The organism is Pseudonocardia sp., from assembly GCF_050250275.1.
Taxonomy (GTDB): Bacteria; Actinomycetota; Actinomycetes; order Mycobacteriales; family Pseudonocardiaceae; genus Pseudonocardia.
On the sequence record NZ_JBFWOY010000004.1, the window covers coordinates 1 to 57,488 of the forward strand.

Sequence of the window (57,488 nt, forward strand, 5' to 3'; positions counted from 1 at the left end):
AGGGTGTCGAGGGAGACGTTGAGCCGGTTGACCCCGGCGGCGGCGAGGGCCTGGGCGCGGTGGGCGAGGCCGACGCCGTTGGTGGTCAGGGAGATGTCGGGGCGTGGCTGCAGTGCGGCGGAGGCGGTGACGAGGTTTTCCAGGCCGCGGCGCAGGAGGGGTTCGCCGCCGGTGAAGCGGAGTTCCTCGACGCCGAGGTCGGTGACCGCGATGGTGATCAGGCGTAGCAGTTCGTCGTCGGTGAGTTGTTCTTCGCGGGGCATCCAGTCGAGACCTTCGGCCGGCATGCAGTAGTGGCATCGCAGGTTGCAGCGGTCGGTCAGGGAGATGCGCAGGTCGGTCGCCACCCGGCCGAAGCTGTCGACGAGGCGGGGGTCCGCAGGGCGGGCGGGGTCTCGGGTGGTGGCCGTCCGCAGGGCGGGCAGGCCGAGCTCCGTAGCCGTCACCACACGAGCCTATCCATCCGGGAGGCGTCGCACGCGTGTGCTGAGCAGCGGAAATCCTGGCATCCGCAGGTGCGACACGATGGGCTAGGACGATCCGCAGAAACGGATGTTCCACACTTTGTGACACGCATCACTCCGGCCGCCGCCCTGATCGACAGGAGAGGTCGATCACGGCGGCGGCCGGCACGTCACTCGTGAGCGGCCAGCTCCTGGCGCGCGACCGACCGCAGGTGCACCTCGTCGGGGCCGTCGGCGAAGCGGAGCGCACGGGCCCACGTGTAGAAGTAGGCGAGCGGGAAGTCGTCGCTCATCGCCGCGGCGCCGTGGATCTGCATGGCCCGGTCGATGACGGTGCACGCCATCCGCGGGACCGCCACCTTGATCGCCGCGATCTCCGTGGCCGCGCCCTTCGAGCCGTGCTCGTCGATCAGCCACGCCGTCTTGAGCACCAGCAGCCGCGCCTGCTCGATCTCGATGCGCGACAACGCGATCTGTTCCCGGACGACGCCCTGGTCGGCCAGCGGGCGACCGAACGCGACGCGGTCACGGGCCCGGCGGACCATCAGGTCGACGGCGCGCTCCGCCATCCCGATCAGCCGCATGCAGTGGTGGATGCGGCCGGGGCCGAGGCGGGCCTGCGCGATGGCGAAACCGCCGCCCTCCTCGCCCAGCAGGTTCGACGCGGGCACCCGCACGTCGTCGAACTGGATCTCGGAGTGGCCGTGCTGGTCCTGGTAGCCGAACGTCGGCAGATGGCGCAGCACCCGCATGCCGGGCGCGTCCCGCGGCACGAGGATCATCGACTGCTGGCGGTGCCGGGGCGCGTCCGGATCGGTCTTGCCCATGACGATGAAGAGCCGGCAGCGCTCGTCGGCGGCCCCCGAGATCCACCACTTGCGGCCGGAGACGACGTAGTCGTCGCCGTCGCGACGGATGCTCGTCTGCACGTTGGTGGCGTCCGACGACGCGACGTCCGGCTCGGTCATCGCGAACGCCGACCGGATCTCCCCCTCGAGCAGGGGGTCGAGCCACTGCTGCTGCTGCTCGGGGGTTCCGAACAGGTGCAACGTCTCCATGTTGCCCGTGTCGGGGGCCTGGCAGTTGATGGCCTCGGGTGCGATGACCGGCGACCAGCCGGACACCTCGGCGACGGCGGCGTACTCGAGGTTCGACAGCCCGGAGATGCTGGGCAGGAACAGGTTCCACAGCCCACGGGACCGGGCCTCGGCCTTGAGCTCCTCCAGGACCGGGGGCAGGTCCCACTCCTGCGGGGTGCCCCGGCGTTCGAGGCGCCAGGCGTCGTAGGTGCGCTCTGCGGGGAGCACCTTCTCGTCGAGGAACGCGCGCATCCGCCGCGTGTGGTCCGCGGCCGCGGCGCTGGGTTCGAAGTCCACACCCGCAGCCAATCACACGGCGACCACTGCTCTGGCGGTGTGCTCATTCGCGGAACTAAGATGCGACACGTGCCGCAGTTCCGGATTTCTGACGCCGCGAGTCTGCTCGGCGTCAGCGACGACACCGTCCGCCGCTGGGTGGACGCCGGTGCGCTGCCCGCCCGGGCCGACGCGTCCAACCGCAAGGTGGTCGACGGCGCGGCCCTCGCCGAGTTCGCCCGCAGCCACGCCAGCGCCACCCCCGACCCCACCGACGTACAGCGCTCGGCACGCAACCGCCTGGTCGGGCTCGTGACGTCGGTGGTCACCGACACCGTCATGGCGCAGGTGGAGATGCAGTGCGGTCCGCACCGGGTCGTGTCCCTGATGAGCGCGGAGGCGGTGACCGACCTCGGGCTCGAGCCCGGGGCGCTCGCGGTCGCGGTCATCAAGTCGACCAACGTGGTCGTGGAGATCCCAGGAGGACTCTCGTGAAGGTACGTGCACTGTCCGGCCTGCTCGCAGGGATCGCCCTGCTGCTCGCCGGATGCGGCGGCGCGTCGGGCTCGTCGGACGCCGGGGGGTCGTCCACGCCCGGCGCGCCACGCACCCTGACGGTGCTCGCGGCCGCGTCGCTCACCGAGAGCTTCAACGCCATGAAGGCCCGGTTCGAGACCGACAACCCCGGCGTCACCGTGCGCATCAGCTTCGGCGGCTCGTCCGACCTCGCGTCCCAGATCGTCAACGGCGCCCCCGTCGACGTCTTCGCCGCCGCCAGCGACGCCACCATGAAGACCGTCACCGACAAGAGCCTCACCGCCGCCGCGCCGACGATCTTCGCGACGAACGTCCTGCAGATCGCCACCCAGCCCGGGAACCCCGAGGGCATCGCCTCGTTCGCCGACCTGGCCCGGCCCGGGCTGAAGGTCGTCGTCTGCGCCCCGCAGGTCCCCTGCGGCGCCGCCGAGCAGAAGATCGAGACCGCGACCGGGGTGAAGCTCACCCCGGTCAGCCAGGAGACCGACGTCAAGTCCGTGCTCGGCAAGGTCGGCAGCGGCAACGCCGACGCCGGTCTCGTCTACGTCACCGACGTCACCGCCGCCAAGGGCTCGGTGCAGGGCGTCACGTTCCCCGAGGCGCAGCAGGCCGTCACCAACTACCCGATCGCCGTCGTCGAGAACGCGCCCCAGGCCGACCTCGCCCAGAAATGGGTCGACATGGTCACCGGCGAGTTCGGCCAGAAGACGCTGAACGCGGCGGGCTTCGGCGCCGAGAAGTGACGTCTGCAACGGTGGCCCCGTGAGCGTCACCGACGACGCACCGCAGGCACCCCCGGTCGAGCGGAAGCGGGACCGGCGCCACGAACGTGACGTCGCCCTGCCCCGCTGGATGTGGGTGCCTGCGGTCGTCGCGTTCCTGGTCATCGCGCTGCCGGTCCTCGGCCTGCTCCTCGAGGCCGACTGGGCGCGCATGCCCGAGCTGCTCACCAGCCCGGCCGCGCTCGCCGCGCTGCGGCTGTCGCTGGAGACGGCGGCGATCTCGACGGTGCTGTGCATCCTGCTCGGCGGTCCGCTCGCGGCCGTGCTGGCCCGGGGCCGGATGCCGGGGCTGCGCGCGCTGCGGTCGGTGGTGCTGCTGCCGTTGGTGCTGCCGCCGGTCGTCGGCGGTCTCGCCCTGCTCTATCTCGTCGGGGCGCGTGGGCTCGTCGGTGAGGCGCTCGAGCTCGGGTTCGGTGTCACGATCCCGTTCACCACGGCCGCGGTGGTGATCGCGCAGACGTTCGTCGCGATGCCGTTCCTCGTCGTCAGCCTCGAAGGGGCGTTGCGGACGGCGGGGGAGCGCTACGAGGCCGTCGCGGCGACCCTGGGTGCCTCACCTGCGCTGACGTTCCGGCGGGTGACGGTGCCGCTGGTGTTGCCCGGCCTGATGTCGGGCACCGTCCTGGCGTTCGCGCGCTGCCTGGGGGAGTTCGGGGCGACGATCACCTTCGCGGGCAATCTGCAGGGCACCACGCAGACCCTGCCGCTGCTCGTCTACCTCCAGCGCGAGACCGACGACGCGGGCGCCATCGCCCTGTCGTTGCTGCTCGTCGTCGTCGCGATCCTGGTCATCGCCTTCGCCCGCCCCCGCAACACCGAGGGCATCCGATGACCGGCGCGGCGCTGTCCGCGCGCATCCGGCTCGACCGGCCCGCCTTCTCCCTCGACGTGTCGATCGCCGCCGAGCCCGGTGAGGTCGTCGCCGTCCTCGGCCCCAACGGCTCCGGCAAGTCGACGCTGCTCGGCGTCCTGTCGGGGCTGCTCGTGCCCGACTCCGGACACGTCCGCGTCGGTGAGGAGACCGTCACCGACGTCGAGGCGCGCATCTCCGTCCCGCCCCACCGGCGCGGCGTCGGGCTGCTCGCCCAACAGGCGCTGCTGTTCCCCCACATGACCGCGCTCGCCAACGTCGCGTTCGGGCCGCGCGCCGCCGGTGTACCGAGACGCGAGGCCGAGGCCCGTGCCCTCGCCCTCATCGGCGAGGTGCTACCCGGTCTCGACGTCGACGAGATGGCCCGCCGCCGTCCCTCCCAGATGTCGGGCGGCCAGCAGCAGCGCGTCGCCCTGGCCCGCGCCCTCGCGCCCCGCCCCGGCCTCCTGCTGCTCGACGAGCCCCTCGCCGCCCTCGACGTCGACGCGACCCCTGCCATGCGCTCCCTGCTGCGTCGCGTCATCCGCGACGCCGAACAGACCGCCCTGCTCGTCACCCACTCCGCACTCGACGCCCTCGTCCTCGCCGACCGCGTCGTCGTGCTCGACGCCGGGCGGATCGTCGAGCAGGGGACGACGCGGGAGGTCCTCACCAAACCCCGGACCCCGTTCACCGCCCGCATCGCCGGGCTCGACCTGGTCCCCGGCACCGCCTGCCACGCCGGTCTGCGAACCGGGGACGGCACCCTGGTCAGCGGGCTGTTCGAGGAGACGCTCGCCGACGGCGAGCCCGCCGTCGCGGTCTTCCCGCCGTCCGCGGTGTCGGTGTTCCGCGACGAGCCCAAGGGCAGCCCCCGCAACGTCCTGCGCGTCACCCTCGCCGCCATCGAGCCGCGGGGCGACACCGTCCGCCTGCGCGCCGCCCCTCCCACCGACGGCCCCGCCTGGCTCGACGGCCTCGCCGCCGACGTCACCCTCGCCGCCGCCGCGGAGCTCGCCGTCGAGCCCGGAGCCGAGCTGTGGTTCGCGGTGAAGGCCACCGAGGTCGCCGTCCACCCGGCCGCGAGCTGACCCGCGTCGGGCGACCGTACGGTCGGCCCGCCGCCCGCGGTCCCGGCGGCATGACCGGGATCGTCGTCGCCCCGGCGGGTGATCTCCCGCCGGCCGGTGCAGGACCGGGTGCTACCCGCCGTGATGCCCGGCCGACACCGTGCGGAGTCGTCGTCGGGCGCGAGATGTCCCGTTCGGGGTGCTCCCCCCCGCGAGCATCACGCTCGGTTCCGGATTTCGGCTGGTGAGCCGTGCGCGGCGGTGGCGGCGGAGTTGTCACTCAACGCTCACCCGCACCGGGATCGGCTACTGACCGCCACTGCATCGTCCAAACTTTCATCACACGAACCTCACCCGTCCCGATCGTGTGGCTTCCGACCCGGTCTGTGGCTCCGTACGGTCACTCGACGTGACGCGCATTGCCCTGAAGGTGCTCCCCCTGGTGCTGCTGCTCGTCGTCTTCGGCTCGGTGACGGGCACCATCCCGACCGGGTTACCGGCGCCGACCGCCGACGACGGTCCGGCGGTCGCCGGGGTCGCCGTCGTGCCCGACGCCCCGGGCCCGGCCGTGGACGTCCCGGCGAGCGCGCCCGTCACGACGAGCCCTGCGGTCGCCCGCTCCGGCGACACCGGGAGCACGACCGGCACGACGACCGGCACGACGGCCGACACGACGGCCGGCGCGACGGCCGGCACGACGACCGCGGCAGCCGCCGCGGCCACGACGACCGCGGCAGCCGCCGCGGCCACGACGACGGCGCCGGCCGATCCGACCACGACCGGCGCCGTCGTCCCCGCCGCCACCGTGGCACCGGTCGCCGCCGACACCCCCGCCGCGACGACCGCCGGGGTCGCGGACTACGTCGTCCATGCCGCCACCACCGAGGACGCCACCCAGGCCACGCACGACCTCGGGGTGGTGCCGTCGGCGATGTTCGAGCACGCCGTCGCCGGCTTCGCGGCGCAGCTGACCGCCCAGCAGGTCGACCGGCTGCGCGCCCTGCCGGGCATCATCGGCGTCGAGCAGGACCGCCGGATCACCCCGCTCGAACCCCGGACCGTCCGCACCGCGAAGCCGCAACCGTCCACCGAGGCGACGCAGGACTCCCCCCGCAACTGGGGCCTCGACCGCATCGACCAGCCCTCGCTGCCGCTCGACGGCAGGTACACCGCGAACAGCACCGGTGCGGGCGTCACGATCTTCGTCGTCGACACCGGCGTCGACGTCACCCACCCGGACTTCGGGGGCCGTGCGAAGGTCGGCATCGACACCATCGACGACAACGTCTCCGACTGCGACGGCCACGGCACCGTGGTCGCGGGCATCGCGGCGTCGACGACCTACGGCGTCGCGAAGCAGGCGTCGGTGACATCGGTGAAGGTGCTCGACTGCAACGGGACCGGCACGCTGTCGTCGCTGCTGTCCGGTGTCGACTGGGTCGCGCGCAACCATCAGGGCCCGTCGGTCGCGGTGATGTCGTGGAGCTACGGCTCGTCGGACGTGCTCACCGCGGCGGTGCAGGGCCTGGTCGACTCGGGTGTGTTCGTCGCGTCCTCGGCCGGCAACACCGGTGGCGACGACTGCCGGGTGGCGCCGCGCAACGCGAGCGGGGTGCTGGTCGTCGCCAACTCGACGATCGACGACAGGCGGTCCCCGACGTCGAGCACCGGTGCGTGCGTGAGCCTGTACGCGCCCGGCACCGGCATCATCGCGCCGGTCCCGGGCGGGGGGACCGCGTCGTACTCGGGCACGTCGATGGCGGCGCCGTTCGCGGCGGGGGTCGCCGCGCTCTACAAGCAGCGCAACGGCGACGCCCCGAGCGCGACGGTCAAGCAGTGGATCATCGACCGTGCGACGCCCGGTGTGGTCGGCGGCGGGGACGCGGGCGGCACCCCCAACCGGCTCCTCAACACCGGCGGCCTGTGAGCCGGGACCCGGCGTGTCGTGAGCGTCGTCGGACCGCGCTGACGACACGCCCGGGTGCGGCGCGCTCGCTCCCGGACACCTCCGGTCCGGGGCGTCGCGGCGCCGTCACGGCTCCAGCGTCGAGAACCCCGTGTAGGGCACCAGGGCCTCTGGCAGCGTCACCGAACCGTCGGGCTGCTGGCCCTGCTCCAGGATCGCGACGAGCGTGCGCCCGATGGGCAGGCCCGACCCGTTGAGCGTCGCCGCGAAGCCCCGGGAGCCGTCCTTGGCCTTGGTGCGGATGCCCGCGCGGCGGGCCTGGAAGACCCCGAAGTCGGAGCACGACGAGATCTCGCGGTAGGTGCCCTGGCTGGGCAGCCACACCTCGATGTCGTAGGTCAGCGTCGAGGAGAAGCCGGTGTCGCCCGCCGCCAGCTTGACGACGCGGTAGGCCAGCCCGAGCCCCTGCAGCGCCGACTCGGCGTGCCCGACCAGGACCTCCAGCTCGTCGCGGGAGGTGGCCGGGTCGACGAAGCGGACCAGCTCGACCTTGGCGAACTCGTGCATCCGGATCAGGCCGCGGGTGTCGCGCCCGTAGGAGCCGGCCTCCGACCGGAAGCACGGCGTGTGCGCGGTGTAGGCCAGCGGCAACGACTCCAGGTCGAGCGTCTCGCGGGCGTGCAGGTTGGTGAGGGGGACCTCGGCGGTCGGGATCAGGAAGAGCTCCCGGTCGGCCACCTCGGTGCGGAACAGGTCCTGCTCGAACTTGGGCAGCTGGCCCGTGCCGGTCATCGTCTGGCGGGTGACCAGCGACGGCACCGAGAACTCGGTGTAGCCGTTCGCCAGCGCCGTGTCGATCAGGTAGGCGCCGATGGCGCGCTGCAGCGCCGCGCCGCGGCCCTTCAGCACGGCGAACCGCGGACCCGACAGCTTCGTGGCGCGGGGCAGGTCGAGGATGCCCAGCTTCTCGGCGATGTCGACGTGGTCGACCGGCGACTCGACGGCCGGCGGCTCGCCCCAGGTGCGGACGAGCTCGGCGTCGGCGTCGGAGGTGCCGTCGGGCGACTCGTCGGCGGGCAGGTTGGGGATGCCCAGCAGCAGGTCCTGCAGCTGCGCGTCGAACTCCTTCTGCTCGTCCTCGGCGGCCGAGACGACGCCCTTGAGGTCGCGGGCCCGCTCCACCAGGGCGGGCCGCTCCTCGGGCGAGGCGCCCTTCACCGACGTCGCGACCCGCTTGGACTCCGCGCGCGCCTCGTCGCCCCGCTGGATCGCGGAGTTGCGGCCCGACAGGAGCTTGTCCAGCTCGGCGAGGTCGAGGGAGTAGCCGCGGCGGGCGAGCTTGCGCACGGCGTCGGTGGCGGGGTCGAGCAGGACGCGCGGGTCATGCATCGGTCGAGGGTATCGCCCGTGCGCACCCCGGTTTTCCACGGTCCGGACCTGGCCTGCAGGGGAGTGGCGTGCGTCGCCGTCACGAGACAGGATGACGAGAGCCTCCACCGACCGCACCCGAGGAGTACGACGTCGTGACCTCCGCAGGCGCTCCCGCTGTCCCGTCCTACGCCTCCGGCATCTCGGAGGTGCCGCTGCTGGGCGACACCATCGGTGACAACCTCGACCGGACCGCCACCGCGCAGCCCGACGTCGAGGCGCTGGTCGAGGTCCCGACGGCGCGGCGCTGGACCTACGCGCAGCTGCGCGAGGACGTCGACGTCGTTGCCATGGGCCTGACCCTGGCGGGCATCGGCAAGGGCGACCGCGTCGGCATCTGGGCGCCGAACATGGCCGAGTGGACGCTGGTCCAGTACGCGACGGCGAAGATCGGCGCGATCCTCGTCAACATCAACCCGGCCTACCGCACGCACGAGCTGGAGTACGTGCTCAACCAGGCCGGTGTGAAGATGCTGGTGTCGGCGGAGAAGTTCAAGACGTCGGACTACGTCGCCATGATCGAGAAGGTCCGGGGCGACTGCGCCGCGCTGGAGCAGGTCGTGATCATCGGTGCCCCGGAGTGGGACGCGCTGGTCGAGTCCGGCAAGGGCGGTGACCGGGCGGCGCTCGCGGCCGCACAGGCGTCGCTGAGCCCCGACGACCCGATCAACATCCAGTACACGTCGGGCACCACGGGCTTCCCCAAGGGCGCGACGCTCTCCCACCACAACATCCTCAACAACGGCTACTTCGTCGGCCGCCTGTGCGGCTACACCGCCGAGGACCGCGTCTGCATCCCGGTGCCCTTCTACCACTGCTTCGGCATGGTCATGGGCAACCTCGGCTGCACCACGAACGGCTCGACGATGGTCATCCCCGCCCAGGGGTTCGACCCCGAGGCCACGCTCAAGGCCGTCGCGCAGGAGCGGTGCACCTCGCTCTACGGGGTGCCGACGATGTTCATCGCCGAGCTCAACCACCCCGACTTCGCCTCCTACGACCTGTCGAGCCTGCGCACCGGGATCATGGCCGGCTCGCCGTGCCCGGTCGAGGTGATGAAGCAGGTCGTCGACCGGATGGGCATGACCGAGGTGACCATCTGCTACGGCATGACCGAGACCAGCCCGGTGTCGACGCAGACCCGCGCCGACGACTCCCTGGACCGGCGGGTGTCGACGGTCGGGCGGGTGCACCCGCACGTCGAGGTCAAGGTCGTCGACCCGGAGACGGGCCTGACCATGCCGCGCGGCGAGCCCGGTGAGCTGTGCACCCGCGGCTACTCGGTGATGCTCGGCTACTGGGAGCAGCCCGACAAGACGGCCGAGTCGATCGACGCGTCCCGCTGGATGCACACCGGCGACCTCGCGATCATGGACTCCGACGGCTACCTCAACATCACCGGCCGGATCAAGGACATGGTCATCCGCGGCGGCGAGAACGTGTACCCGCGCGAGATCGAGGAGTTCCTCTACACCCACCCCGACATCCTCGACGCGCAGGTCATCGGCGTTCCCGACGTCAAGTACGGCGAGGAGCTGTGCGCGTGGGTGAAGCTGCGCGACGGTGCCGGGCAGCTGACGGCCGAGCAGGTCCGCGAGTTCGCCGCCGGCAAGCTCGCGCACTACAAGATCCCGCGCTACGTGATCGTCGTCGACGAGTTCCCGATGACCGTGACGGGCAAGGTCCGCAAGGTCGAGATGCGGGAGAAGTCCGTCGAGCTGCTCGACCTGCAGGACGCCGCGGCGGTCAAGAACGCCTGACGGCGCGACCGGTTGGGCTGTTCGGCCCCGACGGCCGGTGGTTTTGGGCGGTGCGCGGCCGGGGTGCGCAGGTCTAGGCTGGAACCTGCGCGTCCCGGTGTCGCTAGGCGAGCCGACCGATCAGGTGCGGTGGACCAGGCAGCAGCAGGGCGCGTTTGTCGTGCGGGGGTGTGACCACCCCGGCGCGACCGCGTGGCGACGATCGAGGAACGGGTGCGCAGGATGCCGACCGGCAGGGTCAAGTGGTACGACGCCGACAAGGGTTTCGGCTTCCTCTCGCAGGACGGCGGCGAGGACGTCTACGTCCGCAAGGCGGCGCTACCGGCGGGTGTGGAGTCGCTCAAGTCGGGACAGCGCGTCGAGTTCGGGATGGCCGAGGGCCGCCGCGGGCCGCAGGCGTTGCAGGTGAAGCTCGTCGACGCGCTGCCGTCGGTGGCGGAGGCCGCCCGCAGGCCCGCCGAGGAGCTGCACGGCCTCATCGAGGACATGATCAGGCTGCTGGAGAGCAAGGTGCAGCCCGACCTGCGCCGCGGCCGCTACCCCGACCGGAAGGCCTCGAAGCTCGCCGCCGAGGTCGTGCGCGCGGTGGCCCGCGACCTCGACGGCTGAGCCGCTCACGCGTCGGTGACCAGGACCCAGGAGCCGCGGATCAGGAACTCGCCCTGACCGGTCTGCGGGTCGGCCGACGGGATGCCGAAGGCCTGCACCTGCGCGGTGAGCAGCTGGTCGGTCGGGGCGGGCAGCTCGAGGGTGTAGTCCTTCTGCGCCCCGGCCGCGAACACGGGGCTGCGCCCGTCGACCTGCTGTCCGTCGGTGCCGCGGTAGCTGAACACCACGTGCCACGGCGTCGCCGACAGCTCTTCGGCCACCGCGACCTGGACGGGGGTGCCCGCAGGCACACCCAGGTGGACCTCGGCCGCCGGGTCGCCGGTGCAGTCGGTGACCTTCAGGTCGCACCACTGCGTCGGCCCCGTGGTGCGGTCCTGCCCGGCGACGGTGAACGTCACCTGCGGCGGGGCGTCCGAACCGCTGCACCCGGCGAGCAGGACCGCGCAGGCGACGAGCAGGAACGGCAGCAGACGACCTGGGCGGAGACGACGGAGCACGCCACCAGCCTATGAGTGCGCCGTCGGCGCCATGGGCGGGGTGTCGACGCGCGCCTCCCGCGCCCCCAGCCCGGGGATCAGCGTGCGTCCGCGGCTGATCAGGAACGTCTGGGTGCCCGACAGCGTGACCAGGCAGGACACGACGACGAACCCGATCCAGAACGTGCTGTGCGGCAGCAGCACCCCGAACGCGCCACCGAACACCCAGGCCAGCTGCAGAACCGTCTCCGACCGGCCGAACGCCGACGCCCGCGACTCCTCCGGCAGGTCGCGCTGGATGACGGCGTCGAGCGACACCTTCGCCAGCGCGCTGGCCGCCGAGCCCACGAGGCCGACGATCGCGGCCGTCCAGATGCCGGGGATGACGGCGGCGACGACCGTCGAGCAGACGACGGCGCCGATGCAGCCGAGCACCACCGCGTCGGCCCGCCCGAACGACGCCCGCGACCCCGCGAAGTTGCCGATGAACCCGCCCGCACCGGCCGCGGCCCCGACGATGCCGATCAGGAACAGCTGCCGCGACGGGTCGGCCTCGGTCTGGGCCTTGACGACGAACGCCACGAACAGCGCCAGGAAACCCGTGAGGATGCGGATGGAGCCGTTGCCCCACAGCGACGTCAGCACCCCGCGGCCCATCGGCCTGCGCCGGCCGCGGTGGGTGCTGCGCAGGGCCGCGGGGACCTCGCCCGCGGTGACCTCGACCCAGCGCGGGATGCGCACGCACAGCCACACGCCCACGACCGCCAGCCCCGCCGTGTAGAACAGCGCCCCCGGCGACCCGAACGCCCACGCCACACCGGCCGCGACGGCGCCGAACACGCCGCCCGCGACCAGCCCGAACGTCGTCAGCCGGGAGTTGGTGGTGGTGAGCCCGATCGTCTCGGGCAGCACTCTCGGGGTGACGGCCGCCTTGAGCACCATGTAGCTCTTCGACAGCACCAGCGTGCCCAGCGCGGCCGGGTAGAGCAGCCAGTTCTCGTAGTTGAGCGCCATGACGACGGCGAGGATCGCGCGGCCCGCGAACGACACCGCCAGCGCGGCGCGGCGGCCGCGCTGCAGCCGGTCGAGCAGCGGCCCGATGACGGGCGCCACCACCGCGAACGGTGCGACGGTGATCGCCAGGTAGAGCGCGACGTTCGTCTTCGACTCGGCGGTGGCGGCGGCGAAGAACAGCGTGTTGGCCAGCGCGACGGTGACCGCGGCGTCGACGGCGTAGGTCATCATCGTCGCGTAGGTGAGCGCCGTGAGGCCGGAGCGGTCGGCGCCGTCGGCGGTGGCCGCGCGGTGGAACGTGCGGATGCCGCCCTGCGCGAACTGCCGGGTGCGCATCGCCGCGACGCGGGTGACGGTCAGCTTGCGCGGGACCTTCGGACCGGGCTGCTGCCCGGTCGGCTCCGCACCCTCGGCGGTGTGGTCGGGCGCGGGGCGTGCGGTCGTGGCGTCGGGCTCGGGCCGGGTGCCGCGGGGCGGGGTCGGCAGGGGCGGCAGGCCCCGCGACGGGGTGGGGGGCGGCAGCGGCATCCCGCGCGCGGGGGTGCGCGGTGGTGCCGGGGCACGCGGGGGTGCCGGTGGGCGCGCACCCACCGGGGGACCCTGCGGCGGCGGGGCGGGGCGACGCGGCGGCGCCGGGACCGTCCCGCCCGCCCGGTCGCCGGCCGGGCCCGCCGGTGGGCGCGGCTCGGCCGGTGTCGTCGGGTACTCGTCGTCGCGCGGGCCACGACGGTAGGCGGCGGGGTCGTAACCGGGGTCGTCGTGCCACGGGTAGCGCCGGTGCACCGTCGGCTCGTAGGGCGCCGCCGCCGGGCGGGCGTCGGGACGGCGTTCGCCCCAGGCCGGCGGCTCCTCGGGAACCGGCGGCTGCACGGGTTCGGGCCCACCGCCGGACACCCACGGGCGACGCCTGCGGCGCCGCGGCTCGCGGGGGTCGGAGGAACCGGTCCGTGCCACGGGTTCATTGTGGCTCATGCCCTGCCCGACCCGCCGACCTCGCGGGGTACCCGGATCGGGCACCCGCGGCGTCAGCCGAACCGCACCCGGTACATCGCCGGCCACAGCTTGCCCGTCAGCAGGAACTCACCGCCGCCCAGCGACGCGATCCCGTTGAGGACGTCCGCGCCCGCCCGGCGGTCGGCCGGCAGCAGCCCCGCGGCGTCGACGACCGCGCTCACCCGGCCGTCGGCGGGGTCGATGCGGACGATGCGGTCGGTCTGCCACACGTTGGCCCACACCTGCCCGTCGACGCACTCCAGCTCGTTGAGCTGCGTCAGCGGCCTGCCGTCGAGCGTCACCCGCACGGAGCCGGTCTCGGCGAACGTCACCGGATCGTGGAACCGCAGCAGGTCGGTGCCGTCGGACCGGACGAGCCTCGCCCCCTCCGAGCACAGCCCCCAGCCCTCGCCGCTCATCGGCACCTGCCGCAGCAGGGTGAGCGAGGCCCGGTCCCACTCCAGCGCGACGCCGTCGCGCCACGTCAGCTGCCAGATCCGATCGCCGACGACCGTCAGCCCCTCGCCGAACAGGCTGCCCGGCAACGGGACCGCCCGGCGCAGTGCACCGGTCGCGGGGTCGAGTTCGCGCAGCTGGGAACGGCCCTGCAGCCCGGTGCCCTCGTAGAGGAGTCCGTCGTCGAGCTCGAGGCCCTGGGTGAAGGCCGTGGGGTCGTGCGGGAGCTCGCCGAGCACCTGCGGACGCAGCACCGGCGGGCCCGGCGGGGCGGCCCCGCACGCGGCCATCGCGAGCACCGCGACGAGCAGGAGCGCACGGCGGACGATCACGATCGGCAAGGGTGGCACAATCTCGCCCGTGAGCGACGAACCGACGCACGACGAGGGCGCCGCGGTCCGCGAGGCGCTGCGCCCGCCGACCGACGCGATCGACCTCGCGCGCGCGGCGGCCGTCGAGGAGGCGGCCACCGACGCGGGGCCCGACGAGGCGGCTGCGGCCGTCGGCGAGCACCTGGGCGGTGCCGCCGAGGACGACGCCTACACGCACTTCTTCGCCGCGACCCGTCCCGGCTACCGGGGCTGGCGCTGGGCGGTCACGCTCGGCTGGGCGGGCGAGGGCGAGCCGGTCACGGTCAGCGAGGTCGTGATGCTGCCCGGCCACGACGCGCTGGTCGCGCCGACGTGGGTGCCGTGGCAGGAGCGCGTCCGCCCCGGCGACCTCGGTGTGGGCGACCTGCTGCCCGCCCCCGCCGACGACGAACGGCTCGTACCCGGCTACGTCGCCTCCGACGACCCGGCGGTCGAGGAGGTGGCCGTCGAGATCGGGCTGGGCCGCACCCGTGTGCTGAGCCGGTTCGGCCGCACCGAGGCCGCGGAGCGGTGGCACGAGGGTCCGCACGGCCCGTCGGCGGCGATGGCCCGGTCCGCGCCCGGTGTGTGCGGCACGTGTGGCTTCTTCGTGCAGCTGGCGGGGTCGCTGCGGGGCTCGTTCGGCGTGTGCGCCAACGAGTTCGCCCCGGGCGACGGCGCGGTCGTCGCGGTCGGGTACGGCTGCGGCGCGCATTCCGACGTGGTGGTCGAGCAGGGGTCGCCGGTGCAGGTCGCGGCCGTCGTCTTCGACGACGGGGTCGACCTGGAGACGATCTCCCGCGCGGCCGAGGACACCGCCCCCGAGGACACCGTCTCCGAGGACACTCCTGCCGAGGACGCCGTCTCCGAGGACACGGCCGACGACGCGGCCGGCGGCGCCGTCGCGGGGGGCGCCGACGACAGCGCCGAGCCGGAGCCGGCCGACTCCTGAGCGGGCCGTCGACCGAAGGGCTCGCCGGCGCCGACCCGTTCGGCACGGCGTCCCTGCGCACCGCGGTCCTGGACGCCTGGGCGGCCTCCCCGACCCGGTTCCGGGAGGACGCCAACGCCGAGGAGGACCTCCTGCTCGGCGGCTACGCCGGCGCGTGGTTCGTGGAGCTGGCGCAGAACGCCGCCGACGCCGCCCGCGCCGCGGGCGTCCCGGGCCGGCTGCTCGTCCGGATCGTCTCCTGCGACGGCACCGACGAGCTGCGCGTCGCCAACACCGGCGCGCCGCTCGACGCGGCGGGGGTCGCGGCGCTGGCGTCGCTGCGGGCCTCGGCCAAGCGCGACGACGAGGGCTCGGTCGGCCGCTTCGGGGTCGGCTTCGCCGCCGTGCTCGCCGTGTCCCGGGAGCCGCGCGTCGTCACCCGCGACGGGCACGGGGTGCGGTTCTCGGAGTCCGCCACCGCGGAGGCGGTCGCCGGCCTGCCCGGACCCGCCGCCGAGCTGGCGCGCCGCGCCGGGCAGCTGCCCGTGCTGCGGCTGGTGTGGCCCGTCGTCGAGGAGCCGCCGCCCCCGGGGTTCGACACGGAGGTGCGGTTGCCGTTCCCGGCGGCGCCCGACCTGGCCGGGGTCCCCGCCGACGACCTGCTGCTCGCCCTGCCCGACCTGGTGGAGATCACCGTCGGCGCCACGACCCGCATCCGCACCGACGAGGGCGGCGGCCGCGTCCGCGTCGGCGACCGGACCTGGCTGTCGGCTCGCGCCACCGGCACCCTCGACGACGACGAGGCCGGTACCCAGGCCGCGGAGCAGCGGGGGCGTCGCGACTGGTCGCTGACCTGGGCACTCCCGCTCGCCGGCGACGGCTCGGCGGCTCCGATCCCGGCCGACGCCGACGAGGTCCTGCACGCGCCGACCGCGTCGGCCGAACGGCTCTCGCTGCCCGCCCGGTTGATCGCGACCGTGCCGCTGGAGCCCGACCGGCGCCGGGTCCGCGACACCGCCGCGACCCGTCGCGTGCTGGCCGCCGCCGGTCCCGCCTACCTCGCCCTCGTCCGCGCGGTGCCGCCCGCCGACCGGGTCCGGCTGGTGCCCGTGCCCGGTTTCCCGCGCTCACCCACCGACGCCCTGCTGCGCGACGCCGTGGTCGACACCCTGCGCGACGCCGAGTGGCTGCCCGGTGCGGACGGTGGCGAGCTCGTCGCCCGCCGCGCCGAATGGCTGGACCTGCCCGACGCGGGCCCGCTCGCGGCCGTCCTCGGCCCTGCGCTCCCGGGGCTCGCCGCGCCCGCGGCGCTGGGCCCGGTCGCGGTCGGCGTGCTCGACCAGCTGGGCCTGCGTCGCCTCGGGCCCGCCGCGCTCGCCGACCGGCTGCTGCCCGTCGAGCGGCCAGCCGCGTGGTGGCACGCGGTGTACGACGCGCTGACCCCCGCCGCCGACACCGTCCCCGGGCTCCTCGACGAGCTGCGTGCCCTCCCGGTCCCACTGGCCGACGGCCGCAGGTCCGCCGGGCCGGCGGGTGTCGTCATCGGCGTCGACGACACCGCCGCGCTGCTCGCCGGCCTCGACCTCCCCGGCCTGCATCTCGCCGACCCCGCCGCCGCGCACCCGCTGCTCGAACGCCTCGGCGCCACCGTGGCCGACCCGGCGGCGCTGCTCGGGCTGCCCGCGCTGCGCGACGCGGTCGAGCGCTCCGTCGACGACGCCGAGGCCGGGCTGGACACCGCCCCGCTCGCCCGGGTCGTCCTGACGCTGCTCGGCGCCGGCGCACAGGGGCGGGTCGGCGCGCTGGCGCTGCCGGACGAGCACGGCGACCCCGCCCGTGCCGACGAGCTCCTCCTGCCCGACGCCGCGATCCGGCCGCTGCTGGCCCCCGACGCACCCGTCGGCGTCCTGCACGCCGACGTCGCGGCCGGGTTCCCGCGGGCCGCGCTCGTCGCGGCCGGGGTCCTGGACGGGTTCGCCCTCGTCGTCGACGACGAACCGCTCGGCCCCGACCACGACCTGCACGACGAGGACCTGTGGTGGGACGGCCTCGACGCCCCACCGGCACGGGTCGCCGCCGTCCGCGACCTCGACCTCGTCGACGACGACGCGTGGGCGGCCGCGCTGGCCCTGCTGGGCGCCGACCGCGACACCCGCGCCGCGGTCCTCGGCGACGGCCACACCCGCTGGTGGCTGCGCCGCAACGTCGTCCTGGGCGGCCGGGCCCCCGGGTACTGGCGGCTGCCGTCGGCGCGGGACCTGGCCGCGTTGTACGAGCCCGCACCCGCCGACGGGGTGGACGCGGCCCTCCTCGCCGCGGTCGGCGTCCGCAGCGGGCTCGCCGTCGACGACACCGGCGCCGCCGCCGACCTGCTCGACCGCCTGGCCGACCCCACCCGCACCCTCGACCCGGCCACCGTCCTCGCTGCGCACGAGGCGCTCACCGCCGCGGTCGCCGACGGCCGCGTCGACCCTGCCGATCTGGGCCTGCCCGACCGCGTCCGCGCGCTCGACGGCTCCGCCGTGCCCGTCGACGACGTCGTCGTCCTCGACAAGCCGTGGCTCGCCGCCGTCCTGCCCGCCGACGAGCTCGTCGCGGGCGGCGATCCCGCGGCGCTCGCCGAGCTGCTCGACCTCCCGCTCGCCTCCGGCTACGTCGAGGCCCACCTCGAACCGGGACCCGGCGGCCGTGTCGTCGATTGGTCCGGGTTGCCCGATGTGGTCGTGGCATGCCACACAGTCGGCGTCCCCGTCCCGGCGGGGGATCTGGTCGTCCACGACGAGCTCGCCGTCGTCGTGACGCGCCCCACCCTCGGCCGCACAGCCGTCCCGGCCTGGCCCGACCCCGACGGACGCTGGCACGCAGGCGACCCGCTCCGGGCCCTGCTGGGTGTCCTCGCGGACGGTCCCGGGCCGGATTCCGACGATGGGTGAACCGTGCAGCTGCGTGCTATCAAGAACCCCGTGAACGATCGCCGTGGCGGTCCGCGTCCCGCGCGTCCGCGCCGGGTCTGTGTGCTGTCGGTCCACACGTCGCCGCTGGAACAGCCCGGAACGGGCGATGCCGGCGGGATGAACGTCTACATCGTGCAGACCGCCCGGCGGATGGCCCGCCGCGGTGTCGAGGTCGAGATCCTGACCCGGGCCACGTCCTCGGACCTGCCGCCCGTCGTCGAGATGGCACCCGGGGTGATCGTCCGCCATCTCGCGGCCGGGCCGTACGAGGGCCTCGGCAAGAACGACCTGCCCGCCCAGCTGTGCGCCTTCGCCGCCGGCGTGCTGCGCGCGGAGGCCCGCCACGAGCCCGGCTGGTACGACACGATCCACTCGCACTACTGGCTGTCCGGTCAGGTGGGCTGGCTCGCCCGCGACCGCTGGGGCGTCCCGCTCGTGCACAGCGCCCACACCCTCGCCAAGGTCAAGAACGCCGCGCTGGCCGAGGGCGACCCGCCCGAGCCGATGGTCCGCGTCATCGGCGAGGACCAGGTCGTCGCCGAGGCCGACCGGCTGATCACCAACACCGACATCGAGTCCCGCCAGCTCGTCGAGCTCTACGGCGCCGACCCCCTGCGCACCGTCACCATCCCGCCGGGTGTCGACCTCGACCGCTTCACCCCCGGATCCGCCGCCATCGCCCGCTCGCGCCTCGGCATCGCGGGCGACGCCGTCGTCCTCGCCTTCGTCGGGCGCATCCAGCCGCTCAAGGCCCCCGACGTGCTGCTGCGCGCCGCGGCCGAGCTGCTGCGCCGCGACCCGGGCCTGCGGGCGCGGCTCGTCGTCCTCGTCGCCGGTGGGCCCTCGGGCAGTGGGCTCGCCGAGCCTCGGGCGCTGCAGGAGCTCGGCGCCGCACTCGGTCTCGACGACGTGCTGCGTTTCCTGCCCCCGCAGGGCGGCAACGACCTCGTGCAGGTCTACCGCGCCGCCGACGTCGTGGCCGTGCCCAGCCACAACGAGTCGTTCGGGCTCGTCGCGATGGAGGCGCAGGCCTGCGCGACGCCGGTCGTCGCGGCTGCGGTCGGCGGGCTGCCGGTCGCGGTGTCCGACGGCGGGTCCGGGCTGCTCGTCGACGGCCACGATCCCGCCCGCTGGGCCGACGCCCTCGCTGCCGTCGCGCTCGACCGCATCCGCCGCGAACGGTTCTCCGCCGGCGCGGTCGCGCACGCCCGCCGGTTCTCGTGGGACCGCACCACCGACGCGCTGCTCGCCACCTACGCCGAGGCGGGCGAGGAGTTCACCCGCCGTGCCGGGGCCGCGCTCGCGGGGCTGGGCGGCATCTCCGGTGTGCGCGAGCGCTGAGCGGGGAACCCGATCACCATGACCGATCCCGCTCCCACCGGAGATGCCGTTGCCGTGATCGAGGGAGCTCTGCGCGATCTCGACGTCGAGCACACCCGGCGTGACCGTGGCGAGTTCCTGGTGACGCTGCCCGGCACCAGCCGGCTGCAGACCCAGTGCTGGCTGCTCATCCGCGAGCACACCCTGTTCGTGCAGGCCTTCGTCTGTCGTCAGCCCGACGAGAACCACGACGGGGTGTACCGGTTCCTGTTGCAGCGCAACGCCCGGCTCTACGGCGTGCACTATGCGCTCGACCGCATCGGCGACATCCACCTCATCGGCAGGGTGCCGCTGCACGCCGTCACCGCCGCCGAGCTGGACCGGATCCTCGGTCAGGTCCTCGAGGCGGCCGACGGCGACTTCAACACCCTGCTCGAGCTCGGCTTCGCGACGTCGATCCGCCGCGAGTACGCGTGGCGCTCCGAGCGGGGCGAGTCGGTGGCCAACCTCCGCGCCTTCGAGCACCTCTTCACCTGACGCGCCGCCGGTCAGCTGTCCCCGGCCGCGCCGGACGGCGGCGCCGGGCGCGCGCGGCGGGCCCTGACGATGCGGCGTACACCCCACACCACGAGCGCCACGACGGCGACGACGGGCAGCAGCGGCAGCAGGAAACCGGCGGCCGCGGCGAGCCCGGCCCCGAGGCCGCGCAGCCAGTCCCAGCCCACGCCGAGGCCGTCGCCGAAGCCGGTGCCCGGGTCGGCTGCGGGCGGGACCCCGGCGCCGACCAGCGCGACGTCGACCGTCGCCAGCTCCGTACCCGCCCGCAGCGTCGCGAGGCGGCGCTCGAGCGAGTCGAGGTCGGCCTGGCGCCGGGTGAGCTCCGACTCGACCGCGACGATCTCCGAGATCGAGTTCGCCTGCGCCAGCAGCGCCCGGACGCGGTCGACGCTCGCCCGCTGGGCGGCGACGCGGGCGTCGGTGTCGACGAGCTGGTCGGTGACGTCGCGTGCGGTCGAGGACCGGTCGGTGACGGTCCCGAGCCCGGCGACCCGGGTGACGAACGTGTCGAGCTGGGCCGCGGGGACCTTGACGGTCAGGCTCGACCGGCTGCTGGTGGAGCGCTCGTCGGCCACGTAGCCGCCGGTGGCGGTGACGGCGGCGCGTACGTCGTCGGCCGTGCCCGCGGGGTCGGCGACCTCGACGCGGACGGTCGCGGTCCGCACGACCGCGCGCTCCGGGTCGACCGACGGGGCCTGGGCGGGGTTGCCGACACCGGGGTTGCCGACACCGGGGTCGGCGGCCCGGGCGGCGTCGGAGGACTGCGGGACGGCGGGGGCGCCGGCCGTCGACTCCGACGTGCCCGGGTACCCGGGGCCACCCTCGACGGTGCTCGACAGGCCGGCCCCACTGCCGGACGGCGCGAAGGCGGCGAACACCGCGGCGACGACGAGCGTGGCCAGCACCACGATCGCGACGACCAGCGCCGCGACCGTCGACGTCCGCCGGCGGCGCGGCGGGCGCCACTGTGCCGGTGGTGCGGCGGGTGGCGACGGCGGCGCGGGCGGTGGGGCCGCCTCGTCCGCCCGGTCCGCCGCGTCGGCCCGCTCCGCCTCGTCACGGGTGGTGGTCGTCGTCATGGTGTCTCCCCTCTCCGGGGAGAGGACGTAGCGGACACCCGGAACGGTTGGCCTGTCCAGCGGGAAATCTGGGCGGCCGGGAGCCCGCGACCGGGCGGGGTGCCCGGCCGCGACCTCCGGCCGGGCGCGGCGTGGGCGTCAGCGCGCGGCCGGCACGGAGACGCCGATGCCGCCGAAGGTCTCGGCGCCGTAGTGGGCGATCTCGGCGTCGAGGTCGAGCGGCTGGGTCTTCATCTCGACGTCGGCCGGGATGAGGTCGGCCGGGACGAGCCAGCTGACCTCGAACTCGATGCCGTCGGGGTCGTGGGCGTAGAGCGCCTTGGTGGTGCCGTGGTCGGACGCGCCGACGAGCGCGCCGTTCTCCAGCAGCACGCCGCGGATGCGGGCGAGCTCGGCGAGGGTGTCGACCTCCCAGGCCAGGTGGTAGAGCCCGACGGTGGAGCGGCCCGCCTGCGAGGCGCCCGCGCCGTCACCGATGGCGAACAGGCCGAGGTCGTGGTCGTTCGTGGAGCCTTCGGCCTGCAGGAACGCGGCGCGGCCGGGCATCGAGACCTGGACGCGGAAGCCCAGCGCCTCGGTGTAGAAGGCGACGCTGCGGTCGACGTCGCGGACGTAGAGCACTGCGTGGTTGAGCCGCTGGACCGGCATCGGGGGACCTCCTGTGGGCGAAACTGTGGGTCGAAAGCTTCAACGTTCAACAACGGTAAGTCATGAAGCATGAGAGTTCAAGTTTTTTCGGATAGAGTGTCCCTGTGACACCCACCGCCGCAGACGACACCCGCTGGCTCGACGACGACGAGTACGAGGCCTGGCGGTCGCTGCTGGCCACCATGTCGCTGCTCGAGGCCGCGCTCGACCGCCAGCTCCAGCGCGACGCCGGGATGCCGCACGCCTACTACCAGATCCTGGCCATGCTCTCCGAGGTGCCGGGCCGGGCGCTGCGCATGAGCGACCTCGCCGCCATCACCCAGAGCTCGCAGAGTCGGGTGTCGCACGCCGTCGCCAAACTGGAGGCCGCCGGCTGGGTGCGTCGACGGCCCTCGCCCGCCGACCGCCGGTCCACCATCGCCGAGCTCACCGCCGAGGGCTACGCGGTGCTGGAGGCCGCCGCCCCCGGACACGTCGCGTGCGTGCGGGAGAACCTCTTCGACGGCCTCACCCGCGAGCAGGTCGACGCGCTGCGCGGGATCTGCGCCGCCGCGCTCGACCGGATGGCCGGCGAGCCCGGAGCCGGACCGCTCCGGGGCGCCGTCGAGGCCGCCGGCCGCGGCCGTGACCGGGGTGCCGAACATCTCGCGTGACGCCGCCCCCCGCCGGCGCGGCCGGGCTCACCCGGGCTGGCAAGCTGTCGGCCATGGGAACACTGGTCCTGCTGAGGCACGGGCAGAGCGTCTGGAACGCCGAGAACCTCTTCACCGGGTGGGTCGACGTCGCGCTCTCCGCCATCGGTGAGGACGAGGCCCGCCGCGGAGGTGAGCTGCTCGTCGAGAACGGCCTGCTGCCCGACGTCGTGCACACCTCGCTGCTGCGCCGCGCCATCGCCACCGCCAACCTCGCCCTCGACGCCGCCGACCGGCACTGGATCCCGGTGCACCGCGACTGGCGGCTCAACGAGCGCCACTACGGCGCCCTGCAGGGCAAGGACAAGAAGGCCACGCTGGCCGAGTACGGCGAGGAGCAGTTCATGCTCTGGCGCCGCTCCTTCGACGTCCCGCCGCCGCCGATCGCCGCCGACGACGAGTTCTCCCAGGACGGCGACCCCCGCTACGCCGACCTCGGCGACGCGATGCCGCGCTCGGAGTGCCTGGCCGACGTCGTCGCCCGCTTCCTGCCGTACTGGGAGGAGGCGATCGTCCCCGACCTGCGCGCCGGCCGGACCGTCCTCGTCACCGCCCACGGCAACTCGCTGCGCGCGTTGGTGAAGCACCTCGACGGGATGTCCGACGACGCCGTCGTCGGCCTCAACATCCCCACCGGCATCCCGCTGCGCTACGACCTCGACGACGACCTGCGCCCGACCAACCCCGGCGGGACCTACCTGGACCCGGCGGCGGCGGCCGCCGCGATCACCGCCGTGGCGAACCAGGGGCGCTGAGCGCCCTCGCGGGTGTCGCCCGTACGCCTGACCCCGACTGGGTGAACGGCTGGTGAACGAGACGGTAAATGTCACGTTCGGAAGGGTCAGGAGGGTCACGACGGGCCCTTCGGGCTGGTCCTGAGGGTGGTCGGCCTGCCTACGATGCCGCCGTGAACGTGCTGGCGTACGTCCTGCCGGCCGCCGCGGCGCTCCTGGTCGGGGTCGTCACCGGACTCTGGTGGGACAGGCGCGCCCGGCGGACGGCGGCCCGCCCCGACCCGGCCGCGGGGCCGACCCTCGCCGAACTGCTGCGCCGGACCTTCCGGTCCAGCGGCACCGGCCTGGCGGTGCTGTCGCGCCACGGCGACGTCGTGATGTTCAACGACCAGGCCGTCGTGCTCGGCGTCGTCGCCGACGGCCGTGTCGAGTCCCGCGCCTGGGTGGTCGGCGAGCGCGTCCTGCGCGACGGCACGGTGCAGGTCGTCGACCTCTCCCCGCTGGAGCGCGGCGGCCGCCGGCCCGAGGCCGTGCTGGCCACGGTCCGCCCGATCGGCGACGGGTTCCTGCTCGTCGAGGCGGCCGACACGTCCGACGCCGTGCGCCTGGAAGCGACCCGTCGCGACTTCGTCGCCAACGTCAGCCACGAGCTGAAGACACCCGTCGGCGCCGTCGCGCTGCTCGCCGAGGCCGTGCTCGACGCCGTCGACGACCCGGTCGAGGTCCACCGGTTCGCCACCAAGATCCTCAACGAGTCCACCCGGCTCGGGAACCTCGTCACCGAGCTGATCGCCCTGTCGCGGCTCACCGGTGCCGAACGGCTCCCGGAGCTGGCGGCCGTCGAGATCGACGACGTCGTGCGCGAGGCCATAACCCGGTCGCGGCTGTCGGCGGAGGCGTCGTCGATCGAGATCGCCGTCGACGCCGACTCCGGCATCGAGGTCGACGGCGACCGGACGTTGCTGGTCACGGCGCTGTCCAACCTCGTCGAGAACGCGATCGCCTACTCCCCGGCCGGCGCCTCGGTGTCCGTGTCGCGACGCCGCAACGGCGACGCCGTGGAGATCGCGGTGACCGACCGTGGGATCGGCATCGCCCCCGAACACCAGCAACGCGTGTTCGAACGGTTCTTCCGGGTCGACCCCGCCCGCTCACGCGCCACCGGCGGCACCGGACTGGGCCTCGCCATCGTCAAGCACGTGCTGGCCAACCACGGCGGCGAGGTCACGCTGTGGTCGAGCCCCGGAACCGGCTCCACCTTCACCATGCGGCTGCCCGCCGCGACGCGCGGCGCGAACCCCGACGCCGCACCCGCCGACCTGCCGGATCCGGAGTCACTCGCCGGGAGAGCTGGAGGATGACATGACCAGGGTGCTGATCGTGGAGGACGAGGAGTCCTTCGCCGACCCGCTGGCGTTCCTGCTGCGCAAGGAGGGCTTCACCGCCGCCGTGGCCACCACCGGCCAGTCCGCCCTCGAGGAGTTCGACCGCAACGGCGCCGACATCGTGCTGCTCGACCTCATGCTCCCCGGCATGAGCGGCACCGACGTGTGCCGCTCGCTGCGCTCCCGCTCCGCCGTCCCCGTGATCATGGTGACCGCCCGCGACAGCGAGATCGACAAGGTCGTCGGCCTGGAGCTGGGTGCCGACGACTACGTCACCAAGCCGTACTCGGCCCGCGAGCTGATCGCCCGCATCCGCGCGGTGCTGCGCCGCGGCGGCGAGGGCGGGGCCGAGGTCGAGGGCGGCGGGGGAGTCCTGGAGGCCGGCCCGGTCCGGATGGACGTCGACCGGCACGTGGTGAGCGTCGGCGGCGCCGACGTCGCCCTGCCGCTCAAGGAGTTCGACCTGCTGGAGTACCTGCTGCGCAACGTCGGCCGGGTACTGACGCGCGGGCAGCTGATCGACCGGGTGTGGGGCGCGGACTACGTCGGGGACACCAAGACCCTCGACGTCCATGTCAAGCGGTTGCGCTCCAAGGTGGAGGTCGACCCCTCCGCCCCGCGCCACCTCATCACCGTCCGCGGCCTCGGGTACAAGTTCGATGCCTGAGATCATCGACCGGGTGATGCGTGACGGGAGAACGGTCACGATCCGGCCACAGACCCGGCGCGACGCCTAGCCTGCTCGCGTGCGCCTCGGAGTCCTCGACGTCGGTTCCAACACCGTCCACCTGCTCGTGGTCGATGCCCACCGCGGCAGCCACCCCACGCCCATGACCTCGGAGAAGAGTCCGCTGCGGCTCGCCGAACACCTGGACGAGGACGGCTCGCTGAGCCGCTGGGGTGCCGACGCCCTGGTCCGCGTCGTCGAGCAGGCGCGCGCGGCCGCCGAGAGGGCCAACTGCGACGACCTGCTGGCGTTCGCGACGTCCGCCCTGCGTGACGCGACCAACTCCGCGGCCGTCCTGGCCCGCGTGCGGAGCGAGACCGGCGTCGCGCTCGAGGTCCTCCCCGGTGACGACGAGGCCCGCTTCACGTTCCTCGCCGTCCGCCGCTGGTTCGGCTGGTCCGCGGGCCGGCTCACCGTCCTCGACATCGGCGGCGGCTCGCTGGAGCTCGCGTCGGGCCGCGACGAGCACCCCTCGACGGCGGTGTCGCTGCCGCTGGGCGCGGGCCGGCTCACCCGCGACTTCTTCGAGGCCGACCCGCCCACCCGCGCCGAGATCGCCGTCCTGCGGGAGAAGATCGACGCCGACCTCGCCGGTGTCGCCGACCGATTCATCGAGGCGGGCGCCCCGGAGGTCGCCGTCGGCACCTCGAAGACGTTCCGCTCGCTCGCCCGCCTCACCGGAGCCGTGCCCTACTCCGCGGGCCCCCGCGCCCACCGCGAGCTGACCCACACCGCGCTGCGCCAGCTCGTGTCGTTCGTCAGCCGCATGTCGAGCGACGACATCGCCGAGCTGGAGGGGGTGAGCCCCGGCCGCTCGCGTCAGCTGGCCGCGGGAGCGCTCGTCGCGGAGGCCGCGATGCGGGCGCTGAAGATCGACACCCTCCAGATCTGTCCGTGGGCACTGCGGGAAGGAGTCATCCTGCGCCGCCTCGACACGCTCGATGGGTCGGCCCAGACGGACCGTTCGGCGCAGGACTCGCCAGGAACGCTTGGACGCTTGACGTCGTTCGGGGCACGGTGTACCGGATGAGCTCAGACACCGATCACCCGCGTCAGCGCACGGTCGCGGAGCTGCTGGCGGAGAACGCCGGCTCCACGACCGGCCGTCGCCGTCGCCGTCGTGAGGACGACGACGCGGGTGACGGCGTCGCCGAGGAGCGCGGCACCCCGCAGCGTCCCCCGTCGGCAGGCCCGTCCCGGTCGGGCGGACACCGCAGTGCCCCACCCGCGCAGCCGCGCGTCGAGCAGCGGGCCGACCCGGCCGCCGACCGGTGGTCCGCCCCGCCGCCCACCGCGCCGCGTCATCCCGCGTTCGAGGGGGCCACGGTGCCGGAGGTCCGGCCCGCGTCGCTGCAGCAGCCGCCGCACGTACCCGCCCCGCCGCAGTCGCCGGAGCCGCGACGGCAGCCGCCCCGCCGACCCGGCCCGCCGCCCCCCGCCGTCGCGCAGGGCACCGGCGCCTACAGCTCCGCACCCCCCGTGCAGCGCCGCCCCGACGAGCAGCAACACAACCCGTGGGCACCCGAGCGTCCGACACAGCAGATGCCGCGGGTCGACCGTCGTGACGACGACACCGGCCCCATCTCCGGCTCGCCACGCCGCGGCGCCGACGACGGCGGCCCGCCCACCGTGCTCGGCGCCCCACCCGTCACCGACGAGCCCCAGCCCCGCCCCGGCACCTGGGGCGACGGCGGCCCGCCCACCCAGGCCTCGCCCTTGGACCCCGACGACGTCGACGACTTCGGCGGGCCCGCCGAGGACGACGACGGCCCGGGCGCCCGCACCACCGCCATCCCCGCCGGCGGCCGCAGGTCCGTCGCCGACCTCGACGACGACGCCCCCGACGGCGACACCCCCGACGGCACCCCGGACGCCGGCGCCGCCGGTGAGCAGGCCACCACCGCGATGCGCACCCCGCAGCGCCTCCCCCGGGACCGGCCCGCCGGCCTGCGCTCCCGCGACGACATCGAGGACATCGAGGACATCGACGAGGAGGACGACCTCGACGACATCGAGGCCGCACCCCACTCCTGGGCCGCGGTCATCGGCCAGTGGATCGGCGGCGCCGTCGTCGGTGCCGGGCTGTGGGTCGGGTTCGCGTTCCTGTGGCTGCACCTGCCCGTCGTCGCCCTCGCCGGGGCAGTCTTCGTCACCGTCGCGCTCGTCCTGGGCGTGCGCGCCATGCTCCGCGACGACAACCTCCGCACCACGCTCTTCGCCGTCCTCGTCGGCCTCCTGCTGACGGTGTCCCCGGCCATCCTCGTCCTGGCCCGCCAGCAGGTCTGACGTGCCGCCCGCACCCCCGGTCGCACTGTCGACGGCGTCGGTCTACCCCGAGCCCGCCGCCGCGGCCTTCGAGATCGCCGCCGCCCTCGGCTACGACGGCGTCGAGCTGATGGTGTGGTCGGACAAGGTCAGCCAGGACGTCGACGCGGTGCAGCGGCTCGTCGACCGGTACGGCGTCGGCGTCTGCGCGGTACACGCACCCTGCCTCGCCGTCACCCAACGCGTATGGGGCGCCGACCCCGTCGTACGGCTGCGCCGGTCGGTCGCCGCCGCCCAGGTGCTGGGCGCGCGCACCGTCGTGGTGCACCCCCCGTTCCGCTGGCAACGCCGCTACGCCGACGTGTTCGCCGAGGAGGTCCGCCGCGCCGAGGAGACCACCGGGGTGCGGGCGGCCGTCGAGAACATGCTGCCGGTCGTGCGCGCCGGGATCCGCAGCGTCCCCTACGCACCCGGCCCCGACCCGACCGACGTCGGGCACGCCCACTACACGCTCGACCTCTCCCACACCGCCGGCTCCGGCGCCGACGCGCTCGCCATGCTCGACCGCATGGGCGAGGGCCTGGTCCACCTGCACCTCGCCGACGGCAGCGGCTCCACCCGCGACGAGCACCTCGTCCCCGGCCGGGGTGCGCAGCCCTGCGCCGAGGTGTGCGAACGGCTCGCCGCCGGGCCGTTCGCCGCCGCGGGCGGAACCGTCGTCGTCGAGATCAGCACCCGGCGCTGCCGCACCCGGCACGACCGCGTCGCGATGCTGGCCGAGTCGCTGCTGTTCGCCCGGCTGCACCTGCAGCCCGCCGCGCCCGTGCCGCCGGGGGCCGACAGCCCGGCCCTCCTGCGGGGCTGACACACCCGGGCGGCGACCCACGCCCGGACACCGCCGCCGGGCATACGGTGATCGCGTGAACCCGCTGCGCTCGGCGATCCTCGCCGCCGCCCGGAGCGACCGGCTCCGCGCCGCGATCACCACGGCCCGGCCCACCCGCGCCGTCGTCGACCGCTTCGTCGCCGGGGAGACCGCCGCCGACGCACTGCGTGTCGCCCGCAGGCTCGTCGCCACCGGGTTCGCCGTGAGCCTCGACCACCTCGGCGAGGACGTCACCGACACCGCCGAGGCCGGTCGAACCGTCGACGCCTACCGGGAGGTGATCGCCGCGGTCGCCGACGCCGGCCTCGCCGACCGGGTCGAGGTCAGCGTCAAGCTCAGCGCGCTCGGCCAGGCCCTCGGTGCCGCCGGCGAACACATCGCCGCCGAGCACGCCGCCACCATCTGCGCCGCCGCCGCCGACGCCGGCACCACCGTCACCGTCGATGCCGAGGACCACACCACGACGGAGTCGACGCTGCGGGTCGTCGGCGCCCTGCGGGCGACGTGGCCCTGGGTGGGCGCCGTCGTGCAGGCCCAGCTGCGCCGCACCGAGGACGACTGCCGCGCGCTCGCCGGCGCCGGGTCGCGGGTACGGCTGTGCAAAGGCGCCTACGCCGAACCCGGGTCGGTCGCCTACGACACCGCGGGCGACGTCCGCGCCGGCTTCGCGCGCTGCGCCGGAATCCTGCTCGCCGGTGCCGGCCACCCCATGTTCGCCACCCACGACCCCGCCCTCATCCGGCCCCTCACCGGCCGCCTGCGCGACACCGGCCGCGACCCGGCGACCGTGGAGTTCCAGATGCTGTACGGCGTGCGCCCCGACGAGCAGCGCCGCCTGGTCGACGAAGGTCACACCGTGCGCGTCTACGTCCCCTACGGGACACAGTGGTACGGCTATCTCATGCGACGACTCGCGGAACGCCCGGCCAACGTCGGTTTCTTCCTGCGCGCGCTGGCCGGCCGCCGGTGACCGACACCGCGCGGCCGTTCTCCGACGCCCTCGCCGCCGAACGCGTCGACGACGACACCTACCGCGCCACCCTCGGTGGGGCGTGGAACGCCGCGGGCGGCAAGGTCCACGGCGGGTTGATGCTGGCGTTGCTGACGTCGGTCGTCCAGCGCCGTGTCGACGCCGCCCGCGCCGACACCGGCGCCCCGCCCGCCGAGCCGCTCGCCGTCGCCGCCGACTTCCTGCGCGCCCCCGACCCCGGCGACGTCGAGATCCGCACCGACGTCGTGAAGCTGGGCCGCACCGCCTCGGTCTGCACCGGCCGCCTCTACCAGGACCACCGCGTCATGCTCTCCGCGTCGGTGACCACGGGCCGGTTGCCCGACGAGGCGCCGCGCTGGACCACCCCCGGTCTGACGTCGATGCCCGCCCTGCCGCGGGAGACCGCCGTCGACCCGGGCCGCCAGCGCGGCCCCGGCCGCACCCTGGCCAAGGCCTGCGCGATGCGTTTCGACCCCGCCGACATGCCCTTCGTCGACGGCAAGACCGGCGACCCCACGATGCGCGGCTGGGTCCGGCCGATCGGCGAGGAACCCGACGTGCTCTTCGCCCTGCTCGCCGGTGACATCCTGCCGCCGACGGTGTTCAACCTCGGTGGCGACGTCGGCTGGGCCCCGACCGTGCAGCTCACCGCGCTGCTGCGGGGCCGCCCGTCGGCGGGGTGGCTGCGGTGCGAGTCGGAGTCGCACACCGTGGCCGGGACCTGGTTCGACGAGGACACCCGCGTCGTCGACGAGTCGGGCCGGCTGGTGTGCCAGGCTCGTCAGCTCGCCCTGGCCCCGCTCCCGCGCTGACCGCTCCCGGCAGGGAGCGCCGCCCCGCGCGGCCCCGCGTGACGCCCCCCGGCCCCCGGCCGACGCCGGTGCCGCGCCCCCGTGCCGCGCCCCGGGTGACGCGCCGGGCCGTCGCGCGTCGCGACCCCGTGTCCGTCGCCGAGCGTGTGGTGAGCGCGCGTCGGTCGCGCTGGTGACACGGTCGCGGGGTGGTTGCGCGCCGAGCGTGTCCCGGGGGCGGGTTCACGACTCTGGTCACACGTCGGGCGTCGGGCCGGCCTCGCGGGGAGGGTGTCGGCTCCGGCGGTCGTCGTGACCCCGTGCCCGGTGCCGAGCGTGTGGTGAGCGCGCGCCGGTCGCGCTGGTGACACGGTCGCGGGGTGGTTGCGCGCCGAGCGTGTCCCGGGGGCGGGTTCACAGCTCTGGTCACACGTCGGGTGTCGGGGGAGCGGGTGGGGGCGGGGCCGGAATCGGGGTGCGGGCACGGATACGGTTTCCCCATGACACGGATCGCGGTGCTGGGAGCGGGCAAGATCGGCGAGGCGCTGCTCGCCGGACTGCTGGCGGCGGGCCGGCCGGCGTCGGACCTGGCGTTCTCCGAACGACACCCCGAGCGGTCGGCGGAGCTCACCGAGCGGCTCGGCGTGGCGTCGGTGGGGGTCGTGGAGGCGGCGTCGGGAGCCGACGTCGTGGTCGTGGCCGTGAAGCCGCAGGACATCGCCCCGGTCCTGGCGGAGCTGAAGGGTGCGCTGCGCCCCGGCACGCTCGTGATCTCGCTGTGCGCCGGTCTGCCGACGGCCCTGTTCGAGGGCGCCCTGCCCGACGGGACACCGGTCGTGCGGGTCATGCCCAACACCCCGATGCTGGTCGGGGAGGCGATGAGCGCCGTCTCCGGCGGGGCGCACGCCACCGCCGAGCATGTGCAGGTCGCGCAGGAGATGCTCGCGGCGGTGGGGCGTGTCGTCAGCGTCCCGGAGTCGCAGCAGGACGCGGTGACGGCCCTGTCGGGTTCGGGTCCGGCGTACTTCTTCTACCTCGTCGAGGCCATGATCGACGCGGGCATCCTGCTCGGCCTGCCGCGCACCGTGGCGGCCGACCTGATCGTCCAGTCCGCGTACGGCGCCGCCGTCATGCTGCGGGAGTCCGACGACCATCCGGTCCTGTTGCGCGAAGCCGTGACCTCGCCCGCCGGCACCACGATCGCCGCGATCCGCGAGCTCGAACGCCACGGTGTCCGGGCCGCGTTGATCGACGCGATCGAGGCCGCGCGGGACCGATCGGTGGAGCTGGGACGCTCGGTGCAGCAGCGTTGACCCGATCGGCGGACCTTCCATCACTCTGACGCGTGGCCCCGCTCGCACGCCAGGGTGGCATCCCGTGTCGGGGTAGTCACAGCGGCACCGCTATCCTCACGGGTGAACATCGTCCCCTCCACGGACGGTGCGAGAGCGGAAGGCGGTGTTCGGATGCCGTCCGAACAGCCCGAGCAGCTCAACCTGGCCCAGGTGCAGTTCCTGACCGTCGCCGAGGTCGCTGCCATGATGCGCGTGTCGAAGATGACCGTGTACCGGTTGGTCCACGGTGGTGAGCTCCCGGCCGCCCGGGTGGGCAGGTCTTTCCGCGTGCCCAAACGTGCCGTGGAGGAGTACCTGCGTTCGGCCTACTTCGACGCGGGCTAGGAATTCCCGGCCCTCGGGCCCGAACCGGCGCACGGGGTCGCACATCCCGGCGGGTACGATGGCCGTTCAGCATCGCCCGCCCGTCGGGTGGACATGATGTCGGCGTGCCCCGGTACGCCACGCTCGCACGGCTGCCCGGGTCCCCGGGTGCCGCGCAGCGGACCTCGCACGTCGTATCAGGAAGGAACCCGTATGGGCTCGGTCATCAAGAAGCGCCGCAAGCGTATGTCGAAGAAGAAGCACCGCAAGCTGCTGCGCAAGACCCGCGTCCAGCGTCGCAAGCTCGGCAAGTGATCCCTGCACCGGTCGCCCGGTTCCCGGGCGGCCGGTGACGGGTCGCTTCCCGTCCGTCACACAGCCTTTTCCTGAGCGGTCCCCCCGAGTAGGCCGGGTGGGTCTAGCATCGGGGACCTCCGATCGCGTCCTGTGAGGCCCCGTGGCACCTTCCGTCGTCCTGGTCACCGGCGTGAGCGGTTTCCTGGGTGGGCATCTCGCCGCCCGGCTCGCCGCGGACCCCTCGATCGACAGGGTGCTCGGCGTGGACACCGTCCCGCCGCCACGAGATCTGTTGCGTCGCATGGGTCGCGCCGAGTTCGTCCGCGCGGACATCCGCAACCCCCTCATCTCCAAGGTCATCTCCGGCGCGTCCGTGAGCACGGTCGTGCACGCCTCCGTCTCCGCGAGCCCGGCTCGCGCCGGTGGGCGGACGGCGATGAAGGAGATGAACGTCATCGGGACGATGCAGCTCCTCGCCGCCTGTCAGAAGGCAGCGTCGGTGACGCGCGTCGTCCTCAAGTCGACGACGGCGGTGTACGGGTCGAGCTCACGTGACCCGGCGCTGTTCGACGAGGCCATGACGCCCAAGGAGATGTCCTCGGGCGGGTACGGCAAGGACGCCGCCGAGATCGAGGGCTACCTGCGCGGGTTCGCCCGCCGCCGCCCCGACGTCGACGTGACGGTCCTGCGGTTCGCGAACTTCATCGGGCCGCGGATCGACACCGTCCTCACCCGCTACTTCGCGCTGCCGGTGATCCCGACGGTCCTCGGCTACGACGCCCGCGTGCAGCTGCTGCACGAGGAGGACGCGCTGGTCGTGCTGCAGCGCGCGACGACGGAGAAGCTGCCCGGCGTCTACAACGTCGCAGCCGACGGGGTGCTGCTGCTGTCGCAGGCCATCCGCCGGGCGGGGCGGGTGCCGTTGCCGGTGCCGCAGGTCGCGGTGGGCCCGGTGGGCCGGCTGTTCCGGTCGGCTCGCATCGTCGACTTCTCGCCGGAGCAGATGCGGTTCCTGAACTTCGGCCGCGTCGTCGACACCCGGCGGATGCGTGAGGAGTTCGGCTTCGCCCCACGGTGGACGACGGCGCAGTCGTTCGACGACTACGTCCGGGGCCGCGCGCTGCGACCCGTCGTGGGCGACGGCTGGGTCGACGTCGCCGAGCGCGGCGCGCTGGCTGCGGCGAGGGCGCTCGGATGAGCGACGACGCCCCGCGCAGGCCGGGTACCACGCCGGAGCCGGACGACGGGCATCCCCGTCCCGGGCCCCCGCCGCGCGCGGGCGGGGCAGGGCGCAGCGGCAGTGGCAGGTCGGGATCCGACCCGGAGGTGCCGGCTCAGCGCGGCGCCGAGCCGGACGCCGATGCGCGGGCGGACCGGGGGACGCGGAAGACGGCGGCACGCCGCCCGCGCGGGGGACGAGCCGGGGCCGACCGGCCGGGGACCGCTCGGGAGACGGCCGCCGGGACGACGCGGGGCGGCCGCGGGGCCGCCCGGGAGCGGGAAGCGGGAAGCGGGAACGTGGCGGACGACAGGACCCGGGCCGGGCGGGCGCGCACCGCGCCCGCCGACGACGCGGGGGAGCCGACCGAGGGCGCCACGGGCGCGCGGGTCATCCCGTTGCGCGCGGACGGGGAGCGGCGCCGCCGGAAGGGGGCGGAGACGTCGGCGGCGGCGGAGGAGCCGGCGCCGGACCACCCGGGCGCCGCGCCGGCCGAGGAGGGCCCGTCGGCGGCGGAGGAGGCCGTCGAGCGGCTGTTCGCTTTCCTGCGCCGCCGGCTCGACGGCGACTACGCCGTCGACGAGTTCGGCTTCGACCCCGACCTCACCGACAACGTGCTCATCCCGGCGTTGCGGCCGCTGTACCGGTCATGGTTCCGCGTGGAGACGATCGGCATGCACCACGTGCCCGATGTGGGTGGGGCGCTGGTGGTGGCCAACCATTCGGGGACGTTGCCGCTGGACTCGCTGATGACGGCGGTCGCGCTGCACGACGACCATCCCGCGGAGCGGCACCTGCGCATGCTGGGGGCCGACCTGGTGTTCCGGCTGCCCGTGCTCGGTGCGCTGACCCGCAAGCAGGGCGCAACGCTGGCGTGTACTCCCGACGCGGAGCGGCTGTTGTCGTCGGGGGAGCTGGTCGGGGTGTGGCCGGAGGGCTTCAAGGGGATCGGCAAGCCGTTCCGCGACCGCTACAAGCTGCAGCGGTTCGGCCGCGGCGGGTTCGTGTCGGCGGCGCTGCGGACGGGTGTCCCGATCGTGCCGTGCTCCATCGTCGGCGCGGAGGAGATCTATCCGAAGATCGGCGACATCAAGCCGTTGGCCCGGTTGTTCGGGGCGCCCTACTTCCCGGTGACGCCGACGTTCCCGCTGCTCGGCCCGCTGGGGGCGGTGCCGCTGCCGTCGAAGTGGTACATCGAGTTCGGGGAACCCATCCGCACCGACACGTTCGATCCCGCCGACGCCGACGACCCCATGCTGGTGTTCAACCTGACCGACCAGGTCCGGGAGACGATCCAGCACACGCTGTACCGGCTGTTGTCGCAGCGGCGCAACGCCTTCCTCGGCTGAGCCGCCGTCGGGCGGGGACGTTCGCCGACGCTTGCCGGTCGGAGCCCGGCGGGACCGTCCCCGCGCGGCTCAGCGCTTGCGGTACGCCACCCCGGCCGCGATCGCGCCCGCGACGACGCCGGCGCCCAGCACCGACGGGACGCCGATCCTGGCGGCCTTGCGGCCGGTGCGGAAGTCGCGGATCTGCCAGCCGCGCTGCTTGGCGGTGTCGCGCAGCTCCGAGTCGGGGTTGACGGCCACCGCGGTGCCGACGGCGGAGAGCATCGGCACGTCGTTGACGGAGTCGGAGTAGGCGCTGCAGCGTCGCAGGTTGAGACCCTCGGACACGGCCAGGGCACGGACGGCGTGGGCCTTGGCGGGGCCGTGCAGGATCTCGCCGACGAGCCGCCCGGTGTAGTGGCCGTCGACGCTCTCGGCAACGGTCCCGAGCGCCCCGGTGAGGCCGAGGCGGCGGGCGATGATCAGCGCGAGCTCGACCGGGGTGGCGGTGACCAGCCAGACACGCTGTCCGGCATCGAGGTGCATCTGTGCGAGCGCACGGGTGCCGGACCAGATGCGGTCGGCCATCAGCTCGTCGTAGATCTCCTCGCCGAGGGCGACGACCTCGGCGACGGGCCGGCCGGCGACGAACGACAGCGCGGTGTCGCGGTGGCCGCTGACGTCGGTCTCGCGGCCACCGACCCGGAACTTGATCTGGTCCCACGCGAAGCCGAGCAGGTCGGACGTGGTGAAGAACTTGCGGGCGGCCAGGCCGCGGGCGAAGTGGAAGATCGATGCGCCGACCATCATCGTGTTGTCGACGTCGAAGAACGCCGCGGCGGTGAGGTCGGTGGTGGGGGCGTCGAGGTCGGGGTCGGTACCGGCGGCGACGGCGGCTGCGGCGGCGGCCTCCCCGGCGCGGCGGGCGGGATCGAGGGCGGTGACCCGGTCGATCACGGCGTGCGACTCGGCGATCCCGGCCACCTCCGGGCGACCGTCGCCCACCTCGGCGTCAGGCTGTGCAACCACTCGTGCGCCTCCGGGTCGCGGCAGGGGGACAGTCGAACTCAGCGTAGCGTCGTCGGCCGGTCGCGACGGGTGGCCGCCGCGGAACGGCGTGCACGGCGCGTCCAGCGAGCCGGATGCGGGTACCGGACACGGCCGCGGATGCGACCCGGACGCGGCGAGGCCGTCGCGATGATCGCGACGGCCTCGCGGACGACGGGCGGGGTAGGGGCCGGGTCAGCCGCCGAGGGTGATGCCGGACGTGCCCGGCAGCAGCGGCGGCAGCGTGATGGGCGGCAGCAGCCCGCGCTGGCCGGGTGCCGACGTCGTGGTGCTGGGGCTGCCGGACTGCCCGCCGTTGGACGAGTCGGTCAGGGGCAGCCCGTCGGCACCGAGGCCGGGCAGCAGCCCGGGGGCGTCGGTGCCGTCGGTCGTGGCGACACCGGACTCGGGTGTGGCGGACGCGGTCTGCGTGCCCGAGCTGCTGTTGTTCTGCGTCTGCGACGAGCCGGCGCGGGCCGACATCGACGAGCCGCCGGTCGAGCCGCCGGGTTCGGCGCGCGGGACACACACGCCGCTCGCCGGGATCGGCCCGAGGTCGTCGGATCCGTCGGAGACGTCGCTGCAGACCATCCGGGACTGCATCTTCGCGGAGCGGTCGGCCACGCGGTCGAGCAGTTCGATGGAGTGGTCGGCATCGGCGGGCTGGGGCAGGGTCGACTTCAGCGACGTCAACCGGGCCGAGGACCTGGTGGCCCACGTGTGCAGGTCGTCGAGGCCGGCGGGGCCGGTGCCCTCGGCGCCGGCGAGCACGAGCCGGGAGCCCTCGCTGGTGGCGTTGTCGAAGTCGTCGATCGCCGAGGCGAGGATCGCGGGGTCGTTGCTGCCGCGGGCGGCGAGCTGCTCGATCTCGGTGAGCCGGGCCGACGCGAGGTCGATCTGGCGGCGGGCCTTCGCGTCGGAGCCGAAGGCGAACACCGACCCGAAGGACTCGGCGGCGCGCTTGACGCCGTAGAGGGAGTCGCCCGGGAGCGCGTTCTGGCTGACGAGCATGCCGCCGCCGGTCAACGCGGCCATGACGAACAGTGCGGCACCGGCGACGATCCCGATCCGCTTGCGGCCCGAGGGCCGCGTGGGGCGGGTCGGTCCGGTGGCGTTGTCCGGCCGGTCCTTGTAGCCGCGGGGCAGCGTGTGCCGGGCCCGGCGGCGGCGCGCGACGCCGGGGGCGTGGCCGGCAGCGGCCTCGGCGTCGTCGGCGGTCTCGTCGCCCTTCCCCGAGGACGAGACCGTGGACGTGGCCGGGGATGCAGCGGCTGTCGGCTGCTCCTGCGCCCCGGCCGCCGTGATCTCGGCCATCAGGCCGGCGGCGTCGAGGGTGGGCTCGTGGCGCGCGGCGGGCGCGGCGGGGGGCGCGGCCGGGACGTCACGGATCGGCTCGATGCGCATGGTGCGCTCGCCGGCGGACTCGGGGAACGCGGTGACGAACGGGGCGCGCGGCGGCCCGGGGCGCGGGCCGGGAGGCGGTCCCGGGGGGCCACCACCGAGCTGCGCGAGCATGGCCTCCATCCGGGCCTGCATCCGCGCGGACTCGTCGGCCGTCGGCGAGAGCGACGGCAGACTGCGGTCGAGCGCGGCGGCGAGTGCCAGCTCGTGCTCGAACTCGTCCTCCATGGGGGGATCGAGGGGTGACCCCGGGTCCTCCCATGCGGCGTACCGCTGTGGGTCCTTGCCCTGACCGGCGGGCATGTTGGCCGTCCTCACTGCATCCCTGCGCTGTCGCACATCGCTGCGCTTTCCCGACGTTGACAAGCACAACGACGGGAGGCGCTGGTGGTTACGTCGTTCAGACCGTTCACCGCATCGAGGAGGTCACTCGCCGAACCTGTAACAACGAGAGGCGCGTCGGCGATATGGCGCGCTGCCGGTACGGGTGTCATCGGACACCGTCCGGCATCAGCTGGGCGAGGCGTTTCACGGCCCGGTGCTGGAGGGCTTTCACCGCACCTTCGTTGCGATCCATCTTCACGGCCGTCTCCGCGACGGAGAGGCCGTTGAGGAAGCGCAGCACGATGCACTCGCGCTGGTCCGGGTTGAGCATGTCGATCGCGCGGAGCAGGGCGTCGCGGGCGGCACCCTCCAGGACGAGCTGCTCGGGACCCTCGGTGGTGGGCGGGGCGATGTCGACGATGTTGTCGGTCGTCGACTCGAGGCGGTGGCGGCTCGACTTGACCTGGTCGAACACGAGGTTGCGGGCGATGGTCACGAACCAGGCCCCGATGTCGCGGCCCTGGTAGGTGACGGAGTTGATGCGGCGCAGGGCCCGGAGGAACGTCTCGTGGGTGAGGTCCTCGGCAGTCCCGCGGTCACCCATCCGGTACACGATGTAGCGGAACACGACGTCGTGATAGCGCTCGTACAGCCGGCCGAACGCCGCGGTGTCGCCGTTCTGGCTCGCCTTCACCAGTGCCCACGAGCCCTCGCCGTCCTCGTCGGGTTCGAGGAGCTCGGCGGCTGCGGTCACGTGTGGTTCCTCCCGCTGCGTCGACGGGTGGGCGTCGGGCCCGGGGTGCCGGGTCGTGTCGCCCGGGACGGTGCGTCCCGGACCGGCGTCGCCGCGCTGCGGGCCCGGGGTGTCCCCGGGTCGCTGCACCGGCATCGCCGGGCCGCCGGGCGGCCGGGTGTCGGGGCACCCGGCCGGAGCCGACTCGGTCGGCCGCGGCGCGGGTGGCCCGGGGACCGTGGCCGCCGGGGGGCCGGCCGGGTCCGTGCGGACGAGCCGCGGCGGTCGCATGGATCGGGTCATGAGGCGCGGTGCGCCTCACCGGCCGCAACGGGCCCCCAGGCAGTGCTCGGCTGCGAGGCCGGCGGTGCGCTGGTGACGAGCTGCATGCCACTCCCTCGGGTGAGTCTTCGCGTCGAACCGTTCGGTTCGGCGTTGAGTCCGTTGTAGCGGCGGAGCATACGACCGATCGAGGGGCCCCCAACGGCGCATCGCCGGGCGCCCACACCGGTTTCCGGTGAGCGGACGACTACTTACGGTGAACGGTTCTCGCCTCGCCGAGTGGCCATCGTCACTCTGGGTGGCGCCGCCTGCGCCGTTCCGGGAGAGCCCGTGGCGCAGGGCGTGCCACACTCGCGGGGGCTTGTTCCGACCGTCCCGAGACCGAGGGAGAACCGCCGTGCAGAGCCAGCAGGACGAGGCCTCCGCAGCGGGTGGGGCCGACGCCCCGACCCATCTCGCCGATCTCGTCCGGCGCGCGGCGCGGCGGACCCCGGATGCCGCGGCGATCGTCGACGTGTCGGCCGGAACGTCGCTGACCTGGGCCGAGTTCGACGCCGCCGTGGACGACGAGGCGGAGCGGCTGCGTACCGCCGGAGCCGGTGCCGGCGACCGCGTCGTGATCGCCCTCGACAACGGTGCGCCGCTGTGCGTGTCGTTGTTCGGGGCACTGCGCGCCGACGCGGTCGCCGTTCCCGTCGCCCCTCGGTCGGTCCCGCGAGAGCTCGACGCAGTGCTGACGGACTGTTCACCGAGCGTGGTCGTCGCGGACTCGGATGGCCGCATCGCGGAGTCGATCAGCGGCCGCTCGGCGATCGTGTCGATCGCGCCGCCCGACGTGTCGTCGACGGGAGGTGCGCGCAGCGGTCGCGAGCGGTCGGTGAGCGGCAGCGGCGTCGAGCGTGTCGCGGACGGCGTGGGAACGGGGTCCCGGGAACGGTCCGGCGGCGAGGCGATCGCGCTCGTCGTCTACACCTCGGGGACCACGGGATCACCCCGAGGGGTGATGCTGTCGCACCGCGCACTGATCGCGAACCGGGTCCAGCAGGGTGCGGTGCGGCCCGCCCCGGTCACCGCCGTCGACCGCGTCCTGCTGTCGCTGCCGCTGTTCCACGTGTTCGGGCTGGCTGCGGGCCTGCTGCAGGTCTGCCACGCGGGGGCGACGGTCGTGCTCACCCGCCGGTTCGAGCCCGAGCAGTCGGTGGACCTGCTCGTCCGGGAGCGGATCAGCGTCGTCGGCGGGGTCCCGTCGATGTACCGGGCGCTGCTCGACCTGCCGCCCGACCAGCTGCGCACCGCGTTCGCCGGGGTGCGGCTGTGCACCTCCGGCGGGGCGCCGCTGCCACGGGAGTGGCTGGCCGCGTTCCGGGACACGACGGGCCTCGACCTCTACGAGGGCTACGGCCTCAGCGAGTGCGGGCCCGTGCTGACCAGCACGCTCGTCGGCGGGCGCGCGAAGCCCGGCTCCGTCGGCGCGCCGCTGCCCGGCGTGGAGCTGCGGCTGGTCGACGCCGAGGGCACGCCCGTCGCGGGCCGCGCCGCCGACGACGCGGTCGAACAGGTCCTCGAGGACGGCTCCGACGACGAGGACACCGGCCTCGTCGCCACCCGCGGTCCGCACCTCTTCTCCGGGTACTGGCCCGACGGCCGCGGCGGCCCGGACGCCGAGGGCTGGTTCCGCACCGCCGACGTGGGCTATCTCGACGCCGACGGCGACCTCCATCTCGTGGACCGCTCGTCGGACCTGGTGATCGTCAACGGGTTCAACGTCTACCCCCGCGAGGTCGAGCACGTCCTCGCGGAGCTGGACGCGGTGGCGGAGGCGGCGGTCGTCGGTATCCCGGACGACCGGACGGGCGAGGCCGTCAAGGCCGTCGTCGTGCGGGTCCCCGGCGCCGAGCTCACCGACGAGGACGTCGTCGCCCACTGCCGGGAGCGGCTGGCCCGGTTCAAGGTGCCCGCGGTCGTCGAGTTCGTCGACGCCCTGCCCCGGACGCCGACCGGCAAGGTGGCCCGGCGCAGACTCTGACGCGGGCGCGCGGCCCCGCGCGCGGGACACACCTCTATGTACGGAGAAGGTGCACGGATGACCGACGCGCGGGTGACGGTGCTGACGCGGGTGAACTGCTCGGCGTGCGAGCGGGCCGAGGCCGACGTCGCACGGATCTGCGACGACCTCGGCGTGGGCTGGTCGGCCGTGGACGTCGACGGCGACCCGGAGCTGCGCGCCGAGTTCGGCGACCGCATCCCGGTCGTCATGGTCGACGGCGCCGAGCACACGACGTGGAAGGTCGACGAGGCGGCGCTGCGCGCGGCGCTGGGCTGACGTGGCCGAACCGCGTGAGGCCTCCCGCGCGAACGCTGTGACATGACCTCCGCGGCGCCACGACGCCCGACCGGCCCACCGGCGATCCCCCGACTCGTCGCGGCGACGATCGGCCTGCTGTCGGTCGCCGGGGCCGTCGGCGTCGGGCACCTCGTCGCGGGCCTCGTCTCGCCGGCGTCGTCGCCGTTCGTCGCGGTGGGGGACGAGGCGATCCGGCTCTCGCCCCAGCCGCTGGTGGAGTTCGCCAAGTCGACCTTCGGCACGGCCGACAAGCCGGTCCTGCTCGCGGGCATCGCCGTCGTCATGGTGGTGGTCGCGGTCGTGGCGGGGCTGGCGTCGCGCCGGTCGCCGCGCCCGGGTGTGGTGACGATCGTCGTCCTGGGCCTGCTCGGCCTCGCCGCGGTCGCGGTGGCACCCACGTTCTCGCCGCTGGACGTCGTGGCGCCGGCGGCGTCGATCGCGGTCGGTGTGCCGGTGTTCCGGCGGCTGCACGCGCTCGCGCTCGAGGCCGAGGCGCCGGTGCCGCCCGCGCCGGAGGGCGGTGTGTCGCGGCGGCGCGTGCTCGTCGGCACCTCGGCGGTGGTGGGGCTCGGCGCGCTCGCGGCCGGGGCCGGGGGCATCGCCCTGAGCGGCGGGATCGACGCGTCGCGGGCACAGGTGGCGGCCCGCCTCGGCGCGCTGGACGTGGTGCGCCGGGCGCCCGCGATCCCGGCGGGCGTCGACTGGGCGGCCGAGCTGGGCACGACGCCGTTCGTCACGTCGAACCGCGACTTCTACCGGATCGACACGGCGCTGCGGATCCCCGCGCAGCAGGCGGCGGACTGGTCGCTGCGCATCCACGGCATGGTCGACCGCGAGCGGACGCTGCGCTTCGACGACCTCCTGGCCCGGCCGATGATCGAGAAGACCGTCACGATGACGTGCGTGTCCAACGAGGTCGGCGGCTCCCTGATCTCGACGGCGACGTTCGTCGGGGTGCCGCTGCGCGACCTGCTCACCGAGATCGGGGTCGCGCCGGGCGCCGAGCAGATCTTCACGACCAGCAACGACGGCTGGACCGCGGGCACCCCGACCGGCGTCGTGATGGAGCCCGGCCGCGACGCCATGCTCGCGATCGCGATGAACGGCGAGCCGTTGCCGGCCGAGCACGGCTTCCCGGTGCGGATGGTGGTGCCGGGGCTGTACGGCTTCGTGTCCGCGACGAAGTGGATCACCGACATGGAGCTGACGACGTTCGCCGCGCGGCAGTCGTACTGGCTGCGCAACGGGTGGGCCCAGGAGGCGCCGGTCAAGACGCAGTCGCGCATCGACCTGCCGCGCGGGTTCGGCACCGTCGCGGCCGGGCGGGTGACCGTCGCGGGGATCGCGTGGTCGCAGCCGCGCGGCATCTCGGGGGTCGAGGTCCGCATGGACGGCGGCCCGTGGCTGGCGGCCGAGCTGGCCACCGAGGTGTCCGGGGCGACGTGGCGGATGTGGCGGACGACGTTCGACCTGCGCCCGGGCAGCCACACCGTGCAGTGCCGCGCCACCGACGCCGACGGCGAGACGCAGGTCGAGCAGCGGGCCGACCCGGTCCCGGACGGCGCGACGGGCTGGCCGGCGACGATCTTCACCGTGCGCTGACGGGCCCGCCCGGTTGCGCGTGTGCGCGCCCGTGCCCGGTCCACAGTGGACTCGGTAACCGTTTTGTTATCAAAAGTCCCGAACCGGGCGGAGGCCCGGACCGAACGTCCCGACATGAGGTCCGGACAGCCCGGCCCCAGCTCGAGGAGGATGTCCCCAGTGCGCACGCTCACCACCCGGATCGCCGCGGTCGGCGTCATGGCGGCCCTGACCGTCGCGATCTCCGCCTGCTCCAGCAACGAGACCCCGTCGACGCAGACGGGCTCCGCTGCCTCCTCGTCGGCCGCGGCCCCCAGCTCCTCGGCCATGGCCGCGGGCGACGGTGTCACCACCAACGCCGACGTGTTCGGCCCAGCCTGCTCGCAGCTGCCGCAGGGCGACGCGCCCGGCTCGCTCGACAACATGGGCCCCCAGCCCGTGGCCAGCGCCGCGTCGACCAACCCGCTGCTCGCCACGCTCGTGACGGCCGTCGGCGCCGTCCCCGGCCTGGCCGACACCCTCAACGCGCAGCAGGCCATCACCGTGTTCGCCCCCGCCAACCCCGCGTTCGAGGCAGTCCAGAAGCAGGTCGGCGACGAGGCGTTCAACGCCCTTCTCGCCGACCCGAACAAGCTGGGCGCGCTGCTGCAGTACCACGTCGTCGGCAAGCGCTACGACGCCGCGTCGCTCGTCGCGGCCGGCACCACCACCCAGCTCGCCGGCGGCACCCTGACGATCGGCGGCACCCCGCAGGCGCCGACGATCACCGACGGCAAGGGCAACACGGCCACCGTCCTCTGCGGCAACATCCCCACCAAGAACGCGACCGTCTTCGTCATCGACAAGGTCCTGATGCCCGCTTCGTGACACCTCCCCGGCCGACCCGCTCCCGGTGCCCGCGATCCGCGGCACCGGGAGCGGTGTGTCCGGCGGACCGGCTGCGAGACAGGTCACGTCGAGCCGTCGCCCACATCGGTACCGCCCTGCGCACGGGCGGTGAGCGGCGCTCTTGACACGCCCACCGGTCGGTCGCGCGAACGGCGCGGACGAGCACGTCGGCGACCAAGATCGCAACTTTGTGCGGGCCTTCACAAGCGGCTACCGTGTCCGCATCGCCGCCCGCCGGTCCCGGGAATCCGGGTTTTCCCGTGCTGAGCTCGGCGAGCCGGAGCCGGCCGCGAAGAATGCGACCGGGTGAACTCGAGGAGAACCCAGCGTGACGTTGCCGCCGCACGCCGGTGACACCAAGTCCGGCGCGAACGGCACGGACCCCGTCGACGGCGCCGCCCCCGCGGCCGCCGCACCCGTCACGCGCGCCATCCCGGAGGCCACCGTCGCCCGGCTCGCGGTGTACCTGCGCATGCTCGGCGAACTCGCCGAACAGGGCGCCGACACCGTGTCGAGCGAGGAGCTGGCCACCGCGAGCGGGGTCAACTCGGCGAAGCTGCGCAAGGACCTCTCCTACATAGGGTCCTACGGCATCCGCGGCGTCGGCTACGAGGTCCGCTCCCTGCACCACCAGATCGAGCGCACCCTCGGCCTCGACGAGCCGCAGACCGTCGCGGTCGTCGGCATCGGCAACCTCGGGCACGCCCTCGCGGGCTACGGCGGCTTCGGCGGCCGCGGCTTCCCCGTCACCGCCCTGTTCGACATCGACCCCGACCTCGTCGGGATCCACATCAACGGCATCCTCGTCGACCACGTCCGCGACATCGCACGCGTGTGCCGCGAGCGGGGCGTGACCATCGGTCTCGTCGCGACGCCGGGCCCGGCCGCGCAGTCGGTGTGCGACCAGCTCGTCGCCGCCGGCGTGCGGTGCATCCTCAACTTCGCCCCCGTCGTCCTGCAGGTCCCGCCGCAGGTCGAGGTGCGCAAGGTGGACCTGGCCGTCGAGCTCCAGGTCCTCGCCTTCCACGTCGCCCGGCGCCGTTCGGCCGAGGACGCGGTACGGGTCTCCCTCGACGACGCGGCCGCCGGTCACCTCGCGGCCGTGCCGAACAGCTCCGCGGTCACCAACGGCCACGGGGCGGTCAACGGATCGGCGGTGTCACAGCGGTGAGTGTGCTGGTCGTGGGCATGTCCCACCGGACCGCGCCCGTCTCCCTCCTCGAGAAGGCGACGGTCGGGCCCGACGACGTGCCCAAGCTGCTCGACGAGATGCTGCGTGCCGAGCACGTCAGCGAGGTCGTGCTGCTCGCCACGTGCAACAGGATCGAGGCCTACGCGGTCGTCGACGCGTTCCACGCCGGTCTGACCGACGTGTCCGGCGTCCTCGCCCGCCACTCCGGGCTGCCGCTGGCCGACCTGACCGACCACCTCTACGTGCACTACGCCGCGTCGGCGGTGCAGCACCTCTTCGCCGTGTCCGCCGGGCTCGACTCGATGGTCGTCGGCGAGTCGCAGATCCTCGGCCAGCTCCGCGCGGCCTACGCGGTCGCCGACGACGCCGAGACCGTCGGCCGTGTCCTGCACGAGCTGTCCCAGCACGCGCTGCGCGTCGGCAAGCGCGTTCACGCCCGCACCGGGATCGACACCGCCGGCGCCTCCGTCGTCTCCGAGGCCCTCGCCGACGCCTCCCGCGGCCTCGGCCGCGACCTCGGTGGCGTCAAGGCCGTCGTCGTCGGCGCCGGTGCCATGGGGGCGCTGGCCGCCGCGCACCTGCGCCGCGCCGGGGCCGCCGAGATCGTCGTGCTCAACCGCTCCGAGGAGCGCGCCGAGCGGCTCGCCACCAAGACCACCGAGGCGGGCACCCCCGCCCGCGCGGGCACACTCGACCTGCTGCCCACCGAACTGGCCGACGCCGACGTGCTCGTCACCTGCACCGGCTCCATCGGCACCGTGGTCGACCGCGAACCCGTCGCCGCCGCCCGCCGGGCCGCGGGCCGCCCCCTCGTCGTCTGCGACCTCGGGCTGCCCCGCGACGTCGCCGCGGGCGTCGGCGACGTCCCCGGCGTCACCGTCGTCGACCTGGAGACCCTGCAGCGCAGGCTCACCGACCGCGTCGACGTCGAGGGCGCCGACGCGGTCGCCGCCGCCCGGGCCATCGTCGCCGACGAGGCCCAGGCCTACCTCGCCTCACAGCGTTCCGCCGAGGTCACCCCCACCGTCACCGCGCTGCGCCGACGCGCCTCCGAGGTCGTGGACGCCGAGCTGCTGCGGCTCGACTCCCGGCTGCCCGACCTCGAACCCGCCATGCGCGACGAGTTCGCCCGGTCGGTCCGCCGCGTCGTCGACAAGCTGCTGCACACCCCCACGGTGCAGGTCAAACGGCTGGCCGAGGGCCCCGACGGCGACAGCTACGCCCAGGCGCTGCGGCTGCTGTTCGAGCTCGACCCGCAGACGCCCGCGGCCGTCGCCACCCCCGGCATGACCGGCACCACCGCCCGCCCCGGCGACGACGTCGCCGCCGCCCTCGGCGTCGAGCTCCACGAACCCCGCGCCGACGAGGAGGTCGCACGATGAGCGGGACCCTCCGCATCGCGACCCGGGCCAGCGCGCTCGCCATGGCGCAGTCCGGGCAGATCGCCGACCGCCTCCGCGCCGCCGGGTACACCGCCGAGCTCGTCCCCGTCTCCACCGTGGGCGACCGCTCCGGCGCACCCGTCGCCGAGCTCGGTGTCGGCGTGTTCGTCTCCGCCGTGCGCGACGCCGTCGTCGCCGGCGAGGTCGACATCGCCGTCCACTCCTACAAGGACCTGCCGACGGCCCCCGACCCCCGGCTCGTGCTCGTCGCCGTCCCCGGCCGCGAGGACCCCCGCGACGCCCTCGTGGCCCGCGACGGCAAGGTCCTCGGTGAGCTGCCCGCCGGGTCGCGCATCGGCACCGGCTCGCCGCGGCGCACCGCCCAGCTCGAAGGCCTCGGCCTCGGCCTCCAGATCGTGCCGATCCGCGGCAACGTCGACACCCGGATCGGCAAGGTCCGCTCCGGTGAGCTCGACGGGGTCGTCGTCGCCGCCGCCGGACTCCGCCGGCTCGGCCGCATCGACGAGGCCACCGAGCTGCTCGAACCCGTCCAGATGCTGCCCGCGCCCGCGCAGGGCGCACTGGCACTGGAGTGCCGGGCCGGCGAGCCCGGCAGCACCGAGCACGAGCTCGCGCTCGCGCTCACCGCACTGCTCGACGACCCGGCCGCCCGTGCGGCCGTCACCGCCGAGCGTGCCGTCCTCGCGACCCTCGAGGCCGGCTGCAGCGCGCCGATCGGCGCGCTGGCCGACGTCGTCGAGGACATCGACGACGCGGGACGGGTGGTGGAACGGCTGTCGCTGCGCGCGGTGGCCGGCACCACGGACGGGGCGCTCCTGCGCGCCTCCGTCACGGGAGAGATCGACGACGCCGAGAAGCTCGGCGCGGCACTCGCCGCGGAGCTGCTCGACATGGGCGCCGACACGTTGCCGGGAACGGCCGGGCGCCAGGAGAACCGCTGGATCGGGAGTTCCGAATGACAAAGGCCACACCAACCCCCGGCCGGATCGCCTTCGTGGGCAGCGGCCCGGGCGACCCCGGACTGCTGACGGTACGTGCGCGTGACGCGATCGCGGCTGCGCCGCTCGTCGTCGCCGACCCCGACGTCCCCGAGGAGATCACCGCGCTGATCGCGGAGGGCGCCGAGGTGCGCCCCGCCGTCGGTCAACCCGCCGACGTCGCCGCCGACCTGGTCGCCGAGGCCGGAGCCGGCCGCGCCGTGATCCGGCTCGTGAGCGGCGACCCGATGACCACCGACGCGGTCATCGCGGAGGCCCGCGCGGTCGCCAAGGCGGGCGTCGCGTTCGACATCCTGCCCGGCGTCCCCGCCGGCACGGCCGTCCCCGCCTACGCGGGTGTCCCGCTGGGCTCGGGGCACGTCGAGGCCGACGTCCGCGCCGGCGTCGACTGGGCGCGTATCGCATCGGTGCCCGGACCGCTCGTCCTGCACGCCGCGGCCGCGCACCTGTCCGAGGTCGCCGTCTCGCTGACCGACCAGGGGGTCCCCGCCGACACCCGGGTCGCCGTCACCGCCGGCGGCACCCGCAACACGCAGAAGACGATCGACTCCACACTCGCGGCCATGGCCGGCGACGCCGGTGAGCTCGAAGGCCCGCTGGTGCTCTCGGTCGGCTCCGCGGTCGCCGAACGCGCCGAGCTGTCCTGGTGGGAGTCGCGCGCCCTCTACGGCTGGCGCGTCCTCGTCCCGCGCACCAAGGACCAGGCCGGCGCCATGAGCGACCGGCTGCGCGTCCACGGGGCCATCCCCGAGGAGGTGCCCACCATCGCGGTCGAGCCGCCCCGCTCGCCCACCCAGATGGAGCGCGCCGTCAAGGGCCTCGTCGACGGCCGCTACCAGTGGGTCGTCTTCACCTCGACCAACGCCGTGCGCGCGGTCTGGGAGAAGTTCGCCGAGTTCGGCCTCGACGCCCGCGCCTTCTCCGGGGTGAAGATCGCCTGCGTCGGCGCCGCGACCGCGGCCAAGGTCCGCGAGTTCGGCATCGTCCCCGAGATCGTGCCGGACATCGACGAGTCGCAGCAGTCGACGTCCGAGGGCCTGCTCGAGATCTTCCCGCCCTACGACGACATCCTCGACCCGGTGGACCGCGTCCTGCTCCCGCGGGCCGACATCGCCACCGAGACCCTCGCCGCGGGTCTGCGCGACCGCGGCTGGGAGATCGACGACGTCACCGCCTACCGGACCGTCCGGGCGGCCCCGCCGCCCGCGCCGATCCGTGAGGCCATCAAGACCGGCGGCTTCGACGCGGTGTGCTTCACCTCGTCGTCGACCGTCCGGAACCTGGTGGGTATCGCGGGCAAGCCGCACGCGCGCACGCTCGTCGCCTGCATCGGTCCGGCCACCGCCGAGACCGCCCGCGAGTTCGGCCTGCGCGTCGACGTGCAGCCCGAGCACGCGCTGGTCCCGTCGCTGGTCGACGCCCTGGCCGCGCACGCCGCCAAGCTGCGCGCCGAGGGTGCCCTGCCGCCGCCGAAGAAGGCCAAGGCGCGCAGGCGCTGACCTCGTCCGTACCGTCCACGGGCGGCCGCTCCGGCACAGGGGCGGCCGCCCGTCGGCGTTCCGGACCGGATCCCCGCCCGCGCGCAACCTCACTGCGGCGATTCCGCTCGCGGACGACCGGGAGGTTGCGCCCGATCCTTCGCGCGCAACCTCACTGCTGTCCTGGGCGCGTCCGGGAGCGGTGAGGTTGCGCGCGGGTCGTCGGCGGGGGGTGTCCGGGACGGTCGTAGGCTCGGGCGATGGCTTTCCCCGCGCAGCGCCCGCGCCGGCTCCGCACCACCCCCGCGATGCGCCGGCTCGTCGCCGAGACCGACCTCGCCCCGCGCCACCTCGTCCTCCCCATGTTCGTCAAGGAGGGGGCGTCCCAGCCGGTGCCGATCGCGTCGATGCCCGGGGTCGTCCAGCACACCCGCGACTCCCTGCGCAAAGCCGCCGCAGAGGCCGTCGCGGCCGGCGTCGGCGGGCTCATGCTGTTCGGGGTGCCCGCCGTCCGCGACGCCCGCGGCAGCGCCGGCACCGACCCCGACGGCGTCCTCAACGTCGCCCTCCGCGACGTCAAGGCCGAGGTCGGCGACGCCACCGTCCTCATGGCCGACACCTGCCTCGACGAGTTCACCGACCACGGCCACTGCGGCGTCCTCGACCCCCGCGGCCGCGTCGACAACGACGCCACCCTCGCCGTCTACGCCGAGATGGGCGTCGTCCAGGCCGAGTCCGGCGCCGACCTCCTCGGCCCCAGCGGCATGATGGACGGTCAGGTCGGCGTCCTGCGCGACGCGCTCGACGCCGCCGGGTTCGCCGACACGGGCATCCTCGCCTACACCGCCAAGTACTCCTCCGCCTTCTACGGCCCCTTCCGCGAGGCCGTCGAGTCGCAGCTGCGGGGCGACCGCAAGACCTACCAGCAGGACGGCGCCAACCTGCGCGAGGCGCTGCGCGAGCTGGCCCTCGACCTCGAGGAGGGCGCCGACATGGTGATGGTCAAGCCCGCCATGGCCTACCTCGACGTGCTGCGCTCGATCGCCGACGTCGCCGACGTCCCCGTCGCCGCCTACCAGGTCTCCGGCGAGTACGCGATGATCGAGGCCGCGGCCGCCAACGGCTGGATCGACCGCGACCGCGCCGTCCTCGAAACCGTCACAGGCATACGACGAGCGGGCGCCGACGTCGTCCTCACCTACTGGGCCACGGAAATCGCCGCTCGTCTGGGTGGGAACTGACGTTCGACGTCACGGTTCGTGCAGGCATCTGGACAGCGAACGGACGTCTGCCTACCTTTCGGCGCATGACGTCACCCTCCGACCCTCAGTGGCAGGGTCAGCCCGCCCCGGGCTACGGCCCGCCCCCCGGTCAGGGGGATCCGCAGCAGGGTGGCTACCCGCCGCCCGGATATCCGCAGCCGGGGTACCCGCAGCAGGGCTATCCGCAGCAGGGCTACCCCCAGCCGGGGTACCCGCAGCAGGGCTACCCCCAGCAGGGCGGCTACCAGCAGCAGCCGTACCAGCAGGGCTACCCGCAGCAGCCCTACGGCCAGCAGCCCGGATACGGGCAGCAGCCGTACGGCCAGCCCTACGGCCAGCCGGGCTACGGCGCCGCGCCGCAGCCCGTCCCGCCGGGTGCGCCGGGCCCGATCCCGGAGTGGTGGGAGCGGCTCGTCGGCCGCATCATCGACGGCGTCCTGTACATGGTCGTCTACTGGATCCTGAGCTTCATCCTGGCGGCGATCTTCGTCTCCAGCATCTCCGTGAACATCGCCACCGGCGGTGTGACCGGTGGGACCGGGTTCGTCATCGCGGCCGTCCTGACCTACGTCCTCGCCGGCCTCGCGTACGCGGCCTACGACTTCCTCATGCACTCCCGTAACGGGCAGACGGTCGGCAAGATGGTCATGAAGACGCGCCTGGTCGCGCCGGACGGCAGCAAGCCCGCCAGCAGCACGCTGATGAAGCGGGCCCTCATCTACCCGGGCATCTACGGGATCGTCGGCGTGCTCGCGTTCGTCGACTTCTTCGGTCTGGGCCTGATCAGCCTCCTCGTGCTGATCTTCAGCCTCGCCGACGGCATCTCGGTGCTCACCGACCAGCCGCTGCGTCGCGCCCTGCACGACAAGTGGGCCGGCACGATCGTCATCAAGTCGCAGTAGGCAGTCCTCGTGCGCCCGCACGGCCCCGGCACCCTCGTGGTGCCGGGGCCGTGTCGCGTCCGAGGCCCCTCCCGAGCGTGTCGTGAGGGCGTTCGAGCTGCCTCGGTGACACGTTCGCGGGCGGGGCCGGGCAGCGGGGGTGCGTGGTCAGCGCTGGTGACACGTCCGGTGGCGGGTGCGGAGTGGCGTCACCCGGGTGCGTGACGGTTTCATCCGGACGCGGCCTCCCGATCCCGGCATGATCCGCCCTGATCACCAACCGTCTGCGATCGGAGCGACATGAGCCAGGACCCGGGCAACCCGGAGAACCAGGGCCAGCAGCCTCAGCAGCCGCAGGACCCGGCGGGGAGCTGGCAGGACCAGCCCACCCAGTACAACGCGGCACCGGACTGGGGCCAGCAGGCCCAGCAGCCGCCTGCGGGCCCTCCCGGCTACGGCCCGCCCGCGGGCCCGCCTCCCGGCTACGGCGGCCCGCCGCCCGGGTACGGGGGCCCTGGTGGTCCGGGCGGCCCTGGTGGTCCGGCCGGTCCGTCGGCGGGGCTGCCGCCGGGCAAGAACTTCTTCGGCGCCCTCTTCGACTTCGACTTCAACTTCTTCGCGACGCCGGTCGTGGTGAAGGTGCTGTACATCATCGGCATGGTGGTGATCGGCCTGGGCTGGCTGGCGGCGATCGTCACCGGCTTCATCGGCAACGGCGCACTGGGCGGCATCCTCGCCCTGGTGGTGGGCGCCGTGGTCGCGCTGTTCTACCTGATCCTGTTCCGGGTGACGCTGGAGTTCTACTACGCGGTGGTCCGCATGTCCGAGGACATCCACCACCGCCGCTGGCCGTGACCCGGCGCCGGTCGGCGTCCGCGACCCCGCCCCGGCCGCGTCCGGGGCGGGGGGCTCGTGGACAGCGTTGCGGGTCGGCCATACGGTGGTCCAGGTGAGCACTCCGCCCGACCGCGGCGAGGACAAGCCGACGGGCTACCTCCCGGGCAGCTATCAGCGTCAGCGCGACCAGCAGGGCGCCGATCCGGGTGTCGACATGCAGAAGGACCGGGCCGAGGACGACCGCCCCGCCCCGGGCCCGACCTACGACGAGGCCCGGCACGCGGCGGGCGGCGGCTGGGACCAGCAGCAGTACGGCCAGCAGCAGTACGGCGGCCAGCCCCAGTACGGACAGCCGCAGTACGGCGAGCAACCGCAGTACGGCCAGCCGCCGCAGTACGGCGAGCAGCCCCAGTACGGGCAGCAGCCCCAGTACGGCCAGCAGCCCCAGTACGGCCAGCCGCCGCAGTACGGCCAGCCGCCGCAGTACGGGCAGCAGCCCCAGTACGGCCAGCCGGCTCAGTACGGCCAGCAGTACGGCCAGCAGCCGGGCTACAACGTCTACAACCCGTACGCCGACGCCGGACCCGGCTACGGCGCCGGGGGCGACGAGCCCGCCCGCGACGTGAAGCGGCCCGTGCCGGTCCTGATCGGGATGATCCTGCTGGTCGTCAGCGCGCTGCCCTACCTCGCGGGCGGGGTGGTCGTCGCGCTCGCGAGCGGCAGGGTCACGTCGGCGTTGTCGACCGACGACCTCGCGCGGCTGCAGCAGGCCGGTGTCAACCTCGCCCAGATCGCGATGATCGTCGGCGTCGTGTTCATCGTGCTCGCCCTGATCCACATCGCGCTGTCGGTGGCCGCCTTCCTCGGGAGGAGCGGAGGCCGGGTCACGATCACCGCGCTCGTGGTGCTGTATGCGCTGATCGTCATCGGGGGGCTGGCCGTGCTGTTCCTGACGGCCGGCAACCAGAACGTCAGCCTCAGCATCTCGTCGGATCCCGTGTCGCTGCTGATCGGTTTCGGCCCGATCGTGCTCGCGATCGTCGGCGTGATCCTGCTGTACGTCGGCAACGCGTCGGCGTGGTACCGGTCACGGCGGAAGTGATTCCGGGAGGCGCCGCCCGCACCATGTGCGGGCGGCTGCCAGACTGGGGGTCGTGAGTTCGTCGACGCACCCCGCCCAGGTCTCCGATGTCTCGGCCCGCTTGTTCGAGCGGGCGGGAGCAGCCATCCCCGGCGGGGTCAACTCGCCGGTGCGGGCGTTCAACGCCGTGGGCGGCACCCCGCGGTTCATGGTGTCCGCCCAGGGTCCCTGGCTGACCGACGCCGACGGCAACCGCTACGTCGACCTCGTGTCGTCGTGGGGGCCGATGATCCTGGGGCACGCGCACCCGCAGGTCGTCGAGGCGGTGCAGGCCGCCGCGGCGAGCGGGCTGTCGTTCGGGGCGCCCACGCCCGCCGAGATCGAGCTGGCCGAGGAGATCATCGGTCGCGTCGGGCCGGTGGAGCAGGTGCGCCTGGTGAACTCCGGCACCGAGGCGACGATGAGCGCCATCCGGCTGGCCCGCGGCATCACGGGGCGCGCGGCCGTCGTCAAGTTCGCGGGGTGCTACCACGGCCACGTGGACGCGCTGCTGGCCGAGGCGGGCTCGGGTGTGGCGACGCTGGGGCTGCCGACGAGTCCGGGCGTCACCGGTGCGCAGGCGGCCGACACGATCGTCGTGCCCTACAACGACATCGAGGCCGTCCGCGAGGTGTTCGCCGCCCGCGGGGCCGAGATCGCGTGTGTGATCACCGAGCCGGCGGCGGGCAACATGGGCGCGGTCGCGCCCGTCGAGGGGTTCAACGCGGGCCTGCGCGCGGTGACCCGTGAGCACGGCGCGCTGCTGATCATGGACGAGGTCATGACCGGGTTCCGGGTGAGCCCGTCGGGCTGGCACGGCCTCGACGGAGTCGCGGGCGACCTGTACACGTTCGGCAAGGTCATGTCGGGCGGGCTGCCGGCGGCGGCGTTCGGCGGGTCGCGCGAGCACATGTCCTACCTCGCCCCGGCCGGGCCGGTCTACCAGGCGGGGACGTTGTCGGGTAACCCCGTCGCCGTCGCCGCGGGCCTCGCGACGCTGCGGCTGGCCGACGCCGGGGTCTACCGCGCGCTCGACGCCAACGCCCAGCGGCTGGGTGGCCTGATCGGTGACGCGCTGACCGCCGCGGGTGTCGCCCATCGCGTGCAGTTCGCGGGCAACCTGCTGTCGGTGTTCTTCAGCGAGGACCGCGTGGTCGACTACGCGACGGCGAAGGCTGCGCAGACCCACCGGTTCGCGCCGTTCTTCCACGCGCTGCTCGAACGCGGCGTGTACGCCCCGCCGAGCGCGTTCGAGGCCTGGTTCGTGTCCGCCGCGCTCGACGACGACGCGTTCGCGGTCGTCGCCGATGCCCTCCCGGCGGCTGCGGCCGCGGCGGCTGCTGCATGAGCACGCGCACGCTCGTCCACATGCTGCGCCACGGCGAGGTGCACAACCCGGAGGGCATCCTCTACGGGCGCCTGCCCGGCTACCACCTGTCCGAGCGGGGGCGCGCGCAGGCGGAGACCGTCGCGAAGACGTTGGTGGACAACGACGTCGCGGTCGTCGTGGCGTCCCCGCTGCTGCGCGCGCAGGAGACGGCCGCGCCGATCGCCGCCGCGCACGGCGTGGAGATCGTCACCGAGGACGGGCTGATCGAGTCGGAGAACCGGTTCGAGGGCACGAGGTTCGGGGTGGGCGACGGGGCGCTGCGCCGGCCTGCGAACTGGCCGCTGATGCGCGACCCGTTCACACCCTCGTGGGGCGAGCCGTACCTGCGCATCGCGCACCGCATGCTCGGTGCCGCGCACCGCGCCCGGGAGCTCGCCGGCGGCCGCGAGGCGGTCTGCGTCTCCCACCAGCTGCCGATCTGGACGCTGCGCCGCTACCTGCTGGGTCAGCGGCTCTGGCACGACCCGCGCCGCCGCCAGTGCGCGCTGGCGTCGCTGACGACGCTGGAGTTCACCGGGTCCGAGCTCACCGCCCTGCGCTACAGCGAGCCCGCCGGGTCCAGCGACCCCACCGTGACCGGCGCATGAGACGCCTGTTCCCCGCGCTCGCGGCCCTGCTCGCGGTGCTCGTCGTCGCGGCCTGCGGCACCACCGGCAAGGACGCGGTCGTGACCGGTCAGGAGTTCCAGTTCGTCGCTCCCGGCGGCAGGACGACGATCCTGTACGATCCGCCGTCGTCCCGCGCCCCGCTGCCCGCGCTGAGCGGGGAGAGCCTGCTCGCGCCGGGCACGACGATCGGCACCGACGACTACGCGGGCAAGGTCCTCGTCGTCAACATCTGGGGGTCGTGGTGCGGGCCGTGCCGCGCGGAGGCGCCCGACCTGGAGTTCGCGCTCGAGCAGACGTCCGGCCAGGGGGTCGACATGCTGGGCATCGACGTGCGTGACGACCGCGCCGCCGCGACCGACTTCGTCCGCGACCGCGGCCTGAAGTACCAGTCGATCTTCGATCCGCCCGGCCGGACGCTGGCCGCGCTGTCGGGTTACCCGCGCAACACGGTGCCGTCGACGATCGTGCTCGACCGGCAGCACCGCGTCGCCGCGGTGTTCCTGACGCGCGTCCAGCCCAGCGACCTGATCCCGCTGCTCATGCGCGTCGCCGCCGAGCCCCGGGCCTGAGCGGTGGGCTCCACCACACACGCACTACACGCTGTAGAACCCGGTGGGGGAGCCGGGCGGCCGCAGACATACCCTGATCGGTGATGGACGCATCGACCGCGCTCGCGATATCGGGACCGCTGCTGGTCGCAGCGGTGGTCGCCGTGCTCGCCGGAGCGGTCAGCTTCGCCTCCCCGTGCGTCGTCCCGCTGGTCCCCGGCTACCTCGCCTATCTCGCGGGCCTCGTCGGCGCCGACACCCCCGACACCACCTCCGCCGACGCCGGTGACCGCCGCGGACGCCGCCGCGGCAGGTGGCGCGTCGCCGGCGCCGCGACGCTGTTCGTCGCCGGCTTCACGGTCGTGTTCGGCGCGATCCTCGTCGGGGTCGTCTGGCTGTCCGACGCGCTCGTGCGCAACATGGAGCTGCTGCAACGCATCGGCGGCATCGTCATGATCGTCATGGGGCTCGCGTTCGTCGGGCTCGTGCCGGTCCTGCAACGCGAACGCCGCGTCCACTGGGTGCCGCGTGCCGGTATCTGGGGCGCGCCGCTGCTCGGCGCGGTCTTCGGGCTCGGCTGGGTGCCCTGCGTGGGCCCGACACTGGCCGGGGTCGTCGCGGTCGCGGCCGGTACCGGGGGCGGGTCGCTGCGCGGCATCGTCCTCACCCTCGCCTATTGCGCCGGGCTCGGGCTCCCGTTCGTGCTGATCGCGTTGGGCGCGTCGTCGGCCGTGCGGGCCCTGGGCTGGCTGCGCCGCCACACCCGCGGCATCCAGATCGCCGGTGGGGCGCTGCTCGTGGTCGTCGGGATCCTGCTGCTGTCCGGCGTGTGGAACGGGCTGCTGGTCGGCCTGCAGACCGCCGTCGCCGGCTTCACCCCGGCGCTGTGACGGGCCGGCTGTGATGACCACCGCGCCGCCGCAGGCCCCCGTCGCAGGGGGCGCGCCGCCCGCCCGCCCGTCCGTGCCGCGGCGCGTCATCGCCTTCCTGCGCAACACCTGGCGCGGCCTCACCAGCATGCGCACGGCGCTCGTCCTGCTGTTCCTACTGGCACTGGCCGCCCTGCCCGGTGCGCTGCTGCCGCAGCGCTCGCTCAACCAGCAGCTCGTCGACCAGTACTTCACCGACTACCCGACGCTGGCGCCGATCCTGGACAAGGGCGGCTTCTTCGACGTCTTCGCCACACCGTGGTTCGCCGCCATCTACCTGCTGCTGATGATCTCGCTCATCGGCTGCCTCGTGCCCCGCAACCTCGACTTCGTGCGCGCCATGCGCAGCGACCCCGTCGCCACCCCCCGCAACCTCGCCCGGCTGCCCCACCACGCCGCAGGGGTCGTCGACGAGGACGCCGACGCCGTCCTCGCGCGCGTTCGTGCCCTGCTGGGCGGCAACAGGTTCCGCGCCTGGCAACGTGCCGACCGCGAGGAGCCGGGCGGCGTGCGCACCGTGTCGGCCGAGAAGGGCAGGCTGCGCGAGGCCGGGAACCTGGTGTTCCACCTCAGCCTCGTCGGCCTGCTCGTCGGTCTCGCCATGGGCAAGCTGTTCGGCTACGAGGGGCAGGTCATCGTCCTGTCCGGCGGCGGCCAGTTCTGCAACTCCTCGATCCTGGGCTACGACTCGTTCCGCGCCGGGCTGCGCGTCGACGGCACCCAGCTCGAGCCGTTCTGCGTGCGCGTCGACGACTTCTCCGCCGAGTACCTGCCCAACGGGCAGCCCGACTCCTTCCGCGCGCAGCTCGGGTACCAGACGGCCGCGGACGTCGAGGCCGGCGACACCACCCGCTGGAGCTCCTACGAGCTGCAGGTCAACCACCCGCTGCGCCTCGACGGCGCCCGCGTCTACCTGCTCGGCCACGGCTACGCGCCGCGCTTCACCGTCACCTGGCCCGACGGTCAGCAGCGCACCGGCCAGATCCAGTGGCGGCCCGTCGACATGGCGACGATGCTCTCCGAGGGCGCCACGAAGTTCGAACGCCCCGGCGTCACCGACCCCACCCAGCGCCAGAACAGCCAGATCGCCGTCACCGGGCTGTTCGCCCCCACCAGCTCCGGCGGGCAGATCATCACCTCGGTGTACCCGGACCTGCACGACCCGCAGGTCGCCGTCGACGTGCTGCGCGGCGACCTCGGTCTCGACGACGGCCGCGGCCAGTCGATCTTCAGCGTCGACCAGGCCCAGGTCGACTCCGGCGCCCTCACCCGCGTCGCCCGCGCCAACCTGCTGCCCGGCGAGTCCGTCACCCTCGACGACGGCACCCAGGTCCGCTTCGACGACGTCCTCCCGTGGGTCTCGCTGCAGGTCAGCCACGACCCCGGCCAGGAGACCGTGCTCGTCTTCGCGATCCTGCTGCTCGCGGGCCTCGGGACCTCGCTCGCGGTGAAGCGCCGCCGCTTCTGGGTGCGGCTCGTCCCGGCGGGCGACGGCCGCACCGAGGTCCGCCTCGGCGGCCTCGCCCGCACCGACCAGGCCGGCTACGGCGAGGAGTTCGACCGGCTCCGCGCCGCGATCCTCGGCGAGGAGCACACGCCGCCGGAGCCGACGGACCCGATCCACCAGTCACCATCGTCCGGAACGCCGGGAACAGGCGATCCGACCGGCCCCACCGACAGGGGAGACACCTGATGCCCATCGACCCGGTCCTCGCCGCGTACAGCGACG

54 protein-coding genes and 1 pseudogene (1 of these 55 running past the window's edge) are annotated in these 57,488 nt (G+C 74.1%); 44 read left to right on the forward strand and 11 right to left on the reverse strand.

What is annotated here, in order from left to right:
- Positions 1-446: radical SAM protein (locus AB7F12_RS05135; RefSeq protein WP_428516330.1), on the reverse strand; the 446-nt coding region annotated here is incomplete at its 3' end.
- Positions 447-634: 188 nt separating this feature from the next.
- Positions 635-1,840 (reverse strand): acyl-CoA dehydrogenase family protein, encoded by a 1,206-nt coding sequence (locus AB7F12_RS05140; RefSeq protein WP_428498641.1) that lies wholly within the window; start codon positions 1,838-1,840, stop codon positions 635-637.
- A gap of 69 nt (positions 1,841-1,909) precedes the next feature.
- Between AB7F12_RS05140 and AB7F12_RS05145 the strand changes: the two genes are divergently transcribed.
- The 6 genes and pseudogenes from AB7F12_RS05145 (at position 1,910) to AB7F12_RS05170 (ending at position 6,985) form a co-directional block, all read left to right on the forward strand.
- Positions 1,910-2,314 (forward strand): TOBE domain-containing protein, encoded by a 405-nt coding sequence (locus AB7F12_RS05145; RefSeq protein ID WP_428498640.1) that lies wholly within the window; start codon positions 1,910-1,912, stop codon positions 2,312-2,314.
- The gene (gene modA / locus AB7F12_RS05150) at positions 2,311-3,099 is read left to right on the forward strand and encodes a molybdate ABC transporter substrate-binding protein (RefSeq protein WP_428498639.1); all 789 of its coding nucleotides are present in this window, start codon (positions 2,311-2,313) and stop codon (positions 3,097-3,099) included. Before AB7F12_RS05145 ends, modA begins: the two co-directional genes overlap by 4 nt.
- Before the next feature lie 109 nt (positions 3,100-3,208).
- Positions 3,209-3,970: an ABC transporter permease gene (locus tag AB7F12_RS05155; RefSeq protein WP_428498671.1), complete on the forward strand. Its 762-nt coding sequence runs from the start codon at positions 3,209-3,211 to the stop codon at positions 3,968-3,970.
- Positions 3,967-4,467 (forward strand): annotated as a pseudogene (locus tag AB7F12_RS05160) (ATP-binding cassette domain-containing protein); the annotation flags it as partial. The gene AB7F12_RS05155 and the pseudogene AB7F12_RS05160, both read left to right, overlap by 4 nt.
- Positions 4,468-4,506: 39 nt before the next feature.
- Positions 4,507-5,079 (forward strand): TOBE domain-containing protein, encoded by a 573-nt coding sequence (locus AB7F12_RS05165; protein ID WP_428516366.1) that lies wholly within the window; start codon positions 4,507-4,509, stop codon positions 5,077-5,079.
- Between the two features lie 388 nt (positions 5,080-5,467).
- Positions 5,468-6,985: a S8 family peptidase gene (locus AB7F12_RS05170; protein WP_428498636.1), complete on the forward strand. Its 1,518-nt coding sequence runs from the start codon at positions 5,468-5,470 to the stop codon at positions 6,983-6,985.
- Between the two features lie 105 nt (positions 6,986-7,090).
- Here AB7F12_RS05170 and serS read toward each other — a convergent pair whose 3' ends face one another.
- On the reverse strand, positions 7,091-8,353 hold the full coding sequence (serS, locus tag AB7F12_RS05175) for a serine--tRNA ligase (RefSeq protein ID WP_428498635.1): 1,263 nt from the start codon (positions 8,351-8,353) through the stop codon (positions 7,091-7,093).
- A 134-nt stretch (positions 8,354-8,487) separates the two neighbouring features.
- Here serS and AB7F12_RS05180 point away from each other — a divergent pair, with 134 nt between their 5' ends.
- Positions 8,488-10,152, forward strand: coding sequence for an AMP-binding protein (locus AB7F12_RS05180; RefSeq protein ID WP_428498634.1), 1,665 nt, complete (start codon positions 8,488-8,490; stop codon positions 10,150-10,152).
- Between the two features lie 222 nt (positions 10,153-10,374).
- On the forward strand, positions 10,375-10,761 hold the full coding sequence (locus AB7F12_RS05185) for a cold-shock protein (protein WP_428498633.1): 387 nt from the start codon (positions 10,375-10,377) through the stop codon (positions 10,759-10,761).
- Positions 10,762-10,766: 5 nt separating this feature from the next.
- Here the strand turns inward: AB7F12_RS05185 and AB7F12_RS05190 are convergent, their stop codons facing one another.
- The 3 genes from AB7F12_RS05190 to AB7F12_RS05200 all read right to left on the reverse strand — a co-directional run bounded on the left by AB7F12_RS05190 (position 10,767) and on the right by AB7F12_RS05200 (position 14,032).
- A complete protein-coding gene (locus AB7F12_RS05190) occupies positions 10,767-11,258 on the reverse strand; it encodes a DUF2771 family protein (RefSeq protein WP_428498632.1) in 492 nt (163 codons plus the stop codon).
- A gap of 9 nt (positions 11,259-11,267) precedes the next feature.
- On the reverse strand, positions 11,268-13,205 hold the full coding sequence (locus tag AB7F12_RS05195; protein ID WP_428498631.1) for an MFS transporter: 1,938 nt from the start codon (positions 13,203-13,205) through the stop codon (positions 11,268-11,270).
- A 71-nt stretch (positions 13,206-13,276) separates the two neighbouring features.
- Positions 13,277-14,032: a glutaminyl-peptide cyclotransferase gene (locus AB7F12_RS05200; RefSeq protein WP_428498630.1), complete on the reverse strand. Its 756-nt coding sequence runs from the start codon at positions 14,030-14,032 to the stop codon at positions 13,277-13,279.
- A 28-nt stretch (positions 14,033-14,060) separates the two neighbouring features.
- Here AB7F12_RS05200 and AB7F12_RS05205 point away from each other — a divergent pair, with 28 nt between their 5' ends.
- From AB7F12_RS05205 to AB7F12_RS05220, 4 genes are all read left to right on the forward strand, one after another.
- Positions 14,061-15,002 (forward strand): DUF3027 domain-containing protein, encoded by a 942-nt coding sequence (locus tag AB7F12_RS05205; RefSeq protein WP_428498629.1) that lies wholly within the window; start codon positions 14,061-14,063, stop codon positions 15,000-15,002.
- A gap of 161 nt (positions 15,003-15,163) precedes the next feature.
- Entirely contained in the window at positions 15,164-17,914 is a 2,751-nt protein-coding gene (locus AB7F12_RS05210; RefSeq protein WP_428498628.1) for a sacsin N-terminal ATP-binding-like domain-containing protein, read from the forward strand.
- Between the two features lie 30 nt (positions 17,915-17,944).
- The gene (mshA, locus tag AB7F12_RS05215) at positions 17,945-19,276 is read left to right on the forward strand and encodes a D-inositol-3-phosphate glycosyltransferase (protein WP_428516332.1); all 1,332 of its coding nucleotides are present in this window, start codon (positions 17,945-17,947) and stop codon (positions 19,274-19,276) included.
- Between the two features lie 18 nt (positions 19,277-19,294).
- Complete coding sequence (locus tag AB7F12_RS05220; RefSeq protein ID WP_428502822.1) at positions 19,295-19,792, forward strand: YbjN domain-containing protein; 498 nt, start codon at positions 19,295-19,297, stop codon at positions 19,790-19,792.
- Between the two features lie 11 nt (positions 19,793-19,803).
- On the opposite strand, the gene AB7F12_RS05225 is transcribed toward AB7F12_RS05220, so the two are convergent.
- Positions 19,804-20,892: a DUF4349 domain-containing protein gene (locus AB7F12_RS05225; RefSeq protein ID WP_428502821.1), complete on the reverse strand. Its 1,089-nt coding sequence runs from the start codon at positions 20,890-20,892 to the stop codon at positions 19,804-19,806.
- A gap of 138 nt (positions 20,893-21,030) precedes the next feature.
- Positions 21,031-21,540, reverse strand: a complete 510-nt coding sequence (locus AB7F12_RS05230; RefSeq protein WP_428502820.1) for a VOC family protein — start codon at positions 21,538-21,540, stop codon at positions 21,031-21,033.
- A 104-nt stretch (positions 21,541-21,644) separates the two neighbouring features.
- On the opposite strand from AB7F12_RS05230, the gene AB7F12_RS05235 reads away from it, so the two are divergent.
- From AB7F12_RS05235 to AB7F12_RS05300, 14 genes are all read left to right on the forward strand, one after another.
- A complete protein-coding gene (locus tag AB7F12_RS05235) occupies positions 21,645-22,193 on the forward strand; it encodes a MarR family winged helix-turn-helix transcriptional regulator (protein ID WP_428502819.1) in 549 nt (182 codons plus the stop codon).
- Positions 22,194-22,237: 44 nt separating this feature from the next.
- Positions 22,238-22,987, forward strand: a complete 750-nt coding sequence (locus AB7F12_RS05240) for a phosphoglyceromutase (protein WP_428516368.1) — start codon at positions 22,238-22,240, stop codon at positions 22,985-22,987.
- A 152-nt stretch (positions 22,988-23,139) separates the two neighbouring features.
- Positions 23,140-24,327, forward strand: a complete 1,188-nt coding sequence (locus AB7F12_RS05245; protein WP_428500894.1) for a sensor histidine kinase — start codon at positions 23,140-23,142, stop codon at positions 24,325-24,327.
- Between the two features lies 1 nt (position 24,328).
- A complete protein-coding gene (locus AB7F12_RS05250; RefSeq protein ID WP_428500893.1) occupies positions 24,329-25,018 on the forward strand; it encodes a response regulator in 690 nt (229 codons plus the stop codon).
- Between the two features lie 79 nt (positions 25,019-25,097).
- A complete protein-coding gene (locus AB7F12_RS05255) occupies positions 25,098-26,108 on the forward strand; it encodes a hypothetical protein (protein WP_428500892.1) in 1,011 nt (336 codons plus the stop codon).
- Positions 26,105-27,364 (forward strand): hypothetical protein, encoded by a 1,260-nt coding sequence (locus AB7F12_RS05260; RefSeq protein WP_428500891.1) that lies wholly within the window; start codon positions 26,105-26,107, stop codon positions 27,362-27,364. The genes AB7F12_RS05255 and AB7F12_RS05260 overlap by 4 nt, the downstream gene beginning before the upstream one ends.
- Position 27,365: 1 nt before the next feature.
- Positions 27,366-28,208 (forward strand): sugar phosphate isomerase/epimerase family protein, encoded by an 843-nt coding sequence (locus AB7F12_RS05265; RefSeq protein ID WP_428500890.1) that lies wholly within the window; start codon positions 27,366-27,368, stop codon positions 28,206-28,208.
- 55 nt (positions 28,209-28,263) lie between these two features.
- The gene (locus AB7F12_RS05270; protein WP_428500889.1) at positions 28,264-29,199 is read left to right on the forward strand and encodes a proline dehydrogenase family protein; all 936 of its coding nucleotides are present in this window, start codon (positions 28,264-28,266) and stop codon (positions 29,197-29,199) included.
- Positions 29,196-30,032 (forward strand): thioesterase family protein, encoded by an 837-nt coding sequence (locus AB7F12_RS05275; protein ID WP_428500888.1) that lies wholly within the window; start codon positions 29,196-29,198, stop codon positions 30,030-30,032. Before AB7F12_RS05270 ends, AB7F12_RS05275 begins: the two co-directional genes overlap by 4 nt.
- Positions 30,033-30,511: 479 nt before the next feature.
- Positions 30,512-31,324, forward strand: a complete 813-nt coding sequence (gene proC, locus AB7F12_RS05280; protein WP_428500887.1) for a pyrroline-5-carboxylate reductase — start codon at positions 30,512-30,514, stop codon at positions 31,322-31,324.
- Between the two features lie 153 nt (positions 31,325-31,477).
- Positions 31,478-31,690, forward strand: a complete 213-nt coding sequence (locus tag AB7F12_RS05285; RefSeq protein WP_013677658.1) for a helix-turn-helix domain-containing protein — start codon at positions 31,478-31,480, stop codon at positions 31,688-31,690.
- 192 nt (positions 31,691-31,882) lie between these two features.
- The gene (locus tag AB7F12_RS05290) at positions 31,883-31,984 is read left to right on the forward strand and encodes a 30S ribosomal protein bS22 (RefSeq protein ID WP_010241351.1); all 102 of its coding nucleotides are present in this window, start codon (positions 31,883-31,885) and stop codon (positions 31,982-31,984) included.
- A 142-nt stretch (positions 31,985-32,126) separates the two neighbouring features.
- Positions 32,127-33,164 carry an NAD-dependent epimerase/dehydratase family protein gene (locus AB7F12_RS05295; protein ID WP_428500886.1) on the forward strand — a complete coding sequence of 346 codons (1,038 nt, stop codon included), beginning with the start codon at positions 32,127-32,129 and terminating at the stop codon, positions 33,162-33,164.
- 413 nt (positions 33,165-33,577) lie between these two features.
- Positions 33,578-34,534 (forward strand): lysophospholipid acyltransferase family protein, encoded by a 957-nt coding sequence (locus AB7F12_RS05300; RefSeq protein WP_428500897.1) that lies wholly within the window; start codon positions 33,578-33,580, stop codon positions 34,532-34,534.
- A 69-nt stretch (positions 34,535-34,603) separates the two neighbouring features.
- On the opposite strand, the gene AB7F12_RS05305 is transcribed toward AB7F12_RS05300, so the two are convergent.
- The 3 genes from AB7F12_RS05305 to AB7F12_RS05315 form a co-directional block, all read right to left on the reverse strand.
- Positions 34,604-35,470, reverse strand: a complete 867-nt coding sequence (locus AB7F12_RS05305; RefSeq protein WP_428500896.1) for an HAD family hydrolase — start codon at positions 35,468-35,470, stop codon at positions 34,604-34,606.
- A 285-nt stretch (positions 35,471-35,755) separates the two neighbouring features.
- Positions 35,756-37,264 (reverse strand): DUF5667 domain-containing protein, encoded by a 1,509-nt coding sequence (locus AB7F12_RS05310; protein ID WP_428500885.1) that lies wholly within the window; start codon positions 37,262-37,264, stop codon positions 35,756-35,758.
- A 187-nt stretch (positions 37,265-37,451) separates the two neighbouring features.
- Entirely contained in the window at positions 37,452-38,039 is a 588-nt protein-coding gene (locus AB7F12_RS05315) for a sigma-70 family RNA polymerase sigma factor (RefSeq protein WP_428500884.1), read from the reverse strand.
- Positions 38,040-38,697: 658 nt separating this feature from the next.
- Between AB7F12_RS05315 and AB7F12_RS05320 the strand changes: the two genes are divergently transcribed.
- The 18 genes from AB7F12_RS05320 to ccsB form a co-directional block, all read left to right on the forward strand.
- A complete protein-coding gene (locus tag AB7F12_RS05320; protein WP_428500883.1) occupies positions 38,698-40,326 on the forward strand; it encodes an AMP-binding protein in 1,629 nt (542 codons plus the stop codon).
- A gap of 57 nt (positions 40,327-40,383) precedes the next feature.
- Positions 40,384-40,623 (forward strand): glutaredoxin family protein, encoded by a 240-nt coding sequence (locus tag AB7F12_RS05325; protein WP_147103030.1) that lies wholly within the window; start codon positions 40,384-40,386, stop codon positions 40,621-40,623.
- 42 nt (positions 40,624-40,665) lie between these two features.
- Positions 40,666-42,246 (forward strand): molybdopterin-dependent oxidoreductase, encoded by a 1,581-nt coding sequence (locus AB7F12_RS05330; RefSeq protein ID WP_428500882.1) that lies wholly within the window; start codon positions 40,666-40,668, stop codon positions 42,244-42,246.
- Between the two features lie 150 nt (positions 42,247-42,396).
- Positions 42,397-43,092 (forward strand): fasciclin domain-containing protein, encoded by a 696-nt coding sequence (locus AB7F12_RS05335; protein WP_428516334.1) that lies wholly within the window; start codon positions 42,397-42,399, stop codon positions 43,090-43,092.
- A 349-nt stretch (positions 43,093-43,441) separates the two neighbouring features.
- Positions 43,442-44,284: a redox-sensing transcriptional repressor Rex gene (locus AB7F12_RS05340; protein ID WP_428500881.1), complete on the forward strand. Its 843-nt coding sequence runs from the start codon at positions 43,442-43,444 to the stop codon at positions 44,282-44,284.
- Positions 44,281-45,687, forward strand: a complete 1,407-nt coding sequence (locus AB7F12_RS05345) for a glutamyl-tRNA reductase (protein WP_428500880.1) — start codon at positions 44,281-44,283, stop codon at positions 45,685-45,687. Before AB7F12_RS05340 ends, AB7F12_RS05345 begins: the two co-directional genes overlap by 4 nt.
- Positions 45,684-46,667 carry a hydroxymethylbilane synthase gene (gene hemC / locus AB7F12_RS05350; RefSeq protein ID WP_428500879.1) on the forward strand — a complete coding sequence of 328 codons (984 nt, stop codon included), beginning with the start codon at positions 45,684-45,686 and terminating at the stop codon, positions 46,665-46,667. The genes AB7F12_RS05345 and hemC overlap by 4 nt, the downstream gene beginning before the upstream one ends.
- On the forward strand, positions 46,664-48,205 hold the full coding sequence (locus AB7F12_RS05355; RefSeq protein WP_428500878.1) for a uroporphyrinogen-III synthase: 1,542 nt from the start codon (positions 46,664-46,666) through the stop codon (positions 48,203-48,205). The genes hemC and AB7F12_RS05355 overlap by 4 nt, the downstream gene beginning before the upstream one ends.
- Before the next feature lie 239 nt (positions 48,206-48,444).
- Positions 48,445-49,425 (forward strand): porphobilinogen synthase, encoded by a 981-nt coding sequence (hemB, locus tag AB7F12_RS05360; RefSeq protein WP_428516336.1) that lies wholly within the window; start codon positions 48,445-48,447, stop codon positions 49,423-49,425.
- A 65-nt stretch (positions 49,426-49,490) separates the two neighbouring features.
- Positions 49,491-50,348, forward strand: a complete 858-nt coding sequence (locus AB7F12_RS05365; RefSeq protein WP_428516338.1) for an RDD family protein — start codon at positions 49,491-49,493, stop codon at positions 50,346-50,348.
- A gap of 279 nt (positions 50,349-50,627) precedes the next feature.
- Entirely contained in the window at positions 50,628-51,182 is a 555-nt protein-coding gene (locus AB7F12_RS05370) for a DUF4282 domain-containing protein (protein WP_428516340.1), read from the forward strand.
- A 94-nt stretch (positions 51,183-51,276) separates the two neighbouring features.
- Entirely contained in the window at positions 51,277-52,266 is a 990-nt protein-coding gene (locus tag AB7F12_RS05375) for a hypothetical protein (protein ID WP_428497802.1), read from the forward strand.
- A 52-nt stretch (positions 52,267-52,318) separates the two neighbouring features.
- Positions 52,319-53,632 carry a glutamate-1-semialdehyde 2,1-aminomutase gene (hemL, locus tag AB7F12_RS05380; protein ID WP_428497801.1) on the forward strand — a complete coding sequence of 438 codons (1,314 nt, stop codon included), beginning with the start codon at positions 52,319-52,321 and terminating at the stop codon, positions 53,630-53,632.
- Positions 53,629-54,261 carry a histidine phosphatase family protein gene (locus AB7F12_RS05385; protein WP_428497800.1) on the forward strand — a complete coding sequence of 211 codons (633 nt, stop codon included), beginning with the start codon at positions 53,629-53,631 and terminating at the stop codon, positions 54,259-54,261. The genes hemL and AB7F12_RS05385 overlap by 4 nt, the downstream gene beginning before the upstream one ends.
- On the forward strand, positions 54,258-54,851 hold the full coding sequence (locus AB7F12_RS05390; protein WP_428497799.1) for a TlpA family protein disulfide reductase: 594 nt from the start codon (positions 54,258-54,260) through the stop codon (positions 54,849-54,851). The genes AB7F12_RS05385 and AB7F12_RS05390 overlap by 4 nt, the downstream gene beginning before the upstream one ends.
- Positions 54,852-54,934: 83 nt before the next feature.
- Positions 54,935-55,720 carry a cytochrome c biogenesis CcdA family protein gene (locus AB7F12_RS05395; protein WP_428497798.1) on the forward strand — a complete coding sequence of 262 codons (786 nt, stop codon included), beginning with the start codon at positions 54,935-54,937 and terminating at the stop codon, positions 55,718-55,720.
- Positions 55,721-55,733: 13 nt separating this feature from the next.
- A complete protein-coding gene (gene resB, locus AB7F12_RS05400; protein WP_428497797.1) occupies positions 55,734-57,452 on the forward strand; it encodes a cytochrome c biogenesis protein ResB in 1,719 nt (572 codons plus the stop codon).
- On the forward strand, positions 57,452-57,488 hold the beginning of the coding sequence (ccsB, locus tag AB7F12_RS05405) for a c-type cytochrome biogenesis protein CcsB (RefSeq protein WP_428497796.1). Its footprint extends 905 nt past the window's final position; 37 of the gene's 942 nt are visible here — the first part of the coding sequence; it begins with the start codon at positions 57,452-57,454; the stop codon falls past the right edge of the window. The genes resB and ccsB overlap by 1 nt, the downstream gene beginning before the upstream one ends.

Excerpts from the sequence above, each read along its gene's own strand:
- AB7F12_RS05335 (WP_428516334.1), top strand. The coding sequence starts at position 42,397 with ATGTCCCCAGTGCGCACGCTCACCACCCGGATCGCCGCGGTCGGCGTC.
- AB7F12_RS05285 (WP_013677658.1), top strand. The coding sequence starts at position 31,478 with ATGCCGTCCGAACAGCCCGAGCAGCTCAACCTGGCCCAGGTGCAGTTC.
- AB7F12_RS05230 (WP_428502820.1), bottom strand. The coding sequence starts at position 21,540 with ATGCCGGTCCAGCGGCTCAACCACGCAGTGCTCTACGTCCGCGACGTC.
- hemC (WP_428500879.1), top strand. The coding sequence starts at position 45,684 with ATGAGCGGGACCCTCCGCATCGCGACCCGGGCCAGCGCGCTCGCCATG.
- AB7F12_RS05365 (WP_428516338.1), top strand. The coding sequence starts at position 49,491 with ATGACGTCACCCTCCGACCCTCAGTGGCAGGGTCAGCCCGCCCCGGGC.
- AB7F12_RS05390 (WP_428497799.1), top strand. The coding sequence starts at position 54,258 with ATGAGACGCCTGTTCCCCGCGCTCGCGGCCCTGCTCGCGGTGCTCGTC.
- AB7F12_RS05310 (WP_428500885.1), bottom strand. The coding sequence starts at position 37,264 with ATGCCCGCCGGTCAGGGCAAGGACCCACAGCGGTACGCCGCATGGGAG.
- AB7F12_RS05370 (WP_428516340.1), top strand. The coding sequence starts at position 50,628 with ATGAGCCAGGACCCGGGCAACCCGGAGAACCAGGGCCAGCAGCCTCAG.
- AB7F12_RS05260 (WP_428500891.1), top strand. The coding sequence starts at position 26,105 with ATGAGCTCAGACACCGATCACCCGCGTCAGCGCACGGTCGCGGAGCTG.
- AB7F12_RS05220 (WP_428502822.1), top strand. The coding sequence starts at position 19,295 with ATGACCGATCCCGCTCCCACCGGAGATGCCGTTGCCGTGATCGAGGGA.
- AB7F12_RS05395 (WP_428497798.1), top strand. The coding sequence starts at position 54,935 with ATGGACGCATCGACCGCGCTCGCGATATCGGGACCGCTGCTGGTCGCA.
- AB7F12_RS05290 (WP_010241351.1), top strand. The coding sequence starts at position 31,883 with ATGGGCTCGGTCATCAAGAAGCGCCGCAAGCGTATGTCGAAGAAGAAG.
- AB7F12_RS05185 (WP_428498633.1), top strand. The coding sequence starts at position 10,375 with ATGCCGACCGGCAGGGTCAAGTGGTACGACGCCGACAAGGGTTTCGGC.
- AB7F12_RS05330 (WP_428500882.1), top strand. The coding sequence starts at position 40,666 with ATGACCTCCGCGGCGCCACGACGCCCGACCGGCCCACCGGCGATCCCC.
- AB7F12_RS05155 (WP_428498671.1), top strand. The coding sequence starts at position 3,209 with ATGTGGGTGCCTGCGGTCGTCGCGTTCCTGGTCATCGCGCTGCCGGTC.
- hemB (WP_428516336.1), top strand. The coding sequence starts at position 48,445 with ATGGCTTTCCCCGCGCAGCGCCCGCGCCGGCTCCGCACCACCCCCGCG.
- serS (WP_428498635.1), bottom strand. The coding sequence starts at position 8,353 with ATGCATGACCCGCGCGTCCTGCTCGACCCCGCCACCGACGCCGTGCGC.
- AB7F12_RS05325 (WP_147103030.1), top strand. The coding sequence starts at position 40,384 with ATGACCGACGCGCGGGTGACGGTGCTGACGCGGGTGAACTGCTCGGCG.
- AB7F12_RS05165 (WP_428516366.1), top strand. The coding sequence starts at position 4,507 with ATGCGCTCCCTGCTGCGTCGCGTCATCCGCGACGCCGAACAGACCGCC.
- AB7F12_RS05250 (WP_428500893.1), top strand. The coding sequence starts at position 24,329 with ATGACCAGGGTGCTGATCGTGGAGGACGAGGAGTCCTTCGCCGACCCG.
- proC (WP_428500887.1), top strand. The coding sequence starts at position 30,512 with ATGACACGGATCGCGGTGCTGGGAGCGGGCAAGATCGGCGAGGCGCTG.
- AB7F12_RS05355 (WP_428500878.1), top strand. The coding sequence starts at position 46,664 with ATGACAAAGGCCACACCAACCCCCGGCCGGATCGCCTTCGTGGGCAGC.
- AB7F12_RS05225 (WP_428502821.1), bottom strand. The coding sequence starts at position 20,892 with ATGACGACGACCACCACCCGTGACGAGGCGGAGCGGGCCGACGCGGCG.
- resB (WP_428497797.1), top strand. The coding sequence starts at position 55,734 with ATGACCACCGCGCCGCCGCAGGCCCCCGTCGCAGGGGGCGCGCCGCCC.
- AB7F12_RS05385 (WP_428497800.1), top strand. The coding sequence starts at position 53,629 with ATGAGCACGCGCACGCTCGTCCACATGCTGCGCCACGGCGAGGTGCAC.